At 60.1% G+C, this 57,671-nt stretch carries 50 protein-coding genes (1 of these 50 running past the window's edge); 22 read left to right on the forward strand and 28 right to left on the reverse strand.

The features are described 5' to 3' along the window. Positions 1–387: 387 nt before the first annotated feature. Together AC1DUP_RS32010 and AC1DUP_RS32015 are read right to left on the reverse strand one after the other, a co-directional pair. Positions 388–1,470: a hypothetical protein gene (locus AC1DUP_RS32010; protein WP_477836740.1), complete on the reverse strand. Its 1,083-nt coding sequence runs from the start codon at positions 1,468–1,470 to the stop codon at positions 388–390. 300 nt (positions 1,471–1,770) lie between these two features. Beyond that, the gene (locus AC1DUP_RS32015) at positions 1,771–2,685 is read right to left on the reverse strand and encodes a hydrogen peroxide-inducible genes activator (RefSeq protein WP_477836741.1); all 915 of its coding nucleotides are present in this window, start codon (positions 2,683–2,685) and stop codon (positions 1,771–1,773) included. A 206-nt stretch (positions 2,686–2,891) separates the two neighbouring features. On the opposite strand from AC1DUP_RS32015, the gene katG reads away from it, so the two are divergent. The 4 genes from katG (at position 2,892) to AC1DUP_RS32035 (ending at position 9,404) form a co-directional block, all read left to right on the forward strand. After that, a complete protein-coding gene (gene katG, locus AC1DUP_RS32020) occupies positions 2,892–5,075 on the forward strand; it encodes a catalase/peroxidase HPI (protein ID WP_477836742.1) in 2,184 nt (727 codons plus the stop codon). A gap of 224 nt (positions 5,076–5,299) precedes the next feature. Continuing rightward, a complete protein-coding gene (locus AC1DUP_RS32025; protein WP_477836804.1) occupies positions 5,300–7,162 on the forward strand; it encodes a glycoside hydrolase family 15 protein in 1,863 nt (620 codons plus the stop codon). A 41-nt stretch (positions 7,163–7,203) separates the two neighbouring features. Beyond that, the gene (locus AC1DUP_RS32030; RefSeq protein WP_477836743.1) at positions 7,204–7,416 is read left to right on the forward strand and encodes a hypervirulence associated TUDOR domain-containing protein; all 213 of its coding nucleotides are present in this window, start codon (positions 7,204–7,206) and stop codon (positions 7,414–7,416) included. 182 nt (positions 7,417–7,598) lie between these two features. Further along, positions 7,599–9,404, forward strand: coding sequence for a diguanylate cyclase (locus AC1DUP_RS32035; protein ID WP_477836744.1), 1,806 nt, complete (start codon positions 7,599–7,601; stop codon positions 9,402–9,404). A 25-nt stretch (positions 9,405–9,429) separates the two neighbouring features. Here the strand turns inward: AC1DUP_RS32035 and AC1DUP_RS32040 are convergent, their stop codons facing one another. The 4 genes from AC1DUP_RS32040 to AC1DUP_RS32055 all read right to left on the reverse strand — a co-directional run bounded on the left by AC1DUP_RS32040 (position 9,430) and on the right by AC1DUP_RS32055 (position 12,777). Further along, positions 9,430–9,630, reverse strand: a complete 201-nt coding sequence (locus AC1DUP_RS32040; protein WP_477836745.1) for a hypothetical protein — start codon at positions 9,628–9,630, stop codon at positions 9,430–9,432. A gap of 142 nt (positions 9,631–9,772) precedes the next feature. Then, positions 9,773–10,792 carry a quaternary amine ABC transporter ATP-binding protein gene (locus AC1DUP_RS32045; protein ID WP_477836746.1) on the reverse strand — a complete coding sequence of 340 codons (1,020 nt, stop codon included), beginning with the start codon at positions 10,790–10,792 and terminating at the stop codon, positions 9,773–9,775. Next, positions 10,785–11,672, reverse strand: a complete 888-nt coding sequence (locus AC1DUP_RS32050) for an ABC transporter permease (protein ID WP_477836747.1) — start codon at positions 11,670–11,672, stop codon at positions 10,785–10,787. Before AC1DUP_RS32050 ends, AC1DUP_RS32045 begins: the two co-directional genes overlap by 8 nt. A 106-nt stretch (positions 11,673–11,778) precedes the next feature. Then, entirely contained in the window at positions 11,779–12,777 is a 999-nt protein-coding gene (locus tag AC1DUP_RS32055; RefSeq protein ID WP_113301735.1) for an ABC transporter substrate-binding protein, read from the reverse strand. Between the two features lie 487 nt (positions 12,778–13,264). Here AC1DUP_RS32055 and AC1DUP_RS32060 point away from each other — a divergent pair, with 487 nt between their 5' ends. The 14 genes from AC1DUP_RS32060 to AC1DUP_RS32125 all read left to right on the forward strand — a co-directional run bounded on the left by AC1DUP_RS32060 (position 13,265) and on the right by AC1DUP_RS32125 (position 30,239). Continuing rightward, a complete protein-coding gene (locus tag AC1DUP_RS32060; protein ID WP_113307139.1) occupies positions 13,265–14,053 on the forward strand; it encodes a GntR family transcriptional regulator in 789 nt (262 codons plus the stop codon). Continuing rightward, on the forward strand, positions 14,043–14,879 hold the full coding sequence (gene kduI / locus AC1DUP_RS32065; RefSeq protein ID WP_113307108.1) for a 5-dehydro-4-deoxy-D-glucuronate isomerase: 837 nt from the start codon (positions 14,043–14,045) through the stop codon (positions 14,877–14,879). The genes AC1DUP_RS32060 and kduI overlap by 11 nt, the downstream gene beginning before the upstream one ends. A gap of 5 nt (positions 14,880–14,884) precedes the next feature. Beyond that, positions 14,885–15,640 carry a 2-dehydro-3-deoxy-D-gluconate 5-dehydrogenase KduD gene (kduD, locus tag AC1DUP_RS32070; RefSeq protein ID WP_113307140.1) on the forward strand — a complete coding sequence of 252 codons (756 nt, stop codon included), beginning with the start codon at positions 14,885–14,887 and terminating at the stop codon, positions 15,638–15,640. Between the two features lie 87 nt (positions 15,641–15,727). Next, positions 15,728–16,411, forward strand: a complete 684-nt coding sequence (locus AC1DUP_RS32075; protein WP_477836748.1) for an amino acid ABC transporter permease — start codon at positions 15,728–15,730, stop codon at positions 16,409–16,411. Between the two features lie 9 nt (positions 16,412–16,420). Then, positions 16,421–17,074, forward strand: coding sequence for an amino acid ABC transporter permease (locus tag AC1DUP_RS32080; protein WP_113307109.1), 654 nt, complete (start codon positions 16,421–16,423; stop codon positions 17,072–17,074). Then, complete coding sequence (locus AC1DUP_RS32085; RefSeq protein WP_113301738.1) at positions 17,058–17,786, forward strand: amino acid ABC transporter ATP-binding protein; 729 nt, start codon at positions 17,058–17,060, stop codon at positions 17,784–17,786. The genes AC1DUP_RS32080 and AC1DUP_RS32085 overlap by 17 nt, the downstream gene beginning before the upstream one ends. Positions 17,787–17,896: 110 nt before the next feature. After that, on the forward strand, positions 17,897–18,691 hold the full coding sequence (locus AC1DUP_RS32090) for a transporter substrate-binding domain-containing protein (RefSeq protein WP_477836749.1): 795 nt from the start codon (positions 17,897–17,899) through the stop codon (positions 18,689–18,691). Between the two features lie 233 nt (positions 18,692–18,924). Next, positions 18,925–22,551 (forward strand): hydantoinase B/oxoprolinase family protein, encoded by a 3,627-nt coding sequence (locus AC1DUP_RS32095; protein WP_477836750.1) that lies wholly within the window; start codon positions 18,925–18,927, stop codon positions 22,549–22,551. A 186-nt stretch (positions 22,552–22,737) separates the two neighbouring features. Then, positions 22,738–23,268, forward strand: coding sequence for a winged helix DNA-binding protein (locus AC1DUP_RS32100; RefSeq protein WP_477836751.1), 531 nt, complete (start codon positions 22,738–22,740; stop codon positions 23,266–23,268). After that, complete coding sequence (locus tag AC1DUP_RS32105) at positions 23,265–25,121, forward strand: ABC transporter ATP-binding protein (RefSeq protein WP_477836752.1); 1,857 nt, start codon at positions 23,265–23,267, stop codon at positions 25,119–25,121. Before AC1DUP_RS32100 ends, AC1DUP_RS32105 begins: the two co-directional genes overlap by 4 nt. Positions 25,122–25,159: 38 nt before the next feature. After that, positions 25,160–26,680, forward strand: a complete 1,521-nt coding sequence (locus AC1DUP_RS32110) for an ABC transporter substrate-binding protein (protein ID WP_477836753.1) — start codon at positions 25,160–25,162, stop codon at positions 26,678–26,680. Between the two features lie 62 nt (positions 26,681–26,742). Next, entirely contained in the window at positions 26,743–27,666 is a 924-nt protein-coding gene (locus tag AC1DUP_RS32115) for an ABC transporter permease (RefSeq protein ID WP_113307114.1), read from the forward strand. 3 nt (positions 27,667–27,669) lie between these two features. Further along, positions 27,670–28,518, forward strand: a complete 849-nt coding sequence (locus AC1DUP_RS32120) for an ABC transporter permease (protein WP_113307115.1) — start codon at positions 27,670–27,672, stop codon at positions 28,516–28,518. Beyond that, complete coding sequence (locus AC1DUP_RS32125; protein WP_477836754.1) at positions 28,515–30,239, forward strand: M14 family zinc carboxypeptidase; 1,725 nt, start codon at positions 28,515–28,517, stop codon at positions 30,237–30,239. Before AC1DUP_RS32120 ends, AC1DUP_RS32125 begins: the two co-directional genes overlap by 4 nt. Before the next feature lie 22 nt (positions 30,240–30,261). On the opposite strand, the gene AC1DUP_RS32130 is transcribed toward AC1DUP_RS32125, so the two are convergent. From AC1DUP_RS32130 to AC1DUP_RS32155, 6 genes are all read right to left on the reverse strand, one after another. Next, positions 30,262–31,605, reverse strand: coding sequence for an amidase (locus AC1DUP_RS32130; protein WP_115037055.1), 1,344 nt, complete (start codon positions 31,603–31,605; stop codon positions 30,262–30,264). A gap of 69 nt (positions 31,606–31,674) precedes the next feature. Further along, positions 31,675–33,189, reverse strand: coding sequence for an ABC transporter substrate-binding protein (locus AC1DUP_RS32135; RefSeq protein WP_113307118.1), 1,515 nt, complete (start codon positions 33,187–33,189; stop codon positions 31,675–31,677). 19 nt (positions 33,190–33,208) lie between these two features. Beyond that, entirely contained in the window at positions 33,209–34,918 is a 1,710-nt protein-coding gene (locus tag AC1DUP_RS32140; RefSeq protein WP_113508312.1) for an ABC transporter ATP-binding protein, read from the reverse strand. Then, positions 34,915–35,766, reverse strand: coding sequence for an ABC transporter permease (locus tag AC1DUP_RS32145; protein ID WP_113508313.1), 852 nt, complete (start codon positions 35,764–35,766; stop codon positions 34,915–34,917). Before AC1DUP_RS32145 ends, AC1DUP_RS32140 begins: the two co-directional genes overlap by 4 nt. Further along, on the reverse strand, positions 35,763–36,701 hold the full coding sequence (locus tag AC1DUP_RS32150) for an ABC transporter permease (protein ID WP_477836755.1): 939 nt from the start codon (positions 36,699–36,701) through the stop codon (positions 35,763–35,765). Before AC1DUP_RS32150 ends, AC1DUP_RS32145 begins: the two co-directional genes overlap by 4 nt. Before the next feature lie 51 nt (positions 36,702–36,752). Then, complete coding sequence (locus AC1DUP_RS32155) at positions 36,753–37,643, reverse strand: proline iminopeptidase-family hydrolase (protein WP_113508315.1); 891 nt, start codon at positions 37,641–37,643, stop codon at positions 36,753–36,755. A 126-nt stretch (positions 37,644–37,769) separates the two neighbouring features. Between AC1DUP_RS32155 and AC1DUP_RS32160 the strand changes: the two genes are divergently transcribed. Then, positions 37,770–38,552, forward strand: a complete 783-nt coding sequence (locus tag AC1DUP_RS32160; RefSeq protein ID WP_113301748.1) for a LuxR family transcriptional regulator — start codon at positions 37,770–37,772, stop codon at positions 38,550–38,552. Between the two features lie 53 nt (positions 38,553–38,605). Then, on the forward strand, positions 38,606–39,520 hold the full coding sequence (locus AC1DUP_RS32165) for a proline iminopeptidase-family hydrolase (RefSeq protein WP_477836756.1): 915 nt from the start codon (positions 38,606–38,608) through the stop codon (positions 39,518–39,520). Between the two features lie 171 nt (positions 39,521–39,691). Here the strand turns inward: AC1DUP_RS32165 and AC1DUP_RS32170 are convergent, their stop codons facing one another. The 10 genes from AC1DUP_RS32170 to AC1DUP_RS32215 form a co-directional block, all read right to left on the reverse strand. Then, on the reverse strand, positions 39,692–40,642 hold the full coding sequence (locus tag AC1DUP_RS32170; protein WP_113307124.1) for a HEPN domain-containing protein: 951 nt from the start codon (positions 40,640–40,642) through the stop codon (positions 39,692–39,694). A gap of 247 nt (positions 40,643–40,889) precedes the next feature. Continuing rightward, on the reverse strand, positions 40,890–41,801 hold the full coding sequence (locus AC1DUP_RS32175; RefSeq protein WP_115039109.1) for an ABC transporter permease: 912 nt from the start codon (positions 41,799–41,801) through the stop codon (positions 40,890–40,892). Further along, a complete protein-coding gene (locus tag AC1DUP_RS32180; protein WP_115037096.1) occupies positions 41,798–42,898 on the reverse strand; it encodes an ABC transporter permease in 1,101 nt (366 codons plus the stop codon). The genes AC1DUP_RS32175 and AC1DUP_RS32180 overlap by 4 nt, the downstream gene beginning before the upstream one ends. Then, positions 42,895–44,418 carry an ABC transporter ATP-binding protein gene (locus AC1DUP_RS32185; RefSeq protein WP_477836757.1) on the reverse strand — a complete coding sequence of 508 codons (1,524 nt, stop codon included), beginning with the start codon at positions 44,416–44,418 and terminating at the stop codon, positions 42,895–42,897. Before AC1DUP_RS32185 ends, AC1DUP_RS32180 begins: the two co-directional genes overlap by 4 nt. Before the next feature lie 3 nt (positions 44,419–44,421). Continuing rightward, positions 44,422–45,522: a BMP family ABC transporter substrate-binding protein gene (locus tag AC1DUP_RS32190; protein ID WP_115037100.1), complete on the reverse strand. Its 1,101-nt coding sequence runs from the start codon at positions 45,520–45,522 to the stop codon at positions 44,422–44,424. 23 nt (positions 45,523–45,545) lie between these two features. Beyond that, entirely contained in the window at positions 45,546–46,925 is a 1,380-nt protein-coding gene (locus tag AC1DUP_RS32195) for an amidohydrolase (RefSeq protein WP_477836758.1), read from the reverse strand. A 1-nt stretch (position 46,926) separates the two neighbouring features. Then, positions 46,927–47,586 carry a glutathione S-transferase family protein gene (locus AC1DUP_RS32200; RefSeq protein ID WP_477836759.1) on the reverse strand — a complete coding sequence of 220 codons (660 nt, stop codon included), beginning with the start codon at positions 47,584–47,586 and terminating at the stop codon, positions 46,927–46,929. After that, a complete protein-coding gene (locus tag AC1DUP_RS32205) occupies positions 47,583–48,428 on the reverse strand; it encodes an aromatic ring-hydroxylating oxygenase subunit alpha (RefSeq protein WP_113307142.1) in 846 nt (281 codons plus the stop codon). The genes AC1DUP_RS32200 and AC1DUP_RS32205 overlap by 4 nt, the downstream gene beginning before the upstream one ends. Continuing rightward, the gene (locus AC1DUP_RS32210; protein WP_115037104.1) at positions 48,428–49,069 is read right to left on the reverse strand and encodes a Rieske 2Fe-2S domain-containing protein; all 642 of its coding nucleotides are present in this window, start codon (positions 49,067–49,069) and stop codon (positions 48,428–48,430) included. Before AC1DUP_RS32210 ends, AC1DUP_RS32205 begins: the two co-directional genes overlap by 1 nt. A 140-nt stretch (positions 49,070–49,209) precedes the next feature. Then, positions 49,210–49,488, reverse strand: coding sequence for an acylphosphatase (locus tag AC1DUP_RS32215; protein WP_113307132.1), 279 nt, complete (start codon positions 49,486–49,488; stop codon positions 49,210–49,212). A 206-nt stretch (positions 49,489–49,694) separates the two neighbouring features. On the opposite strand from AC1DUP_RS32215, the gene AC1DUP_RS32220 reads away from it, so the two are divergent. After that, positions 49,695–50,252: a thioredoxin domain-containing protein gene (locus AC1DUP_RS32220; RefSeq protein ID WP_113307143.1), complete on the forward strand. Its 558-nt coding sequence runs from the start codon at positions 49,695–49,697 to the stop codon at positions 50,250–50,252. 56 nt (positions 50,253–50,308) lie between these two features. Here the strand turns inward: AC1DUP_RS32220 and AC1DUP_RS32225 are convergent, their stop codons facing one another. The 6 genes from AC1DUP_RS32225 to AC1DUP_RS32250 all read right to left on the reverse strand — a co-directional run bounded on the left by AC1DUP_RS32225 (position 50,309) and on the right by AC1DUP_RS32250 (position 57,401). Then, positions 50,309–51,823 (reverse strand): carboxypeptidase M32, encoded by a 1,515-nt coding sequence (locus tag AC1DUP_RS32225; RefSeq protein WP_113508323.1) that lies wholly within the window; start codon positions 51,821–51,823, stop codon positions 50,309–50,311. 33 nt (positions 51,824–51,856) lie between these two features. Next, the gene (locus AC1DUP_RS32230; protein ID WP_113508324.1) at positions 51,857–52,861 is read right to left on the reverse strand and encodes an oligopeptide/dipeptide ABC transporter ATP-binding protein; all 1,005 of its coding nucleotides are present in this window, start codon (positions 52,859–52,861) and stop codon (positions 51,857–51,859) included. Continuing rightward, positions 52,858–53,856: an ABC transporter ATP-binding protein gene (locus tag AC1DUP_RS32235; RefSeq protein ID WP_477836760.1), complete on the reverse strand. Its 999-nt coding sequence runs from the start codon at positions 53,854–53,856 to the stop codon at positions 52,858–52,860. The genes AC1DUP_RS32230 and AC1DUP_RS32235 overlap by 4 nt, the downstream gene beginning before the upstream one ends. Positions 53,857–53,861: 5 nt before the next feature. Further along, positions 53,862–54,710, reverse strand: coding sequence for an ABC transporter permease (locus AC1DUP_RS32240; RefSeq protein WP_113508326.1), 849 nt, complete (start codon positions 54,708–54,710; stop codon positions 53,862–53,864). Then, positions 54,707–55,645, reverse strand: a complete 939-nt coding sequence (locus AC1DUP_RS32245) for an ABC transporter permease (protein WP_113508327.1) — start codon at positions 55,643–55,645, stop codon at positions 54,707–54,709. The genes AC1DUP_RS32240 and AC1DUP_RS32245 overlap by 4 nt, the downstream gene beginning before the upstream one ends. 178 nt (positions 55,646–55,823) lie before the next feature. Continuing rightward, positions 55,824–57,401, reverse strand: coding sequence for an ABC transporter substrate-binding protein (locus AC1DUP_RS32250; protein WP_113312197.1), 1,578 nt, complete (start codon positions 57,399–57,401; stop codon positions 55,824–55,826). A 173-nt stretch (positions 57,402–57,574) separates the two neighbouring features. Between AC1DUP_RS32250 and AC1DUP_RS32255 the strand changes: the two genes are divergently transcribed. Beyond that, a protein-coding gene (locus tag AC1DUP_RS32255) for a GntR family transcriptional regulator (protein ID WP_113508328.1) crosses the window boundary here: on the forward strand, positions 57,575–57,671 show its 5' portion. Its footprint extends 914 nt past the window's final position; only the first 97 of its 1,011 coding nucleotides appear in the window; its start codon is at positions 57,575–57,577; its stop codon lies off the right edge, out of view.

Raw genomic sequence — 57,671 nt, forward strand, 5'->3', positions numbered from 1 at the left:
GTTTGCGTTCCGTTGTCCAGCGTCGCCGCCGGACGTCACCGATCATCAAGTCAACCTGTCGAAACTCGTTAGACATAAGCTTATCCTCAAGCCTGTGCTTGAGCCTTCCTGCTTATGCTGAGTGTCCGGTCGAAAATGGGGGCAGTTCACTGGCCCAATTGCGAATGTGTTGAATTTCTGAACATCAGGAGAATTTTTAGCGCGAATATCCTGCGGCGTCGCAAGCTGGCCGTCGTCGTAGAGTTCGTTGGCAAGCAGTGTGTGCCACGTCTGATTTGCGTAAGCTTGGCATCTGGGACAATTGAAGGAACGTGTGTCGATTGATGGACGTACGGGAGGCATCGTTAGCTCTGTGAATGGGAAAACGTATCTCGGGGTGATTGCAATCTAGTTGCTACCTGGCGGCTTGCTGCCGGCCGCCTTGAAGTAGTCGTAGACCGTCTCGATCCATTGGCCGCCAGGCACTCGGCCTATGACCGGAACAATCAAAGGCGCAATAAGTAGCAACGCAGTGACGAGGCCTGAAGCTAGCCGCTTTCGGCCATCTGAAATAACGTCACCGAGAAGCGCCTTTGTGGCGATCGACCAGAGATTTTCATGTGAGCGGGTGAGGGAAAGGACATCTCGCTTATCCGGGGGCTGCACCTCCTCGACCCAGCCTTGTACGGTCTCAAGGGCATTTATTACCGACTTGTCGGCCAAGCGATCGTGCTCAAGCTTTCGCGCCAATTCCGCGGTGCCTTCCACGAGCTTCGCCACTGACCCGGCATCGACGTTTAGAGCAGCCGCATTCTCAGAGTAGATCCGCCAGTCTTCAAATTGGGCCAGCGCTAGAAACACGCTTTCGATGTGGCCAATCAATAAGCCGAAAAGTGTCGGTGACAGCTCGTCCAGATCTCCGTGAACAATACGGTTGCAGATTTGAGCTCGAGCGCCAATCTGGACGATGTTGTTGTGACTCAGCATCGTCGACTGAAGTCGCTGAAAAGCCTCCTTGAGACGCGGTGATGCGTTTGTCGCTACCAAGTCCTGATTGACGTATTCACCGTGCTCCACAGCCGCCTCCAGGGCTGAAACAGCAATGTCGGCCTCTCGACCGTAAGCGCGCACGGGCTGATCGACTACCTTTAGGGCATCGCCTTCGAAACCGAATGCGAAGGCCGCTAGTTTTTGTCCCGGGGTAGCGTCTAGAACGTCTTCCGGGTCGAGCTGGTTGAGGCCGATTCTCAGACCCAGCAGCAGATTATTCAAACTCGATCTGTCCAGCTCAGAAATCGGGATAGCGGATAGCGCTATTTCGAGTCCGGCGATGTCCGGTGTTCGCAAGGAATCGACTTTGCCGAGGAGTCGCTGCACCTGAGCCCTGAGCTCTGAAAGGTTTGCAACGAAGTGGTCATTCCTTGCAGCCCGCATTCGGCCGACGCGAGCATCCATTTCCTGCAGCAGGTTGCGGAGTTTGTCAGGCTTCATCGGTTTCCCATGACCAAGAACGCCACGGCATTGTAAGGTGACGAGGGGAAGGGTGCCAGAAGATCCTAGCCGGATGGGATTTATCCACAGGAGTCGAACCGCTGAAACGCGCTTCCAAAAGTGGGGAGGGGAAGTGGGGAAGAAAGCGCCTGCTTCGGATTACTCAACGAAAACAGGCGCTTATCTTCAAATATGGCTCCCCGGGCCGGATTGCTGCCGATCGTTTAGTGCGGGAAGCTAGAGCACAGCCGGCCAGCTGGCCAGTAAAAACAGTCATGAAATCGGCAGGTGCAGGATCGGCTACTCCGCCGAGATCTGACGGCGCTGGCTTCCTGCCGAATGCCGGATGACCTCGGAAATCTGGAGCAGTTGTTTGGCCAGAGGCGTCGAATTGCGCCAGATGATCCCGATCGTTCGCAGGGGGCGGGGCGTGCGGAACCGGGAGATGGAGACATCCGCCGAGCGCGTCTCAACCGGTACCGCCATTTCGGGGATCAGGGTTACACCAATGCCGGCGCTGACCATCTGCACCAGCGTCGAAAGAGAACTGCCCTCCATGATTTCCCGAGGGCGTGTCGATTCTATGCCGCAGAATGACAGGGCCTGATCGCGAAAGCAGTGCCCTTCCTCAAGCAGAAGCAGGCGCATTTGGCGCAGGGCCTCGGGTTCCGGCACCGGCTTGCCTTCGTCTTCGCGGTGCCGGACCAACACGAATTCCTCCTCAAACAGTTTGATCTCGGTGAGGGATGGCTGCGATACTGGCAGGGCGACCACTGCCAGATCCAGCTCGCCTTGCGCCACTTCGTGAACCAGCCTGGCCGTTAGCGTTTCGCGCACCTGTATTTCAATGCTGTCGAAGGTTCTGTTCAGATCGCTGATGATGGTTGGCAGCAAATAGGGTGCGATGGTTGGAATGATTCCGATTCTGAGCCGCGTCAGCAGCTTGTCCTGCGAAGCACGGGCAAGATCCGCGAGCTCGTCCACGGCGCGAAGAATGTCGCGGACGCGGAGCGCGAGCAGTTGTCCGAAGGCGGTGAGTTTTACTTCTTTGGCGCCCCTTTCGAAGAGATCGCCCCCCATTTGTTCCTCTAGCTCCTTGATCTGCATGGACAGAGCGGGCTGCGAAATCGCACATGCATCGGCGGCGTGCCGGAAACGGCCATGGCGCGCCAGGGCTTCAAAATAGCGAAGCTGTTTGAGTGTAAGGTTGGTCATAATTTCAGCTTATCGCAGCCATCAGTAAATCCAACTTAAATTTATGATGGGCTTCCGATAAGAAGGAACGAAGGGGAGGATGCGCAGCGATCCTGCTGCTGACCCGTACGGGGTTGGAACGCAGTCGGGCAGGCAGCCAAGCCGAATGGTTTAGACGCACAGGCTGCCCTGAAGCGGCAGCCCCAGGGAAGCAACAGGAGAAAACTATGGACCAGAAACCTGACAGCGCGGGCAAATGTCCCGTCGACCATACGGCTCACCGCAGCAGAGGGAACCGCGACTGGTGGCCGAACCATCTCGACCTGCAGATGCTTCACCATCATTCCGGTCTTTCCGACCCGATGGGCAAGGATTTCGACTATGCCGAAGAGTTCAAGAAGCTTGATCTCGAAGCAGTGAAGGCGGATCTCCATGCGTTGATGACGGATTCGCAGGACTGGTGGCCGGCGGACTTCGGCCATTACGGCGGCCTGTTCATCCGCATGGCCTGGCACAGCGCCGGCACCTATCGCATTACCGACGGTCGCGGCGGCGCCGGTCAGGGCCAGCAGCGTTTTGCGCCGCTCAACAGCTGGCCTGACAACGTCAACCTCGACAAGGCCCGCCGCCTGCTTTGGCCGATCAAGCAGAAATACGGCAACAGCATTTCCTGGGCCGACCTGCTCATCCTGACTGGCAACGTCGCGCTCGAATCCATGGGCTTCAAGACCTTCGGTTTTGCCGGCGGTCGCGCCGACGTCTGGGAGCCGGAAGAGCTCTACTGGGGTCCGGAAGGCACCTGGCTCGGCGACGAGCGCTATAGCGGCGAACGCGAACTGGCAGAGCCACTTGGCGCCGTGCAGATGGGCCTCATCTATGTCAACCCGGAAGGCCCGAACGGAACTCCCGATGCGCTTGCATCCGCTCGCGACATCCGCGAGACCTTCGCGCGCATGGCGATGAATGACGAAGAGACCGTGGCGCTGATTGCCGGCGGCCACACTTTCGGCAAGACCCATGGTGCCGGCGATCCGTCGTTTGTCGGCGTCGATCCTGAAGGTGGCGAGCTCGAGGCCCAGGGCCTTGGCTGGACGAGCAAGTTCAACAGCGGCGTCGGTCGCGATGCCATCGGCAGCGGCCTGGAAGTCACCTGGACCCAAACGCCGACCCAGTGGAGCAACTACTTTTTCGAAAACCTCTTCGGTTTCGAATGGGAGCTGACCACGAGCCCGGGCGGTGCCAAACAGTGGGTGGCGAAAAATGCCGAGGCCTCCATTCCGGATGCCTTCGACCCCTCGAAAAAGCAACTGCCGACCATGCTGACCAGCGACCTGGCGCTGCGTGTCGATCCGATTTACGAGAAGATCTCACGCCGTTTTCTGGAAAACCCGGACCAGTTCGCCGACGCCTTTGCCCGCGCCTGGTTCAAGCTGACACACCGCGACATGGGTCCGAAGGTCCGCTACCTCGGCCCGGAAGTGCCGGCCGAAGACCTGATCTGGCAGGACGTCATTCCGGCCGTCGATCACCCTGTTGTCGATGACGCCGATATTGCCGAGCTGAAGGTCAAGGTCGTTGCCTCGGGCCTGTCGGTACAGGAGCTGGTCTCGACCGCCTGGGCCTCCGCCTCGAGCTTCCGCGGCTCCGACAAGCGCGGCGGCGCCAATGGCGCACGCATCCGTCTTGCTCCGCAGAAGGATTGGGATGTCAACGAACCGCCGCAGCTCGCCAAGGTTCTGGGCGTCCTCGAAGGCATCCAGAAGGCCTTCAATGCCGCCCAGACCGGCGGCAAGAAGATCTCCCTTGCCGACTTGATCGTCCTGGCCGGCGCAGCAGGCGTCGAGAAGGCCGCAAGGGCAGGGGGGCACGACGTCGTCGTGCCGTTCACGCCGGGCCGCGCGGATGCCTCGCTGGAGCAGACCGACGTTGCATCCTTCGCAGCTCTGGAGCCGCGCATCGACGGTTTCCGCAACTATGTGAACAGCAAGCGCCTGCAGTTTATGAAGCCGGAAGAAGCGCTCGTCGACCGCGCACAACTGCTGACGCTGACCGCACCTGAGATGACGGTTCTCGTCGGCGGTCTGCGTGTGCTGAAGGCCGGCAAGCCGGAGCACGGCGTCTTCACCTCGCGTCCGGAAGCGCTGACGAACGATTTCTTCGTCAACCTGCTCGACATGGGCACGGTTTGGGCTCCGGTTGCAGGGAAGGAAGGCGTTTACGAAGGACGCGACCGCAAGACGAACGAAGTCAAGTGGACCGGCACCCGCGTCGACCTGGTCTTCGGTTCCCACTCGCAGCTTCGCGCCCTTGCCGAAGTCTACGGCCAGTCGGACGCCAAGGCGAAGTTCGTCAAGGACTTCGTCGCGGCATGGACCAAGGTCATGAACGCAGATCGTTTCGATCTCGTCTGATTGAAGCTCTGTCTGGACGCGGCGGAAACGCTGCGTCCAGACGTCAAGCGTTTAGTATTGAGCGCTCAATTCTTTCGCTATTGCGGCTGGCAACCGCCATCAACCTCCAAGTAAAACTCTTCCTGATCCAAGGCGCGCGCCCGTCGGCAGTCAATCACGATCCTTTCGGCCTGAAACCAACCCAATGCCGATGCGTTGTCGGAACACAGCGGGTGGAAGAGATCATGGATTCCAAAGCATCGACCAGAAGTTTGCATGTCTCGGGCGCGCGAGATGACGATCGCAGCATACCAAGATTGGTCGGCGATCACGGGGTGATTGGCGATCTCGCGACGATCGCTCTGGTGGCGAAGGATGGCGCGGTCGATTTTCTGTGCTGGCCGAATTTCGACAGCCCATCGATTTTTGCTGCGCTGCTGGATCCGGAACGCGGCGGCGTTTTTGAGCTTTATCCTGATATCCCCGACGCCCGCGTCACGCAGCAATATCTGCCCGACACGAATGTCTTGCTGACGCGGTGGATGGGCGTGGGGCTGAGCGCCGAGATCACCGATTTCATGGTGGTCAAGGATGCTGACCCCGACGGGCCGACAACGGTTGTCAGGCGTATACGCGCTACGCGCGGCGACGTTGCTGTCAGGATGCGTTGTGCGCCGCGTTTCAACTATGCGATGGAACCGGTCCGACCGGACATCGTGGGCAATTGCGCGACTTGGCGCTCGCCGTCGGCGGCGGGCTTCCGCATAAGCTCTAATGTTGCGCTGATGCAGGACGGAAACGATGTCATCTCGCCGGATATCCGGCTCAAGGCCGGCGAGACGGCAGATTTCGTGCTTGCCGCTGTCGATAGCGATCCGGTGGAATCGTGCGACATTCAGGCCCTCGAAAATGGCACGATCGATTATTGGCAGGATTGGGCCGGGCAATCCACCTATCGTGGGCGCTGGCGCGAGATGGTCAACCGGGCCGCCTTGGCCTTGAAGCTGCTCACCTCCCGTCGGCATGGCTCGATCATCGCCGCCGGAACCTTCGGGCTGCCGGAGGCTCCGGGTGGCACGCGCAACTGGGACTATCGCGCCACCTGGATCAGAGATGCGTCTTTCAGTGTTTATGCGCTGATGCGTCTTGGTTATCGGAAAGAGGCCGAGGCTTTCAATGCATGGATCGGAAAACGTGCGTCCAACTGCGACTACGGCGGACGACTGGATATCATGTATGCCCTCGATGGTGGCGATGTGCCCGACGAAGTTGTCCTCGACCATCTCAGTGGCTATGGCGGAGCGCGTCCGGTTCGCGTTGGCAACAAGGCCTCGGAGCAGTTTCAGCTCGACATCTACGGCGAGCTGATGGACTCGATCTATCTCAGCAACAAATATGGACATGCCATTTCGCATAAGGCGTGGCAGGGCGTGCGTGAGGTGATCGATTACGTTTGCGAGCATTGGCAGGACGCGGATGCCGGGATCTGGGAAATGCGGCGGGAGCCGCAATATTTCCTGCATTCGCGCCTGATGTGCTGGGTGGCGGTCGACCGGGCGCTGCGGCTGGCAAACAAGCGTTCCCTTGCCGCCCCCTTTGCCCGATGGCTCGAAACCCGCAACGATATTCACGATGATATATGGCAAAATTTCTGGAACAGCGAGAAAGGGCATTTCGTACAGACGAAGCACGGCGACAGTCTGGATGCGTCACTGCTCTTGATGCCGCTTGTGCGATTTGTCAGTGCGACCGATCCACAATGGCTCGCGACGCTCCATGCAATCGGCAGGGAACTAGCGGATGATGGCGTTGTCTATCGCTACAAGAGCGCCGATGGGCTGGGCGGCCGGGAAGGGGCCTTCTCTGCCTGCTCCTTCTGGTATGCGGAATGCCTTGCCAGGGCGGGCGATCTCAAGAAAGCCCGTCGCGTCTTCGAGGCGGTATTGAACCACGCGAACCATGTCGGTCTCTATGCCGAGGAATTTGACATGAGATCGGAGCTTTCAGGGAATTTTCCGCAGGCGTTCACCCATCTCGCGCTCATCAGCGCCGCCTATTATCTGGATCGTGAACTGGATACCCGGAATGACCAGGAATGGCGGCCTTAGCAAATTGCCGCTGTAGCCGCCGATTGTTGGAAGGAGACACAATGAGCAAGGATCTCAAGACAGGTGACAAGGTGTCGTGGAATACGAGCCAGGGAGAAACCGCCGGCAAAATTGTCAAAAAGCAGACGACGCGGACCAAGATCAGAGAGCATGAGGTGAAAGCCTCGAAGTCCGATCCGCAATATATCGTGGAGAGCGAAAAATCCGGCAAAAGGGCTGCGCACAGGCCCGATCAGCTGCACAAAAAGCAATGACTGCAGTCATTCTTTGTTGACGTGACGGGACCGTGATTGCCAAGGGTTCTGACGCCACCTTCGCGTATCGGCGGGTATTTTCGATCCAGACTTTCTGCTTTTTTCCAAAACGCATAGCGCAACAACGCTGTGTTAGAAGTTTCTTTAATTCTCCTTCACTCCGATTTCGCTATCATGGCCTCATGAGAATAAGCACCATCACCAACTGGGCCTACGGCATAACCGTGATCCTTACGGCGCTTTCGGCTGTGGCCTTTATCATGTCGTCACGTAGTGCCGAAGACGAAAGGCGTGCGGTTGAGGAGCATCTCGCGCTCGACACACTTGCCGAACAGCTTCAGATGGGTGCGGAATTCTCAAGCGATGAAGCACGGCTCTATGTCATGCGGGGCGAACAGCGCCACCTTATTGCATTCAAGGCCGACGAGGAAACAGAGCGGCAGCGCGAAACAGCCGCCGAGCAGATCGCGGCGAGGGATATATCTGCCGTAGAGCGGAATATTATCGAGGACATAGACAAACAGGCCGAGGCGCTTGACGCTGTGGAAGCCGCCGCTGTCGATGCCTATCAGAAAGGAGATCGGCAGGCAGCACAGCAGGCGCTTTTTGGACCGGAGCACGAGCGGTTGCAGACGGCTCTGGTGGAATCGGCTGGGCGTTTGCGCGATATCACGGCGACACGCACCGGCGCGGCACTCGACGATGCGAGCCGGCGCAGTGACCAATGGAGCCTTGTCGCAAAGATCATGCTGGGCATCACCGGCCTGCTCTTCCTCGCCGTACTCTACTTTATCCTGCGGCGTCGGGTGGCCATGCCCCTCGTGCGCATGACGGGCATCGTCACCCGGTTGGCCAAACAGGACTATGCCGTCGAGGTTCCTGACGATCGCCGCCACGACGAAATCGGCGAGATGAACGAGGCCATCCAGATTTTTCGCGAAAACGGCCTTGAACGCGAGCGTCTGGATGCCGAGCGGCGGGCGGACCAGCACACCAAGGATCTCATCCTGCAGATGATGCATCGCCTTCAGGCCTGTGAGAATCAGCATGAACTGGCCGATGTCGTCGCGCGCTTTGCGCCGCAGATCTTTCCGGGCATTGCCGGAAGTCTTTATACCCTGAACGAGGACAAGTCCTCTCTCGCGCAGGCCGGCACGTGGCTGGAGCCTGTCAATGCGCAGGCGGCTTTCTCGGCCAATGCCTGCTGGGGTCTGCGGCGCGGCCGCCCCCATATGAGCGGCATCGGCGATGGCGATGTGACCTGCCTTCATGTCGAAGGCAGCGGTGTTACGACCTCCTGTTTCCCGCTGACCGCGCAGGGCGATATGATTGGCCTTCTCTATCTCGAGGAACGCGACGGGCGGGTGCCGGTGCTGGAAAATGCCCGCCTCTATCTTGAGTTGATTGCCGAGAATGTCGGACTGGCGGTCGCCAACCTGCAGCTTCGCGAGAAGCTGACCGATCTTGCGGTGCGCGATCCGTTGACCGGGCTTTTCAACCGCCGCTTCCTCGCTGACACGTTGCACCGGCGCGGCCGTGACGATGCCGATGAGCCGTTGGTATGCCTGATGATCGACATTGATCATTTCAAGGGCTTCAACGACAAGTTCGGCCACGATGCCGGTGACTTGGTCATGCAATATGTCGGGCAAATCCTGCGAAATGCCGCTGCCGGATACGGCTACGCATTTCGTTTCGGCGGTGAGGAATTCACAATACTACTGCCTGACCACAGCGAAGAGGGCGGCTTCCAATTCGCCGAAATGCTGCGTGCGCAGATCAGTTCAGCGGCACTCTCCCACTCAGGTCAGATTCTCGGCGCCGTGTCGGTGTCGATCGGTGTGGCTGTGTCACCCGGGGAAGGTGCAGTCGATACGCTGGTGAGCCGAGCAGATGCGGCCCTTCTGGATGCCAAGGCCAAGGGCCGCAACCGAACGGTCCTGGCAAGCAGCCTGAGCCGGAAAGCGCAGGAAACCCTACGCCCCTGATGCCTGCAAACAGGTAATCAGCCGATTAATTGCCGACTGCGCCGTGTGGCGCAAGTTCGCCGATTTCGCGGCTTGCGCCGTAATCGCGCTCATGGGCCGAACGGGAGCGGTTTTCCTGGCGACCGCTCAGATCACGGTAGTAGCGCTCAGTGATGCCGTCGGCATAGGTGCCGGTATCGACATCAAAGCTGTCAGCCGACGGCTTGATCGAGAAAAATTTGAACATCGTCAGGGTCCCTCCACAGCGAGCATCAACACGCAGGTATGTCGTTCTGTTCCTTCCTTAAGGCTAATATAGTTAAAAAATTAACCATGTTTGAACAAGCGGCATTTGCATGGGGCAAATGCCGCTCGATTGCGGAAAATTGTCAGATCTGATGAAGAAGCAACGCCAGCAACTGTTGCAGCGAAACGCAGCCTAGCTGCTGGCCACTTGGTGACATGACAACGGCACAGGAGACGTCGGCGCGCGACATTTCCCGCAACGCTCCCTCGATATCCATGTCCTCAGAAAGCTGAAGCCGGCTTTCGGCAGGGGTCTGTTTGGCGACCGCACCGATCTTGATGACCCGGCCGCGATTGACCTCCTTGACGAAGGCGGCAATGTAATCGTTGGCGGGATTGAGAACGATTTCAGCCGCCGAACCCTGCTGGATGACCTCGCCGTCCCGCAGGATGACGATTTTCTCCCCGAGCCGCAGTGCTTCGTCGAGATCGTGGGTGATGAAGACGACCGTCTTCTTCAGATCCTTCTGCAGATCGAGGAGGACGGTCTGCATGTCGACGCGGATCAGCGGATCGAGTGCTGAATAGGCTTCGTCCATCAGCAGGATTTCAGCATCGTTGGTCAATGCCCGTGCAAGCCCGACACGCTGCTGCATGCCGCCGGAGAGCTGGTTCGGATAATGTTCGGCGAAGCCTTCCAGGCCGACGCGCTTGATCCAGGCATTCGCCCGTTCCTCACGCTCCGCCTTCGCAACGCCCTGGATCTCCAGCCCATAAACGGTGTTCTGCAGCACGTTGCGGTGCGGCAGGAGCCCAAAACGCTGGAACACCATGGCGGTCTTCTGGCGCCGGAATTCGCGAAGCTGCAGCGCATCCATGCGACAGACATCCGCGCTGCCATAGAGGACTTCTCCCGATGTGGGATCGATCAGCCGGTTGATATGGCGGATCAGCGTAGACTTGCCGGAGCCGGAAAGGCCCATGATCACGGTGATCCTGCCGCCCGGGATAGTGATGTTGATGTCCTTTAACCCCAGCACATGACCATGCTCCTTATTGAGCTCGGTCTTCGACATGCCTTTGCTGACGGCTTCAACGTAGTCGCGGCCGCGCGGGCCGAAGATCTTGAAGAGGTTCCGGATCTCGATCGAATTGCTATCCATGCACGATCTCCCGGTGCTTCTGGAGCCGCAGGCCATAGGCCTGGCTGATCCGGTCGAAGATGATGGCAATGCCGACGATTGCCAGACCGTTGAAGACGCCGAGGGTGAAGTACTGATTGGCAATGGCTTTAAGAACCGGCTGGCCGAGGCCCTGAACACCGATCATGGAGGCAATGACCACCATGGCGAGCGCCATCATGATCGTCTGATTGATGCCGGCCATGATGGTCGGCAGCGCCAGCGGCAATTGAACGTTGCGAAGCTTCTGCCAGCTGGATGAGCCGAAAGCGTCTGCCGCCTCCAGCACATTCTCGTCGACCATGCGGATGCCGAGATTGGTCAGACGGATCATCGGGGGAAGGGCGTAGATCACGACGGCGATGACGCCGGGCACCCGGCCGATGCCGAGAAGCATGACGACTGGGATAAGATAGACGAAACTCGGCATCGTCTGCATGACATCGAGGATCGGATTGACGACCCTTTGTACGGCGTTGGAGCGCGACATCAGGATGCCGAGCGGCAGACCGATGGCGATGGACAGCACAGTGCAGACGAGGATCATCGACACCGTCTTCATCGTGTCCTGCCACATGTCGAAATAGCCGATGATCAGAAGCGTCAGCATGCAGCCGATAACGACCTTCCAGCTACGGCTGGCAAACCAGGCGATGGCGGCTAAAGCCAGCAGGATGATTGGCCAGGGCGTGCCGGTCAGCAGCCGTTCGGCCCAGATGAGAAAACTCTGCAACGGGCTGAAGGCTGCTTCAATACCGTCGCCATAGGCGCGGGTGAAGGCGCGAAATCCTTCGTCTACGCTCTTCTTCAGCTCGCGCAGCATGTCGTCGTTCATTGTCGGAAATTTCCAGAGCCAATCCATAGCGGTTCCCCAAAATAGATAGCGGCGGCGGCCGATTGTTATTTTGGCCGTCGCGCCGAAGGATTGTCTGGGCAGCGCTGAGGCTGCCCATGTCGTGTCTGAATGATCAGAGCGAAGCCTTGATCTTTTCTGCGGCTTCGGGGGAGACCCAATCCTTCCAGAGGGGTTCGTTGTTCTTCAGGAAGTATTTCGCGCCGTCTTCTCCGGTCGCCTGATTGTCGGTCATCCAGGCGATCAGCTTGTTGACGGTGTCATTGGTCCAGGCACGCTTCTTCAGGTAATCGATGGCCGGGCTGCCGCGATCGGCAAAGCTCTTGCTGATCAGCGTCTTCACGTCATCGGCCGGCCAGGCATTCGGCTTGGGATCGGCGCAATCTGCAACCGAGGTGCAACGCTTCCATTCGGCGGCATCATATTCCGTGCCGTAGCCGAGCTTGACCATCTCGTATTTGCCAAGCAGGGAGGTCGGTGCCCAATAATAACCGACCCAGGGCTGCTTGCCCTCATAGGCCTTGGCGATCGAGCCATCGAGGCCTGCGGCCGAACCGGTGTCGACAAGCGTGAAGCCGGCTTTTTCTGCGTCATAGGCCTTGAAGAGCTGAGATGTGACGACAGTGCCGCCCCAGCCCTGCGGGCCGTTGAAGACAGCGCCCTTGCTCTTGTCTTCCGGTGCCGGGAAGAGTTCGGGATGCTTGAGAAGGTCGGGGATGGTCTTAACGTCGGGATGGGCGTCGGCGATGTATTTGGGGATCCACCAGCCCTGGATTGCGCCATCGGAGAGGATCTTGGCGCCTTCGACGACCTTGCCGCCTTCAAGGCCACGCTTGACCAGTTCCGGCTGAAGGCTGACCCAGGCTTCCGGGGCGATATCCGGTTCGCCTTTTTCTGCCATGGAGGTCAGGGTGGGGACGGTATCACCGGTGACGATTTCGGCCGTGCAGCCATACCCTTCCTCGAGAATGATCTTGTCGAGGCTTGCGGCCACTTCCGCGGACTGCCAGTTCATGCTCGCAATCGTGACATTACCGCAATCGGCTGCAAAAACGCTGCCGCTTGCGAGCATCGTGCCGGCGGCAAAGATGGTGGATGCCAAAAGTACTTTCATTTTCTTGTTCCCTCTGGTCCGCGGTGCATCCTTAACCCGGGCGCCGGCGGCACCGCGTGCGCCGACCCCTGCATTGAGCCTGCTTTAGGACCGCAACGGCCATTCTGGTTGCGCCAGAAAATGGCGCATTAGAACCTTCTTTCAATGCTGTCTTAAACACGGCGTCGCTGATGGAATGATGGCGTGGTGTAGTCGCGCCATGGTTGCGCTTTTCATTCGAAGGGCCATCGGCTGAGAACGCGGACCACCATTCACTTGTTGCAGATGGTTCGCGAGAATCGCTGGAACAGATCGCGTCACACCCTCTTCCTTTTTGGCTTGGCGTATTCCCACCTCGGTCTCGTTTTCCACAATCGCAAAGACGGCTTATCGACGCGCTTGCCAGAAGTTGGATACTAATATATTACTTTCTTCATCAGGCCGAGTGGAGGCGGTTCCCGATGATTTCAAACGCGCGATTGCTGATCTGCTTCTTGGAAGGAATGCGATGAATTCGCCCTCCGCAACCGTGCGCAAGAAGCGCTCCCTGCAGGGGGTCACGGTGCTTTCGCATCAGCGGGCGGCTGCCCCGCGGGCGGCGACCCTGGTCTATGATGCGCTTCTCGACGATATCGTCTCGCTGCGTCGCAAGCCGATGGAACTCCTGAACGAGAAGGAGTTGGAGGCGCAGTTCGGTGTCAGCCGCACGCCGATTCGTGAGGCGATCATCCGGCTTTCCGATGACGGCCTGGTCGACGTCTTTCCGCAATCCGGCACTTTCGTTTCCCGCATTCCGCGCCGCGCGCTTTATGAGGCAATCCTCGTGCGCAAGGCGCTGGAGGACACAACGGTTTCGATCGCCGTCGAGAAGATGACGCCGGCCGGCCTCAGGGCACTGGAGCGTAATCTTGCTGATCTGGATGCCTGCCACCGTGAAGGCGATGTGGCGAGCTTCCACGTCATCGACAATGATTTCCACCAGCTCATCAGCAGCATCGCCGGGTTTCCCGGCATCTGGGCAATCATCCAGCAGGTCAAGGTTCACAGTGACCGTTATCGCCTGCTGACGCTGCCTCAGCAGGGCCGCCTGACGCGCGTCATCGAGGAACATGCCGCGGTCATCGATTGCATGCGCAACGGCGACGAGGAAGGGGCCAAGGCCGCCATGGGGTTCCATCTCGGCAAGCTGCTGCACGAAGTCGAAAAGGCCGAGATGCTCGACCCAGCCTATTTCATTGAGGATGCCCCGCAGATGGTGGCATCCGGAGGAGAGAAGGATCATTCCAATGCAGATTGACGTACGACACGCCTCCCATCAAGAAGCAGTCAGAGGCTTCGATACGGACACGCTACGGCGTCACTTCTTGGTCGAGACGGTGTTTGCACCTGACGAGATCAGGCTTACCTATTCCCACTATGACCGTATGGTCATCGGCGGTGCCGCGCCGCTCGGCACGGGCCTCGCACTCACGGCGCCAAAGGCGATCGGCCAGGAGACGTTTCTGGCTGAACGTGAACTCGGCGTGCTGAATGTCGGTAGTTCGGGCCGCGTGATCGTCGACGGCACGGTTTACGCTCTGGCGAAGTATGATTGCCTCTATATCGGCAGGGGCGTTGTCGATGTCCGCTTTGAAAGTGTGGATGCCGGCAGTCCGGCAAAATTCTACCTGGTTTCAACGCCGGCTCATGCCAGCCACCCGACCGTGCTTCTGACGCGCGACAAGGCGCGGCATCTGACGCCGGGCGAGGCGGCGACCGCCAACAAGCGTTCCATCTACCAGTATATTCATCCCGAGGTTTGCCAGTCCTGCCAGCTGACAATGGGCTTCACCAGCCTGGAGACCGGCAGCATCTGGAACACCATGCCGAGCCACACGCATGACCGGCGCATGGAAGCCTATCTCTATTTCGATCTCGATGCCGACCAGCGTGTCTTCCATTTCATGGGCGAGCCGCGTGAGACGCGCCATATGCTCGTCGCCAACGAGCAGGCGATCATTTCGCCGCCCTGGTCGATCCATTCGGGCGCCGGCACCAAGAACTACAGCTTCATCTGGGCGATGGCCGGCGACAACAAGAGCTTCACCGACATGGACCATGTCGCCATCGGCGATCTGAGGTGATGACGATGCAGGCTCTTTTCGACCTCTCGGGAAAAACCGCCGTCGTCACCGGTGCCAATACCGGCATCGGGCAGGGGATCGCCGCTGCATTGGCGCAAGCCGGTGCGTCGATCGTCGCCGTCGGCCGCTCGTCGATGGATGAGACGGAAGCGATGGTGACGAAGGCGGGTGCGAAATTCCACGTCATCAAGGCCGATCTCGGCACGATCGAGCCGGCCAAGCCGATCGTTGCAGAGGCGTTGGAGCGTTTTGGTAGGCTCGACATCCTCATCAACAACGCCGGCATAATCCGCCGCGCTGATGCGATCGATTTCACCGAGGAAGATTGGGATGCGGTGATGAACGTCAACCTGAAGACGGCTTTCTTCCTGTCTCAGGCCGCCGCCCGCCATATGCTCGAACAGGCGCGCGGCAAGATCATCAATATCGCTTCGCTGCTCTCCTTTCAGGGCGGCATCCGCATTCCGTCCTACACGGCCTCGAAGAGCGGTCTTGCGGGACTGACGCGGCTACTTGCCTGTGAATGGGCCGGCAAGGGCGTGAACGTCAATGCCATCGCGCCCGGCTATTTCGTCACCAACAACACGACGGCACTGCGCGAAGATGCCGATCGCAATGCGAGCATCCTTGCCCGCATTCCGGCCGGCCGCTGGGGTGAGCCAGGCGATATCGGCGGTGCCGCGGTGTTCCTGGCATCATCAGCATCCGACTACGTGCACGGCACCGTGCTGCCGGTCGACGGAGGCTGGCTGGCGCGCTGACGCGACGGCCATGAGGACAAATGACGCTTTCCCACGGGAAAGCGGGGTCGCGTCAAAGGAGTTGACACGGCCGGAATGGAGGAGGACATGCAGTACCAGTTCGATTTTGCGGCCCTTTTGCCCTATTGGGGCGATTTCCTGTCGGGCGCGCTCGTCACGATCGAGATCACCGTCTTTTCGGTCATCATCGGTCTTGTCATCGGCGTTGCCTGTGCCATTGCCCGCCGCTCGAACATCGGCCCGCTCCGCACCCTCGTCAGCATCTATGTCGAGACAGTACGCAACACGCCCTTTATCGTGCAGATCTTCTTCATTTTCTTCGGGCTTTCCTCGATCGGCTTCCGCCTGCCGATCATCGCTGCCGCTGTCTTCGCCATGGTCATCAATGTCGGCGCCTATACGGCCGAGATCGTACGCGCCGGCATGGACTCCATTCATCCGAGCCAGATCGAGGCCGCCGAAGCGCTTGGCCTGTCGAAGCTGCAGATCTACCGCGATATCATCCTCTTGCCGGCCATCGAACGAGTCTATCCGGCGCTCTCCAGCCAGTTCATCCTGATGATGCTGTCGACCTCGATCGCCTCGCAGATATCAGCAGAAGAGCTGACGGGTGTTGCCAACAACATCCAGTCGAACACGTTCCGCTCGCTGGAAACCTATATGGTCGTCGCTGTCCTCTATATCGCCATCACCTATCTGATGCGGGCCGGCTTCTACGGCATCGGTCTCATCGCTTTCCCGCGCCGTCGCCGGCTCGGCACGTCGCTATAGGGGTCGGTCATGCTCGGTGGGTTTTCCTTCAATCATCTGATCTATCTGCTTGACGGTCTTGTCTGGACCGTCGTGCTATCCGCTCTCGCCTTCCTGCTTGGCGGCATTGCGGGCTTTTTCGTCATGCTATGCCGCATCTCGCGCTTCCTGTGGCTGCGGCGCGCCGCCCTTATTTACATCCAACTGGTCCAGGGCACGCCGCTCTTGATCCAGATGTTCATCCTCTATTTCGGCCTCGGGGTGATCAACATTTCCGTGCCGGCGCTGGTGGCGGCCGGTCTCGGCATGATGATCTATTCGAGTTCCTATCTCGGCGAAATCTGGCGCGGCTCGGTCGAATCCATCTCGCGTACCCAGTTCGAAGCGGCCGAGTGCCTCGGCCTGACGCGCTGGCAGGCGTTGAGGGATGTGATCTTGCCGCAGGCGCTGAAGATCGCCACGCCGCCGACGGTCGGCTTCCTCGTCCAGCTCGTCAAGAACACCTCGCTCGCCTCGGTCGTCGGCTTCCTGGAGCTGACCCGAGCGGCACAGGTCATCAACAACTCCCTGTTCCAGCCCTTCCTGGTCTTCGGTATCGCGGCGCTTCTCTATTTCGCCGTCTGCTACCCGCTGTCGGTCTGGAGCCGCTCTCTCGAGAGGAAACTCAATGTCGGTCGCCGTTAAGCTCACCAATGTCGTCAAGCGCTTCGGCGCTCTGGAGGTGCTGAAGGGCGTCTCCTTCGAGATCAATGCCGGCGAAGTGGTTGCGCTGATCGGCCAGTCCGGCTCCGGCAAGAGCACGGCGCTGCGCTGCATCAACCGGCTGGAGACGATCCAGGACGGTTCGATCGAAGTCTGCGGCCACCGCGTCGAGGATCCGAAGCTCGATCTCAGAACCCTGCGGCGCGACATCGGCATGGTGTTCCAGAGCTACAATCTCTTCCCGCATATGACAGTCGCCGAAAACATCATGCTGGCACTGCGCCGCGTGAAGGGCATCCGCAAGGATCAGGCTTTCGAGATCGCCAAGCAGGTGCTCGCCAAGGTCGGCCTTTCGGAAAAGATCGATGCCTATCCCGAGCAACTGTCCGGCGGCCAGCAGCAGCGTGTGGCGATCGCCCGTTCGCTTGCCATGCAGCCGAAGGTGATGCTGTTCGACGAGGTGACCTCGGCGCTCGACCCGAAGCTGACGGGCGAGGTGCTGCGCGTCATGGAAGATCTCGCCCGTGGTGGCATGACGATGATCGTCGTCACCCACGAGATGGGTTTTGCCAAGCGCGCCGCCAACCGCGTCATTTACATGCACACCGGCAAGGTCTGGGAGACGGGTGGTGCGGATATCCTGAGCAATCCGCAGACGCCGGAACTCAAGGAGTTCATGGCTGCAGAGCTTTAGACCTCGCCAAGTGCGGGAGGGAACTGCCTGCGCCGGATGGACCGGTGCGGGTTTCAGAGGAGGCCCGACAAAGAGCGGGCAGAGGCAATCAGGTAGAGGAGACTTGGAACATGCCGAAGACAATGATTTCGAAACTGGCACTTTTGGCCGGCGCAGGGCTGCTGGCATTGGCGAGCGTTGCGCATGCCGATGTACTCGACAACATCAAGAAGGCGGGCAAGGTGCGTATCGCCGTGGCGATGGGCATTCCGGAATATTCCTTCGTCGATGAGAACCTGAAGCCGTCAGGCTCGGACGTCGAGACCGCCAAGCTGATCGCCAAGGATCTTGGCGTCGAGCTCGAGCTGGTGGAAATCACCAACGCTGCCCGCGTTCCCTCGGTGCAGACGGGCAAGGCCGACATGGTCGTCTCCTCGCTCGGTATCACCGAAGAGCGCAAGAAGGCGATCGACTATTCCGTCCCCTATGCGACGCTCGCTCTCGTCGTCGCAGCGCCGCCGAGCATCGAGATCAAGAATTATGCCGATCTTGACGGCAAGCGCGTTGGCGTTACCCGTGCCACGACGAACGACCAGGATATCACTGCCAATGCAAAGGGTGCCGATATCGTCCGCTTCGAGGATGACGCAACGCTGATCACATCAGTCGTATCCGGCCAGGTCGATACCGTTTCCAGCCAGTCGGCCGTCATCAACGGCATCAACAAGAAGATGGCCGACCATCCGCTGCAAGTGAAGTTCACGCAGAAGGAAACGAACCTCGGCATCGGCATACCCAAGGGCGAAGCCAATCTGAAGGCGTGGCTCGACCAGTGGGTGAAGACCAACTTCGACAACAAGGTGCTGCGCGACATCTATAGCAAGTACCATAATGCTGCGCTGCCTGATGACCTGACCTCCCGTTGAGGAGAGTAGTCAGGCCGGCCTCATCAACCGCCAGCCCTCTATAATAGCGTCATTTCGGCTGATCTTCTCGCCGCGGTCCATCAGGCCGCGGCGTTCGATTTTTTGGGCTTAAAAATCCTGCCTGTGCTACGCCCTTCACAAATCGCACCCAGCGTCGATTTGGCCTTCTACAAAACGTTGACGATTTATCGATAATTTCTTAGTGATATTCCAAACGAACGTCGGAGGCGATTTTGTCGGGTACTGCGGCTGGTAACTGGGATTTCTGGATCGATCGTGGGGGCACCTTCACGGATATCGTCGGACGCGACCCGTCCGGCGCGTTGCACGCCCGAAAGGTGCTCTCTGAAAATCCGGACGCCTATCGTGATGCCGCTGTTCATGGGATCCGGCAGCATCTCGGCCTGACGGCCGGTGAGGCGATCCCGGTGGGGCTGATCGGCGAGGTGCGCATGGGCACCACGGTCGCCACCAATGCGTTGCTGGAGCGTAAGGGTGAGCGTCTGGCCCTGATCACCACGAAGGGTTTTCGCGACGCTCTGCGCATCGGCTACCAGGAACGCAAGAATATCTTCGCGACCGAAATCATCAAACCGGAAGCGCTCTATCAGGACGTGGTCGAGCTGAACGAGCGCGTGCTGGCCGACGGCACGGTCGAGATAGAGCTCGATGAGGCGGCAACGGAAACGGCGCTCCGCAATCTGCGCGCCAAGGGATACCGCGCCGTCGCGATCGTCTTCATGCATGCCTATAAATATCCCGAGCATGAGGCAGCGGCTGCGCGCATTGCCCGCGCCATCGGTTTCGAGCAGGTCTCCGTCAGCCACGAAGTCTCGCCGCTGATCAAGCTGGTCGGCCGCGGCGATACGACCGTTGTCGATGCCTATCTCTCGCCGGTGCTCGGCCGCTATGTGCGCCAGGTTTCCGATGAACTCGATGTGGTCCGCACAGGTGCCCGCGTCATGTTCATGATGTCGTCAGGCGGTCTGACCGCCGCCGATATGTTTCAGGGCAAGGACGCCATCCTGTCAGGCCCGGCCGGCGGCGTCGTCGGTCTTGCCAAAACCGGCGAGCAGGCAGGTTTCGGCCATGTGATCGGCTTCGATATGGGCGGCACCTCGACAGATGTCGCGCATTTTGACGGCGAGTACGAGCGGGCCTTCGAAACCGAAGTTGCCGGCGTTCGCGTTCGCGCACCGATGATGCTCATTCATACGGTGGCAGCCGGTGGCGGTTCGATCCTGCATTTCGACGGCGGCCGCTTCCGCGTCGGGCCAGATTCCGCCGGAGCCTATCCGGGGCCGGCCTGCTACCGGAATGGCGGGCCGCTTGCGGTAACCGACGCCAATGTCATGGCGGGCAAGCTGTTGCCGGAATTCTTCCCGGCGATCTTCGGCTCGAACCAGGACCAGCCGCTGGATGTCGAAACGGTACGGAAGGAATTTGCCGAACTTGCAGTCGAAATCGGTGATGGGCGCAGCCCGGAAGAAGTGGCGGATGGGTTCATCCGCATCGCCGTTGCCAATATGGTCGAGGCGATCAAGAAGATCTCCGTTCAGCGCGGTTATGACGTGACGCGTTATGCGCTCAACTGCTTCGGTGGCGCCGGCGGCCAGCATGCCTGTCTGGTGGCCGATGCGCTGGGCATGAAGAGCATCCTGCTGCATCCGATGTCCGGGCTGCTTTCGGCCTATGGCATGGGCTTGGCCGATATCCGTTCCACGCGCCAGAAGGCGCTCGGCGTGCCGCTCGACGGAGAGGCTCCCGCAGCGATTGCCGCCCTCGGGCTGCAGTTGCAGGCTGAAGGTCTCCCGGAACTGGTTGCGCAGGGCGTGGAGGCCGGCAAGATCAAGACGGTGCTTCGTGCGCATATCCGCTACGCCGGAACCGATACGCTGCTCGCGGTCGAGGCGCTCTTCCCGCAAGGGGATGATGCGGCGCGCCTTCGCAAGGAATTCGAGGTGCTGCACAAGCGCCGTTTCGGTTTCGTCGCCGAGGACAAGCCGTTGGTCGTGGAAGCCGTCGAGGTCGAATGCATCGGCGGTGCGGCGGCCGAGATCGATGTCGATCGGGGTGAGACGGGCAAGGGCGAAGCCCTGGCCGTTCGCCGGACCACCTTTCATTCGCAGGGCAATAGCCACGATGCGGCGGTCGTTCTGCGCGACGGCATCATCCCCGGCCAGACGGTCACCGGACCGGCCATCATCATCGAGCCGAACCAGACCATCGTCGTCGAGGATGGCTGGCAGGCGAGGCTGACGGCGCGCGATCACGTCGTGCTGACCCGCATTAAGGCCTTGCCGCAGCGCACGGCCATCGGCACCAAGGCCGATCCGGTCATGCTGGAGATCTTCAACAATCTCTTCATGTCGATTGCCGAGCAGATGGGCGTGACGCTGCAGAACACCGCTTATTCCGTCAACATCAAGGAGCGGCTTGATTTCTCCTGCGCAGTCTTCGATGCGGAAGGCAATCTCGTTGCCAACGCGCCGCACATGCCCGTGCATCTCGGCTCCATGGATGCGTCCGTGGCGACCGCCATCCGCGAAAATCCGGTCATTCATCCGGGCGATGTCTTCCTGATCAACGCGCCCTACAATGGCGGCACGCATCTGCCTGACCTTACCGTCTGCACGCCTGTCTTCGACGATTTCGGCACGCGCATCCGCTTCTGGGTCGCGAGCCGTGGTCACCACGCCGATATCGGCGGCATCTCGCCCGGTTCCATGTCGCCGCTTGCGACGCATATCGAGGAAGAAGGCGTCTATATCGACAATTTCAAGCTGCTCGATCGCGGCCTTTTTCGCGAGGACGCGCTTGCCGACCTGCTCACCGGTGCGCGCTATCCGGTGCGCACGCTGGCGCAGAACGTCAACGACCTGAAGGCGCAGGTCGCCGCCAATGAAAAGGGTGTGGCGGAACTCAAGAAGATGATTGTGCACTTCGGCGAGGATGTCGTCGACGCCTATATGGGCCATGTGCAGGACAACGCCGCCGAAAGCGTGCGCCGGGTGCTCGACCGCCTGCCCGATGGCGAGTTTTCCTACGAGATGGATCAGGGCTGCAAGATCGTCGTCAAGATCTCCATCAACAGGGACAAGCGCGAGGCGACGGTCGATTTTACCGGCACGTCTGCGCAGAGGTCGGACAATTTCAACGCGCCGGCACCGGTCACGCGGGCGGCTGTGCTCTACGTTTTCCGCGTGCTTGTCGAGGCGGATATTCCGATGAATGCCGGCTGCCTGCGACCGATCCGTATCGTCATTCCCGATGGCACGATGCTGACGCCGGCATACCCGGCAGCCGTCGTCGCCGGTAATGTCGAAGTCAGCCAGGCGGTCACCAATTGCCTGATCGGCGCCGTCGGTGCCATGGCCGCGGCGCAGGGGACGATGAACAACCTGACCTTCGGCAACGACAAATATCAATATTACGAAACCATCTGTTCTGGTGCCCCCGCCGGCCCCGGCTTCCATGGCGCGGACGCCGTGCATACACACATGACCAATTCGCGTTTGACCGATCCGGAAATCCTGGAGAGCCGCTTCCCTGTGGTGCTCGAAGATTTCCATATCCGGCCGGATTCCGGCGGCCGCGGTCAGTGGCATGCCGGCAACGGCACCCAGCGCACGATCCGCACGCTCGAGAGGCTGGAATTTGCCGTTCTCTCCGGCCATCGCCGCATCGCGCCCTTCGGCCTGAAAGGTGGCGAGCCCGGGCAGACCGGCCGCAACTATGTTCGGCGCAACGACGGTAGGGTCGATGAGTTGATTGGTGCCGCTCATACGGTGCTGGAAGCCGGCGAAGCCTTTACGGTCGTGACGCCAACAGGGGGCGGATACGGACCATCCGATGCTTGAAGTGCACTCGGCTAAAACGATTTAAAATCAATGCAATAGCAATGCGTTCCTATATGCCGAACGCGTTGGAAAATAAGGTCGGAGAAACGGCGGCAGAATAGAGGAATCTTAGCGATAATTTGTTGACAAATTATCGCTTCGGGCTAACCTGCCACACGTACTTCAGTTCTGAGATGAGAGAGTTCATTGGATAAACCGAAGGAACGAAAAGCTCCCCGCGAATTGATCGTGTCGTCCGCCCATCTGGCGCTCGGCAGTTCTCCGGCCCTCTCCGAACTTGAATATGGATCGATCCTTTTTTCTCATGCTTTTAACCGCTGGATGGTGCGCTGCATGGCTGCCGCCGGCGCGCCGAGCCTCTCGCCGGTGGAGATCCTGATCATCCATTCGGTGCGCCATCGCGGCCGTCCGAAGACGCTGTCTGATCTCTGCCTCGTGCTCGACATCGAAGACACGCATGTCGCTAATTATGCAGTCAAGAAGCTTGATGCGGCCGGTCTGGTGAAGACCGGGAAATCCGGCAAGGAAAAGGTGATCCAGGTCACCGACAAGGGGCTGGAAGCGCTGACGCGCTATTCGGAAATCCGCGAACGATTGCTAGTGGAGGCGACAAAACTCTCGGGCCTTTCACAGGATGAACTCTCCGGCATTGCCTCCCATCTGAGAGCTCTGTCGGGATACTACGAACAGGCAGCGAGGTCGGCGGCAACCTTATGAGTAGATCGACCGAGAGCAGCAGCGCCGCCAACCCCACCAACCCCGCCATCCTCTCGGTTCGCTCACTGTCCGTCGACTTCAGGTCCGGTCAGTTTCAGGCTGTCAAATCGCTGAGTTTCAATGTCAAGGCGGGCAAGACGCTTGCGATCGTCGGTGAATCCGGTTCAGGAAAATCGGTGACCTCTAGGGCGATCATGCGCCTTACCGATTTTTCGGGCGGCCGCATCAGCGGCGGCGAAATCCTCTTCCAGAGCCGCAACGGGCCGATCGATCTGGTCACCGCCAGCCCTGATCGCATCCGGCAGATCCGGGGAGGGGAGATCGCCATGATCTTCCAGGAGCCGATGACGTCCCTCGATCCGGTCTTTTCGATCGGCGATCAGATTGTCGAAGCCATTCTTCTGCACCAGAAGACCACGCGCATTGAAGCCAATCGCATCGCGCGCGACATGCTGGATAAGGTTCGCATTCCCGACGCCGATGCGATGATGAAGCGTTATCCGCATCAATTGTCCGGCGGCATGCGCCAGCGTGTGATGATCGCCATGGCGCTCTCCTGCCGTCCCAAGTTGCTGATTGCCGACGAGCCGACCACCGCTCTCGATGTGACAATTCAGGCGCAGATCCTCAATACGATCCGCGAGCTGCAGCGCGAACTCGGCATGGCAGTGATCTTCATCACCCATGACATGGGCGTCGTTGCCGAAATGGCTGACGATGTGGTCGTCCTGCGTCACGGCGAAAAGCAGGAGGAGGCGCCGGTGCGGACGCTGTTTTCCAATCCGCAGCATCCCTATACGCAAACCCTGCTCGCAGCCGTGCCGCGCCTCGGCAGCATGTCGGGAAAAGCTTCGCCCAACAGCGAAGCATTGGAGGCCGTCCGTTCCGACAGCAAGCCGCCATTGCTGCAGGTCGATGGCCTGACAGCGCGCTTTGCTGCCCGTAGGACCCTGTTCGGCCGCCTGACGCACCGTATCCACGCGGTTGAAGGCATCTCCTTCGAGATTGCCGCCGGTGAGACGCTGGCGCTGGTCGGCGAATCCGGTAGCGGCAAGTCCACCACCGGGCGCATGCTACAACAGATCATGATGCCGACGGGCGGCAAGATACGCTTCCGAGGCCGCGATGTCGCCGAGATGGACCCGCGCGAGAAGCGTTCGCTGCTGCAGAAAATTCAATATATTTTCCAGGACCCCTACGCAGCGCTCGATCCACGCCAGAGGGTTGGCGCCAGCATCGCCGAACCGATGATCGTTCACAAGCTGCAGCCGGACAAGGCGGCGGTCGCAGCCCGAACGCTTGCCCTGCTCGATCGTGTCGGACTGCCGCACGACTACAAAACACGTTTTCCGCACGAGCTCTCGGGCGGTCAGCGCCAGCGTGTCTGCATTGCCCGTGCGCTCGCCAGCGATCCGGAACTGATCATCGCCGATGAATCCGTTTCGGCTCTCGACGTTTCGATCCAGGCGCAGATCCTGGACCTGCTGCTGGAATTGCAGCGGGAACGCGGACTGTCCTACCTGTTCATCACCCATGATATGGCTGTGGTCGAGAAAATCAGCCACCGCGTCGCGGTCATGTATCTCGGCCAGATCGTCGAGATCGGTGCCCGGCAGGAAATATTCGAGAACCCGCAGCATCCCTATACGCGCAAGCTGCTCTCGGCCATTCCTGTGCCCGATCCCGATCGCAGTATCGACACCACGCTTTTGACCGGTGCAATACCGAGCCCTGTCCGAAAAATCGGCGAAGAACCGGCGCTTCTGCAGTACCGCCGCTTTTCGCCCTCGCACTTCGTTGCGGCCGAGCCGCAGAAGCTGTCCGAAACCCTCCCACAGGACAGATCGCTATAAAACAGTAACCGCACAAGAAAAATTGGGGAACTAAAACAATGAGATATAGAAATCTCTTCTTTGCCGCCGCAATGTCGGTCCTGCCGCTTGCCGCAACCATCGACGCCGCCCATGCCGCCGGCACGCTTACTGTCGCGCTCGAACGCGATGATGGCAGCTGGGATCCGATCGATACGTTCACGCTGACCTGGGGGCGCATCGGCAGCAATATTTTCGACGGGCTCGTGCAGCGCAGCCCGGACCTGAAGCTGCTGCCTGGCCTCGCCACGGCCTGGGAATTCCTTGACGACAACAAGCGTATCCGCTTCGCGCTGCGCAAGGGTGTGAAATTCCACGATGGCGAGGACTTCAACGCTGCTGCCGTCAAGTTCACCTTCGACCGTCTGCTCGGTCCGGAAGGCGCCAAGGGGCCGCAGCAGGCGAATTACACCTCCATTGGCGAAGTGAAGATCGTCGATGACTATACGGTCGACTTCATCCTCAAGAGCCCGGATCCGGTGCTGATCACCAAGCTTGCCGGCTATGGCGGCATGATCGTGCCGCCGGCATATATCAAGGAAAAGGGCGACGAATATTTCAACCTGCATCCGGTCGGTACAGGTCCGTTCAAGTTCGTCGACTATAAGCCGAAGATCAGCCTGACGCTGGAAGCCAACCCGGATTACTGGGGTGGCGCGTCGAAGATTTCCGGTCTGGTCTACCGCTTCATTTCGGAAGCGGCCACACAGGTTTCCGAACTGCAATCGGGTGGTATCGATATCGCAACGCTGGTGCCGATCAGCCTGATCGACACGATCAAGGGCGATCCCAAGCTGGAAGTGGAAAGCATTACCGGTCCTGACGTCGCCATGCTGCGCTTCAACAATACCGACGGTATCACCAAGGATCCGGCGGTGCGCAAGGCACTTATCCAGGCGGTCGATCGAGACGCCATCATCGAGCAGATCCTGCAGGGCAACGGCAAGCCGATTGCCAGCCTCCAGAGCTCGCTGTCGCTCGGCTACGATGCCAATCTGAAGTCACTGCCCTTCGACCCCGCGGCCGCCAAGGCGGCGCTCGACAAGTCCGGTGTGAAGCCTGGCACCAATCTGGAGCTTTCCTTCGTCGGTACGGATGCGACATTCCGCGAAGTGGCCCAGACGGTCGCCGCCTATCTTCAGGCCGTCGGCATCAATGCCTCGCTGAAGTCCTATGAGACCAACGTCTATTACACCGACATCATCGCGCATGGCAAAACCGGCTCGCTCTACCAGTTCCAATGGGGTGGCTGGACCTTCGACTTCGACAACACGGCGTACCTGCTCTATCACAGCGGTCAGTTCTGGAATCCCTACATCAAGGATGCAAAGCTGGATCAGCTGCTGGAGGCGCAGCGCTCGACCTATAATGTCGACGAGCGCAAGAAGATCCTGGGCGAAGTTGCAGCCTATGCCGCCGACCAGGCTTTCGAGATGCCCCTCTATAACGGCAACACGCTCTATGCGATCAACAAGCGGGTGAAGAACCTGGCGCCGACCCCGGACGTGCGTTTCCGCTTCGTAGACGTATCGGTCGACTAACCGAGCCCCGCTCCGACTGCCTGCCTTGTGGCAGGCAGTCATCTCCTTCGCAGGGTCACGCCATGCCAGCCTATATTGCCAAACGCCTCTTGCAGGCTTTCTTCGTCGTGATCGTCGTCACGCTGCTCGTTTCCTATGCAATCCGGCTGTCCGGCGATCCGACGGCCATGCTCGTCAGCGGTGGTTCTGCCGTTACCGAGCAGGATCTCCAGAATATTCGTGCCGGCCTTGGTCTCGACCAGCCGTTCCACATGCAATATCTGAATTTCATCTCCGGCGTCGCTAAGGGCGACTTCGGCAAGAGCTTCTTCGGCGGCACCCCGGTCTGGGACCTGATTGCACAGGCGCTGCCGGCGACCCTCTTGCTGTCCTTCCTGTCGCTCTTGCTGTCCTTCGTGATTTCGATCCCGCTCGGCATTCATGCGGCGGTCAAAGCAGGCTCATGGGCGGATCAGATCGTCCGCGTCCTGTCGCTCGTCGGGCTGTCCTTCCCGAATTTCTGGCTGGCGATCATGCTGGTGCTGATCTTCTCGATCAAGCTGGAGTGGCTGCCATCGAGCGGCTTCCTTGCCTATTCGGGCCTGGTGCTGCCCTGCCTGACGCTGGCGCTCATCCTCTCGGCGGTCAACGTCCGCATCGTGCGCTCGTCGATGCTCGAGACACTGTCGGCGCAATTCATCCTCGTCTCCCGCGCCAAGGGGCTGAAGGACAGGGTCGTGCTCTACAAGCACGCGCTACGCAACTGCCTCATTCCGCTGCTCACCTTCGTCGGTCTGCAATTCGGCGACCTGCTCGGCGGCGTCGTGATCGTCGAGCGCGTCTTCAACTGGCCGGGCATGGGCAGCCTTGCCTTCGATGCCATTTCGTCGCGTGACTATCCCGTACTGCAGGGCACGATCACCGTGCTGGCGCTGCTAATCGTCCTGATTAACCTGGCGATCGATATTGCCTATGGCATCATCGATCCGCGTATCGGGAGGAAATGAGCCATGTCATCCTCCCCGGCCAAATCGTCCTTCTTCCGTCACACGCCGCTGGAACTTCTCTTCGGCATCCTCTTCACCGGCGGAATGGTTCTGCTCGTCGTCTTTTCCGATGTGATTTTCGGGAGCAGGGCTGACATGATGGATCTTCGCGCCCGCCTGCTGCCGCCTTTCGTCAGCCTCAACCATATTTTCGGCACCGATCCTCTCGGCAGGGACGTGCTGGCGCGCATTGCCGCCGGCGGCAAGATCTCGCTGATCGTCGGAGTGCTATCGGTCGCGGGTGCCACGATCGTCGGCACGATCGCCGGTCTGATTGCCGGTTACTTCCGCGGTATCGCCGATATGGTGCTCATGCGCATCGCGGATGTCCAGCTTGCCATGCCTTTCATGCTGATGGCGCTGACCTTCATCGCCATCGTCGGCCCTGGCCTGCCGATCCTCATTTCGCTGATGATCATCGCCCAATGGGTGCAATATGCCCGATTGGTGCGTGGTCTCGTGCTCTCCTTGCGCGACCGCGAATTCATCCAGTCGGCGCGCGCCATCGGTGTCGGGCGCCTGCGGATCATTCTCGTGCATATCCTCCCGAATATCGTCGGCCCGATCATCGTGCTGATGACGCTGAACGTCGCCAACAACATCCTGCTGGAAAGCAGCCTGACCTTTGTCGGTCTCGGCGTCGATGCCTCCATTCCAAGCTGGGGCGGCATGCTCGCCGACGGGCGCACCTATGTGCAGTCCGCCTGGTGGGTCAGCGTCTTTCCGGGCTTCGCCATCATGCTTACCGTCCTCGGGCTCAATCTGCTCGGTGACTGGCTTCGTGACTATCTCGATCCGACGAGGGAAAAATGAGCACCATCCTCAATCTCGATATTCCGCGCACGCTCGACGTGCTGGTTTCCGACCTGATCGCCAACCCGCCGGGCAGGCCCGTCGAAGCCTGGGTCTTCGACGACGAGCCCTCGCGGCGGGCAGCGGAAGAAAAACTTGCGGCCGCCGGTATTACCGCGCGGATCCGCAGTTCCTACAAGCCGCTGGTCTATTTCTTCCTTGAGGAGCTGCATATCGCTTCCCTTGCCAAGGTAGAGATCGGTTATCCCGTTCATCCGGCCGCGGACCCGCAGCGCTTCCTGATTGAGGCCTATCCGCTGGCGGTTCTCGTCGGCGATGCACAGGTCGCTTTTCACGCCAACACCCTCGATCTGACCTATGACATCTCGCTGACGACGAAGGCCGGGGAGACGAAGACATATACCGTCTTTGCGCCGAACGTCGTGGAGGATGACCATGTCGGCAAGCCGGTACTGCGCTGCTGTGGCTGGCACAGGGGCGAACGGCTGAAAACCGATTTCGAGACGCTGTTCCTGGCGGCCGTCGATGCCGTCAAGCAGCAGACATGGGGGCGTAAGCAGCCCTCTTTCGACAGGCTGCGCATCATGGTCGATCTGCCGGCCAGGGATCTCGACCTCGATTTCTGCAGCGAGAGCATTAGCCTACGCGAAGCCATGCATGAAGACCTGTTCTTCAGCCTGCGCGAATGCCTGGATGCCGAGATGGGCGCTATGGCGGGCCGCGGTGGTGCAAGGCCAGGCCAGGTCGTTCCCGATATCCGCGGTGCGGACGGCAATCCGCGCATCGTCATGACCGTCGAAGACTTCGGCGAGCACGAGGAAACGAATGGTGAGGATATCGACATCGCCACGGCAACGCGGCCGCTGAAAATCGGTCAGATCCGTCGCGAACTGGCGAAGATCGAGGGTGAGCCGATCAAGGCGCTATCGCGCGAAGGCCGCGAGGTGCTCGGCCGTTATCACAAGGGACCGGGCCCAGCCGTTCTGATTTCATCCGGCCAGCATGCCAATGAGACCAGCGGTCCGGTCGGGGCGCTACGCGCCGCACAACAGCTTGCCGCCGATCCCGACCAGCATTTTGCTATCGTGCCGGTGGAGAATGTCGATGGATATGAGCTGCATCAGCGGCTCATCGTCGAAAACCCGTTCCACATGCATCACGCCGCCCGTTACACAGCCTTCGGCGACGACCTCTCCTTCACCGTTCCACCGCCGATGTATGAACGCGAAGCACGCGGCAAGGCACTCGAACTCTCATCCGCCAAGCTTCATCTCAATCTGCACGGCTATCCCTCCCATGAGTGGACGCGGCCAATGTCGGGCTACCTGCCGCGCGGTTTCGAGCTCTGGACCATTCCGAAAGGCTTCTTCCTGATCGTTTGCACGCATCCAGGCTGGGAAGCGATCGGCGAGGCGATCCTTGATGAGGTGGCCAAACGTCTGGCCGAGGACAAGAGCCTCGTCGAATTCAATGCCAGGCAGATCGATTGCGTGCGCCTGCACATGCCGAACGCGCCCTTCGAGGTACGTTTCGGCGTTCCGATCCTCAAACAGGTGGGCTCGCTCTATCAGGCGCCACTGACGATCATCACCGAAGCGACCGATGAGACGGTTTACGAGCAGATCTTCGTCGATTGCCACGACGCGCAGACGCGCACCGTGCTCTATGCCGTTGAAGCCTATCGTCGGCTGGCGGCAGGGGGCGATTTTCCGTCAGTGTGACGGAGAACCGAGGCAATAGTTTCTAGAGTGAAGGCCTGCGCCAGGCATCGAGCACCGTCTCGATGCCGAGGGCGACCTGCAGCAGCTTTCCATCGGCACCGATCGGGCCTGTCAGCTGCAGACCAAGCGGCAGATGCCCGTCCATGCCGGAGGGCAGGCTGAGGGATGGCTGGCCGGTCATGTTGGCGAGGCCGCTGGACAGCATTTCGCCTTCCTCGCCGTCCTCGGTGAATTCCGGATCCTCTGATGGTGCGGGGAAGGGCACGCTCGGCCCGATCAGCACGTCCACATCCGTGAAGGCCGCTTCGACTGCATTGCGCAGCTTCACGCGGAATTCCTGGGCCTTGATATAGTCCACGGCCCTGGATTCGAAGCCGGCTTCCACCTGTGATCGCGTGCGCGGCGCGTAACCATCAGGGTTTTCGGAGTAGAGTTCGGCATGAATGACCGAGGCCTCCGGCAGGATGATCCGGCGCAGCTCCGAATTAGCAAGCATAAGCTCCGGAATGTCGATGCGCTTGATGATCGCGCCCGCCGCTTCGAGCCGCTTCAGCGCTTCGGTGAGATTATCGGCAACCGCCGGCGTCAATTCGGGGCTTTCACAATGAAAGTGTGGGGCGCCGATCCGGACACCTGCAAGCGACGGCGGTGAAAGCGGAAAGGCCTTGCCGGTCAGCACTTCGAGCAGCAGCGCAGTATCCGCGACGCTGCGAGCGAGCGGCCCGGCATGGTCGAGGCTCCATGACAGCGGGAACACGCCGTCGAGCGACACCAGACCGAATGACGGCTTCAGTCCGACGACCCCGCAATAGGAGGCGGGAATGCGGATCGAGCCACCCGTATCGGTGCCGATCGACAGCGGGATGATGCCGGCTGCGACCAGAGCAGCGGACCCACCGCTCGAGCCGCCGGAGGTGCGGCTGACATCGTGGGGATTGTTGGTCTGGCCGACATCCGGATGGGCGATGCCGTAGGCATATTCGAGCAGGTTGGCCTTGCAGAGGATAATCGCACCTGCTTCGCGCAGGCACTGCACCAGAGGCGCATCGTCATCAGCAATTGCCGGTGGTCGCACCTTGCTGCCGTAGCCGGTCGGAGCGCCCGTCACCTCGATCAGGTCCTTGATGGCAACGGGAATGCCATGGAGCGGCCCGCGATCCTTGCCGGCGCGCAGTTCCTCTGATGCGTGCTCGGCTTCGGCAAGCGCCGTCGCATCCAACCTTTGGGCCACAGCATTGAGAGCGGGTTCCAGCCTTTCCAGCCGTTGAAGGCTGACGCGCACGACATCGACAGGCGAGAGCGAACCGCTTCTGTAGGCTCGCCCAAGGTCGGCCACGCTCATGAATGCGATTTCGTCCGCCGTCATCACCGATCTCCCGTCAGAACAATGCTCCGCCGCTTTCAGGGCGGCGGAGCTTGATAGCAAGATTGAGGCTTAGTTCTTGACGGTATCTTCCAGGAAGAAGCGGCCGAGCGGATTCTGATAGAAGTTGTCGATGTTCTTCCGCGCCACGTTGATGTACGGGCTATAGTAGAGATCGATCCAGTTGACATCGTCCTTTGCCGTCTTCTGCAGGTCGATATACATCTGCTCGCGCTTTTTTGGATCGAGTTCCAGGCGGGCCTTGGCGACCAGCTCCTTCACCGCTTCATTCTTGTAGTTCGTCGAGTAGTTGTTGTTGGAATCGTGGCCGAGCACGAAGGTCGTCTTCTGGTCCGGGTCGAGAATGTCGTTGGTCCAGTAGTTGACGGAGATGTCGTAATCGCCGGCAACCGTCATGTCCCATTCCTGGCTGGGATCGACTTTCTGCAGGTTGGCGGTGATGCCGGCCTTGGCGAGCTGCTGCTGCAACAGCACGGCGGTCTGTTCATCCACCTCGTCGCCGGCGCGGATCAGGTAATTCAGCGTCAGGTTGGAGACGCCGGCATCGGCCAGCAGCTTCTTGGCCTGTTCTGGATCATAAGGACGCTTCAGGTTGTCGGCATAGTAGTAAAGCGCACCCTTCGGAATATAGGAATTGGCGATCGTGCCCTGGCCGAAGGTGACGGCATCGACGATCGCCTTCTTGTCGATTGCCAGATCAAGCGCCTGGCGCACTTCCTTCTTGCCGAGATCGCCATGCGCATGGTTGATCAGCAGATGGTCTTCACGCGTCGACGGGTCGATCAGCACGTTGAGGCCTGCATCTTTCTTCAGCTCCTCGACACGCGAGAAGGGAACGAAGATCGCAGCATCGAGCTGGCCCGCCTGCACGTTCAGCATACGGGTATTGTCGTCAGGTACCGAGATCCATTCGACGCCATCGAGCTTGACGCGATCGGCCTGCCAAAAGTTCGGGTTCTTCTTCAGAATGACGCGGTCGCCGCGCCGCCATTCGTCGACGATGAAGGCGCCGGATGCGATCGGCTTTTCGGCATAGGCATCGGCGCCCATGGATTCGATGCCGGCCTTCGAAATGACAGAGGCATTCGGCAGCGCCAGCGTCGACAGGAAAGGCGCCGAAGGGTTCTTGAGCTTGATCGTCAGCGTCCGAGGATCGGTTGCGACGGCGGTATCGATCACCTTGTAGGAATCGCTCCAGAGCGAGCCTGCATCATCGCGGATACGCAGCAGGCTAAAGGCAGCGTCTTCTGCCGTCAGCGGCGAACCGTCGGAGAATTTTGCGTCGCGGACCTTGAAGACATAGGTCAGCCCGTCGCCGGACACGGTCCAGCTTTCGGCAAGGCCGGGCTCCAGCTTGGTGCCGGTCTTGTCGACGCGGATCAGCACGTCGTAGACGTTGGAAAACACCCAGTTGTCGATGTTCTGCGCCGTCTTGATCGGATCGAATGTCGTCGAATCCTCGCGGCGGCCGATGGTCAGTACGCCGGCGGCTTCGGCATAACTTGCGCTGAGCGTCAGGCCTGCAAGAAGCGCGGCAAGCCCGATTGATTTCCATTTTGTGATCATGAGTTCGTTCCCTTCGTTGTTATGGCATGCGTTTGGCGGGCAGGGCCGGCATCGACTGCATGTCGTCAATGGAGCCCGCGCCGCCGAGAAGCGGCTTGTCCGGATCGATGTCGGGAATGGCGGCGATGAGTGCCGCCGTGTAGGGATGCTTCGGACGCGCGAAGACCTCTTCCGAGAGGCCTTCCTCGACGATCTCGCCGCGATACATGACGACCACGCGTTCGCAGAGATTGCGCACGATCGCCAGGTCATGGGCGATAAACATCATCGTTAGGTTCATCTTTACGGTCAGTTCGCGGAAGAGCGAGATGATCTGCGCCTGGATCGTAACGTCGAGGGCTGCGACGCATTCGTCGGCGATGATGAGCTTCGGGTCGACAGCGAGTGCTCGGGCAATGCCGGCACGCTGACACTGTCCGCCGCTCATGCTGCGCGGCTTGCGATTGGCGAATTCCCGCTCCAGCCCGACGAGATCCAGCAGTTCGCCGATCCGCGCCGGGATGGCAGACGCGGGCACCTTGCCTTGAACTTTCAGCACTTCGGCAAGCATCTGGCCGATGGTGAGGCGCGGATTGAGGGCGTTGTACGGATCCTGGAAGACCATGGCCGTCTCGCGCCGCAGCTTGGCGAGGCCGGCGGCCCGGTGTTGCGCCAGATCGACACCGGCGAACGACACATGCCCAGAGGAAATCGGCGTTAGCCCCAGCACGGCGCGTGCGAGCGTGCTCTTGCCGCTGCCGGATTCGCCGACAATGCCGACGGTCTCGCCGGGCATGATCTGCAGGCTGACGCCGGAAACGGCGCTCATCGTTTTCGCATTGCCCTTGAAAAGGTTGCCGCCGACCTTGAACCGCACATGTAGGTCGTCGATTTCGAGGAGTGGCTTCGTAGAGGCCGCCGAGGGCGTGACCTCCAGCGCAGGTGTCGGCGCCTCGTCCGGCATGGAAGGATGGCTGTTGATCAGGTTGATCGTATAGGGATCCTGCGGCCGGGACAGGATCGTCCGCTTCGGCCCCTGTTCGAGCAGCTTGCCGCCGCGCATGACGGCGATGCGGTCGCAGGTCTGCGCGACGATGCCGAGATCATGGGTGATGAGAATGATTGACAGCCCGCGCTTTTCTCGGATTTCCAGCAGCAGCTTCAGGATCTGCGCCTGGATCGTCACGTCGAGCGCGGTCGTCGGCTCATCGGCGATCAGGATCTTCGGGTCACAGGAGAGTGCTACGCCGATCATTGCGCGCTGGCGCATGCCGCCGGAAAACTCGTGCGGGTAGCTGTCATATTGGCGCACGGGATCGGGAAAGCCCACCTGTGTCAGGATCTCGATCGCCGCTGCCCGCGCCTCCCTCGCACCAAGCCCTTGGTGGTAGCGAATGCCCTCGGAAATCTGGTCGCCTATGCGCATGACCGGGTCGAGATGGCTCGTCGGGTTCTGGAAGATCATACCGATCTCGCCGCCGCGAACCTTGAGCATCTCGGCATCGCTTGCAGTGGTCAGATCGCGTCCTTCGAGCAGGACAGTGCCGCCCTCGATCCTGATCAGCGAAGAGGGCAATAACCGGACGAGCGAGCGGCAAAGCAGGCTCTTGCCCGAGCCACTCTCACCGACAAGGCCGAGGATTTCGCCCTTGGCGAGATCGAGCGAAACATGGTCGATCAGCGTTCGTGCGCCGCCATCGAGATGAACCTTGACCGTCAGGTCACGGACGGAAAGGACCGAGGCGCTCATTCGTGAACTCCGAGAAGTTCGCCGAGCGCATCACCCAGCATGCTGAAACCGAAGGCGAGGCAGACGATCGAAAGGCCCGGGAAAAGCGTGATCCACCAGGCCGTGGTGATGAAGCTCTGCCCTTCGGCTACCATGACACCCCATTCGGCAAGCGGCGGCTGTACGCCAAGACCGAGATAGCTGATGGCTGCGCCGCTGAGCAGCACCAGCGTCGCATCCGACATGGAAAAGACGATGGAGCCGGCAATGGCATTGGGCAGCAGATGCCGGAACATGATGCGGGAACGACTGAAACCGAGGCTGACGGCGGCGACCGCATAGTCGCTGCTTTTCAGCACCAGCATTTGCGCGCGGATGAGACGCGCATAGGAGACCCAGCCGACCAACGCGATGGCGATGTAGAAACTGCTGAGGCCCGGGCCGAGGATGGCGATGATCGACAACATCAGGACGAGGAACGGAAAGGCGAGGATGATATCGACGAGCCGCATGAAAACCGCATCGACAATACCGCCAAAGAAACCGGCGATGGTGCCGACCGTCGTGCCGATCAGGAACGGGAAGATGACGCCGATGACGGCGATCTGCAGATCGATGCGTGCGCCCCATATGACGCGCGAAAGGATATCGCGGCCGAAATTGTCCGTGCCGAAGAGATGGTAAAGCGACGGTCCCTGTAGCCGCACATCGGCATTCTGCAGGATCGGATCATAGGGCGCGATTACGGGCGCTGCGATTGCCAGAAGCAGAAAGAACAGCAGGATGCCGACGCCGATGACGAGCGTCAGCCGGCGGCTGAGGAAGCGGCGCCAGGCGACGGGAGAAGGAGCAAGGGCCGCAACGCTCATAGCTTCACCCTCGGGTCGACGGTGACGGTGACGATATCGGCAATGAAATTGACGAGCACGGTGGCGCAGGCAAATGTCATCGCCACGCCCTGCACGACCATATAATCGCGCGAGAAAATGGCGCGCACCAGCAATTGTCCCATGCCAGGCAGGGCAAACACGCTTTCCACGACGACGGTTCCGCCGATCAGCCAACCGATATTGACGGCGAGAAGATTGATTGTCGGCACCAGCGAATTCGGCAGGACGTGGCGCCAGAAGACGATACTCTCAGGCATGCCGCGGGCGCGTGCGGCCGTCGCTACATCCGATTTCAGGGATTCGATCATGGCGGCGCGCAGGCTTCGGGTCAGCACGGTCGAGAGCGACAATGCAACCGTCAACGCCGGCAAGATGAGATGGGAGAGCTTGTCACCCAGTGTCGTGCCGTAGCCGGAGACCGGCAGGACGCCGAGTTCGACGCTGAAAAGTATGATCAGCATCAGGCCGAGCCAGAAAGGCGGAAAGCCGATCCCGAATGTGGAGATGACCCGTACTGCATGATCAGGCGCCCGGCCAGCATTGCGAGCGGCAATCGCCGACATCGGTACGGCGATCAGGATCGACATGATGACGCTTGTCAGTACCAGCGCGATCGTCGGCTCGATGCGCGTGGCGATCAGCGGAAATACGTCGATCTTGTATAGGATCGATTTGCCCATTTCGCCATTCGCGAGGTTCTTGAGGAAGTAGAAATATTGCAGCCACATGGGCTGATCGAGGCCGTATTGGGCGCGGATATTGGCAAGGGCCGTCGGCGTGGCGCGTGTGCCGAGAATATTGCGGGCGGGATCGCCAGGGATCAATCGCACCAGGATGAAGGTAATGACGCTGATGCCGAAAATGACAGGCAGAAACTGGATCGGCCGGGTCAATATGAACTTATAACGATGCATGGCGGCGCTCGCCCCCTTGTCTTCGTCGGGTTCCGATCACCTTACCCTGCATCAGCTTGCCCCGTGCCGCGATAGGAAATCGACCAGCGCGGGATAATAATCATGCGGATTTTCGTAAAACGGCATGTGGCTGGCGTTGGCGAAGACCTTGAGTTCGGCATTCGGCAGGGCCAGCTTCATGCGCAGCGCGCAGGCCGGCGTCAGTTCGTCATGTTCGCCCGCGGTAATCAGCACCGGCGTCGTCACATCAGGCAGATCGGGGATGCGGTTCCAGTCCTTCAGGTTGCCGATATAGAGGAATTCGTTCGGCCCCTGCATGGTCTCATAGGGACCCATGTTCCAGTCGTCGAGCGAGTGGCGCACTGGTGCCGGCCATTCCGGCAGGCGGCAGACATGGCGATAATTGAGGATCGTCACCGCCGCCTGATATTCCGGATGATTGTAAGTGCCTTGCGCCTCGTGTTTCTGCATCATCGCCACCGTCTCAGGCCCGAGGGCGGCGCGCAGCCGTTCCAGTTCGGAAATCAGGTGCGGCATGTCGGCGACTGTGTCTTCCAGGATCAGCGTCTGCAGGTTTTCCGGATAGGTCAGTGCATAGTCGATCGCGAGCCAGCCGCCCCAGGAGTGGCCGAGCATATGCACTTTGCCGAGGCCGAGCGCCTTGCGCACTGTCTCGGTTTCCTCGACATAACGGCCGATGGTCCACAGGGATGCGTCGGTCGGCCGGTCCGAGGCGCCGGTGCCGAGCTGATCGAAGGCGACGACGCGGTAGCCCTTGTCGATGAGGCAGGAATGGGCCTCGCGCAGATAATCACAGGGAAGGCCGGGGCCGCCGTTCAGGCAGAAGATGGTCTCGCTGCCGCTGCCGAAGCTGTAAGCCACCACCTTGTAGCCATCGACCTCGATTTCATGTCGCGCTTCGGGCTCGATTTCACGCCACATTGACCGCTCCGGCAGAAGATTTCGCTTGCTCAATAATTGGGCATGGCTAAATTTTTACCTTAAACCATAGTCTTCGCCAGCTATAAGAAGTGATAGGGTATGAAACCCACCCGACCGGAGCCTGCCATGCTTGATGAAATCGGAACGATCAGACGGCAATTCGTAGCCCATGAGACCCTTGACGGCCGCATCGATCAGATTTTCGGGGCGATGAAAGAGATAGGCTTCGAGGCCCTGATCTACGATTACACGCCAGTGCCTTATGACCTCGACGGCGGGATCATGATCCCTTCGCTCTTGAAGTTGCGGAATATTTCGGAGGATATGCGGGAATACTGGTTCGATCGCGGCTATTTTCGCATCGATCCCGTGCAGCAGGTCGCGTTGCGCACCTCAGCGCCTTTTTTTTGGAACTACGACCGGGATGCCGACACGCTCATCAATCGTTTCATGAGCGACGACACCGCGCCGGTGACGCGCTATCTCAGCGAACGCGACATGTCGACCGGTGTCACCGTGCCCGTTCATATGCCCCGCGGGGACTATGCGACGGTGACCGGCATCCGCTTTGGCGCCAACAGTGATTTCGAGCATCAGGCGCTGCGCAACATCGCCGATTTCAATCTTCTCGCCCATGTCTTCCATGAGGCCGCCTATTCGCTTTTCGATGCCAAGGCGCTGAGCGTCGGCAAGATCCGGTTGACGGAGCGGGAGCGCGAATGCCTGCGCTATTCCGCGGAAGGTCTCTCGGCCAAGGAGATCTCGCGCATCATCGATCGGTCGGTGCCGACCGTGGTCATGCATCTCAATGCGGCGGCCAAGAAACTCGGCGCCCGCAACCGCACGCAGGCTGTAGTGCGCGCTACGCATTACCGCCTGCTGGAAGATCGCCCATCCTATAACTTCTGATAGCTGCCTTCGCCTTTTCGGCGACGCTATGCTTCTCCATCATTGCCCTCAGGATGGAGAGACTTGTGGCCGCAGTTCCGACGAAGGAAGCCTATCTGCCATTTCGCGAATACCGCACATGGTATCGCATCACTGGTTCGCTCGATTCCGGCAAATTGCCGCTTGTCGTGGCCCATGGCGGCCCCGGCTGCACGCATGATTATGTGGATTCCTTCAAGGACATCGCCGAGCTCGATGCCCGTGCCGTCATTCACTACGACCAGCTCGGCAACGGCAAATCGACACGCCTGCCGGAGAAGGGGCCGGATTTCTGGACACCGGCGCTTTTCCTGGAAGAGCTCGATGCGCTGCTGAAGCATCTCGGAATTCAGGATCGTTATGCCTTTCTCGGTCAGTCCTGGGGTGGCATGCTCGGCGCAGAACATGCCGTGCGCCAGCCGAAGGGCCTGAAGGCGCTCGTCATCGCTAATTCGCCCGCCAATATGCATACTTGGGTGGCGGAGGCAAACCGTCTGCGCGAGGAACTGCCGCAGGAGGTGCAGGATACGCTGCTGAGGCATGAGGAGGCTGGCACCATCGCCGATCCGGACTATGTCGCAGCCTCGCGTGTTTTCTACGACCGGCATGTCTGCCGCGTCGTACCCTGGCCGCCTGAGGTCGCGCGCACCTTCGCGACCATGGACGAAGACAATACCGTCTATCGCAATATGAACGGTCCGACCGAATTCCATGTCATCGGCACGATGAAGGATTGGACGATCGAAGATCGCCTGTCGCTCATCGAGATGCCAACTTTGTTGATTTCAGGCAAGTATGATGAAGCGACCCCGCTTGTCGTCAAACCCTATGTCGATCGGGTGAAGGGCAGCGAATGGGTGCTCTTCGAGAATTCCAGCCACATGCCGCATGTCGAGGAAAAGGAGCTTTGCCTCGACGTCGTCTCGGCCTTCCTTACCAGGCATGATTGAGATCGTCGTAATGGTCGCTGGTTACGGGGCCGCTATCCTTGCAGCCGGCTCGCGGCCGCGACGACGGAAGCCGGAATCGCTATCGATATTCGGCAGTCGAGATGTGTCTACGAGAGCATTGCGTGCGGGTCCCCGGCAGACCATGTGACCACAAGCCCCAGATCGCCAGACTCAATCCGACGATTGACTAGACGCAAGACGCTCCATGCAACTCATCTCGACGAGTTTTTTCAGGACTCTGACCCGCTCGACCAGCCAAGCGAGGTCCTCTGCGCTGATCTCGTAATTCGGTGAATATCGGGCTTCCACATAGGCCCGGGACAAGAGCTCAAATCGCCGGCGGGCAATCTTATTGTCGCGCGGCCAGGAAGATATCAGTCGCTTGTCTATGTCCTCTGCCTTGGAGCGAAGCACTTTGATGCGATGCGATTTCGGACTGTAGAGCGTCAACGTCAGAAGGAGACAGTGATAAAGACGCTCTGTCGCTTGGTGCAAATTGAAAGCAGCAAGGTTTAGACCGTCCAAATCTCGATAGAGGTCAACGCCTGCAAGAAGTCTAGCGACGTCAGGATACCAACGCTCGAAGTTTCGCTCTGCCTCTTCTTTCGCTTCTTCCTTGGTCAGCGGTCTGGGGTCGACGAGGGGATGTCCTTTCCCCTCGTAGAGGACCTTGCCGTCTCTGGCGATATCGACGAAAAAGGGTCGTCCGCGAGAGAGCTGGTCGTTGACGTCGTGCAGGGTGTGGACGATCGGAATGACCGGCGTTTCGATCCGGTGGGCAATCTGGTCTTGAAGGAATCGCTCGTCGAGCGACAGCCATAGGTCCTGCTCCTGCGCGAAGCTCTCGGAATTGACGACAATCAGAACATCGTAATCGGAGCGATAGCCGCTCGAGCGATCCTCCACCCAGTCGCCACGGGCATAGGAACCATAGAGGATCACCTTGAGGATCTTGCCGCCGGCGCGTCTTGCCGAAAGCTTGGTCGCGCGGAACTGCTCGACCTCGTCGAAGATAATCTCCAGCACGCGGGCAAGCTCGCGCCGCTTGACTGCTGGCAGGTGGTCGAGGGGATCGGTCAGGGTCAAAGCCGCATCAAAGCCTTCGGTGGGATTCGCTTCCATCGTAACGGCTCGCCTAAAGTTTCGCACCTAAACTCTTTACGAGCTCTTCAAGAGAAAGACAATCCAAGATAGAAGCCGGTGGCAAATGCCGGATGCTAATGACCATGCCTCTCAACGATTTTGTACCTATGCGAATGGAATCATCGAGCGGCTGCGTGATTCACAAGGGCTGCGTTGAGCAGGAACCTGCTGCATTATTCCTTACACGAAGCGTCTTGTTAAATCAGCCACGAGATGGACGGGGACTTCAACGCTCGAACGGCTCGCCGAGTGAGGCGACGCCGTTGAGTTTCAGCAGTCGGCGGTCTGCCGAGATGATGCCGAGCACGATGATCGTCACGAGATAGGGCAGGCAGGCCAAAAGCTGCGAAGGCACATCGAACCCGGTTGCCTGCGCGGCGAGCCCCATCAGCGATACGGCACCGAAGAGGCATGCTCCGAGGAAAATCCGGCCCGTCAGCCAGGTTCCGAAGACTACGAGCGCAATGGCGATCCAGCCGCGGCCGGCGATCATTCCGTCGGCCCAGAGTGGCGTATAGATCGTCGATGCATAGGCGCCGGCAAAGCCCGCCATCATGCCGCCGAATGCCACGGCGGCGAAACGCACGGCGATAACCGGATAACCGATGGCGTGGGCGGCTTTCGGATTTTCGCCGACGGCGCGAATGACGAGGCCCACCTTGCCATAGGCAAACGTCGCCCAGATCGCGAATGTCACCAGAAGCGAAAGCCATACGACGATATCCTGGGTGAAGAAGCCGCCGATGACGGGAATGTCGGAAAGGCCAGGGATGGTGATTTTCGGCAATGCCTTGACCGTCAGGCTTTCGTAGCTCTTGCCGAACAGCGCCGACAGGCCCTGGCCGAGAATGCCGGTCGCGAGCCCCGTCGCGACCTGGTTTGCGTTGAAACCAAGGATGATGCCGGCAAAGACAAGCGAGAGCAGGATGCCGCCGAGCCCGGCCGCGAGAAACGCCAGGATGTGGCCGCCACCGTGATAGACGATGATGAAGGCGATGACGGCGCCGAATGCCATCAAGCCCTCGACGCCGAGATTAAGCACGCCGGCGCGTTCGACCACCAATTCGCCGAGCGCCGCCAGCAGAAAGGGCGTCGCGGCCGCTAGCATGCCGGCCAGAATGAACTCGATGGCGTTCATGTCGGGCTCCTGATCGCGCTCGGTCGCCATACGAGGCGGTAACGCACAAAGGCGATGGCGATGAGGTAGATCAGAAGCAAGCTACCCTGGAAGACGCGCACGGCGGCAATCGGTAGGTTGGCGGAGACCATGGCGTTGTCTCCGCCGATATAGAGCGCCGCCATGACGACCGAGGACATGACGATGCCGATCGGATGCAGGCCGCCAAGATAGGCGACGATGATCGCTGCATAGCCGTAACCGGTCGAGATCGAGCGCTGCAACTGGCCGAGCGGGCCGGCGACTTCGGCTGCACCCGCAAGACCCGCGGCCGCGCCACCGATCAGCAGCGAAAGCCAGATCGCCCAGCCCTCTTTGAAGCCGGCATAGCTTGCCGCGCGAGACGCCAGTCCGCCGACCTGTAACTTATAGCCGCTGAAGCTCTTCTGCATGAAAATCCACGCGGCGATCGACAGCAGCACGGCAAGGATCAAAGAGACATTGACGCGCGTTCCCTCGATCAGGATCGGCACCATCGCGTCATACTGAAACATCACCGACTGCGGGAAATTGAAGCCGTTCGGATCTTTCCAGGGGCCAAGCAACAAATAGTTGAGAAGCTGTGCGGCAACGAAGCTCAGCATCAGTGAGACGAGGATTTCATTGGCATGGAGCCGGACGCGCCAGAAGGCGGTGAGGGATGCCCAAACCGCGCCGCCGATGGTGCCGAGCAGCAGCATTGCCGGCCAGATCCACTGTCCGGCGGCCTCAGGCCACCAAATCGGAATGGCGGAGGCAAAAATCGCTCCAAGTACGAATTGCCCTTCAGCACCGATATTGAAGACCTTGGCGCGAAAGCCGATCGCAAGTCCCTGCGCGATGAGCAGCAACGGTCCGGCCTTTAGCAGCACCTCGGAGAAGGACGCCCAGGAGAAGAACGGCTCGATCAGCATCGCATAGATGACTGCCGCCGGATCGCGCCCCATGACGACATAGAGGCCGAGATTGAGGATAATTGTAACGATCAGCGCGATCGGCGGAGCGAGCAGGGTGGCGGCAAGCGAGGCGCGCTCACGGCGCACCAGTATGGGCAAGGCAGCAAAAAGAGGTCTGCTCATGCGGTGACCTTCTCGCGCGGTAACCGTGCACCGATCATGTATCGGCCGATCTCCTCGGGTTTGGTGTCGCGCGTGACGAGCGGCGGGCTCAGCCTGCCGTGGTGCAAAACCTGTATGAAATCACTGAGTTCGAACAATTCCTCGAGCTCCTCGGAAATGACGAGGATCGCCATGCCTTCATTGCGCAGCGTGATCAGCCGCTTGCGGATTGCCGAAGCTGCGCCGATATCGACACCCCAGGTCGGCTGGGCAAGGAAGAGCAGTTTCGGTGCCAGCATGATTTCGCGTCCGACGATAAATTTCTGCAAATTACCGCCGGAGAGGGAGCCGGCTTCCGCCTCAGGACCGCGTGTGCGCACGTCGTAGTCCCGGATGCACTTATTGGTGAAGGCGGTCGCCTGCGCCTTGTCGAGCAGGCCGCGTTTGACGAGATGCAGGGGATGCGCAGTGAGCAGGCTGTTGAGGGTGAGCGACATTTCAGGAACTGCGCCGCGCCCGAGCCGATCTTCCGGAACGAAGGCTAAGCCCAATTTCCGGCGTGCGGCCGCGTCCAGCATGCCGACGTCCTTGCCCATCATGAAGATCTGGTCGCGTCGTTCTCGCGGCAGGGTGGTCTCGCCCGAAATCAGTGCGGCGAGTTCACTTTGGCCGTTTCCCGAAATCCCGGCAATGCCGAGGATCTCACCGGCGCGCACCGCTAGGCTGACATTGGAGAGCGGTACCGCGAAAGGATCATCCGCCAGGTAGTCGAGGCCGATGAGCTCCAGCCGCTTCTCGCCTTCGGTCAAGGGCAATGCCGGGGTGGATTCCGGCATGTCGCGCCCGATCATCATGCGGGCAAGGTCATGGGCGTCATGCTCGCGCGGATCAACGTGGCCGGTCACGCGTCCGCCGCGCAGGATCGTCGCGCGGTCGCAAAGCGACTGGATCTCTTCCAGCTTGTGGGAGATGAAGAGGATGGAAACGCCGCCGTCTCGCAGCCGGCGCAAGGTCTCGAACAGCTTCTCCACGGCCTGCGGCGGGAGGACCGATGTCGGCTCGTCGAGGATCAACAGTTTCGGATTGGTCATCAGGCAGCGGATGATTTCCACCCGCTGCCGCTCGCCGACGGAAAGCGAATGCACATGGACAAGCGGATCGACTTCGAGGCCGAACTCGTGCCCGAGCTTGCGGATGCGCTCCGCCAACTCGGCCTTCTTGCCGGCCACGATGAGCCTGATGTTCTCGACCACCGTCAGGCTTTCGAATAGCGAGAAATGCTGGAAGACCATGCCGATGCCGGTTCGCCTTGCCTCTGCGGGAGAGGCAAGGCTGAGAGGTTGCCCGTTCCAGGCTATGGTTCCGCTGTCCGGCTGCTCGACGCCGTAGATCAGTTTCATCAGGGTCGATTTACCAGCCCCGTTTTCTCCGAGAATGGCATGGATCGAGTGGGGAGCGACGTCGAGGTCGATCTGCTCGTTAGCATGGACCTGGCCGTAGCTCTTGGAAATGCCGCGCAGCGACAGGAGCGGGCTTGCCATGGCTTACTTCGGCAGCGGCGTCTTGACACCCTTGACGTGCCAGTCCATGGCGACGATCTGAGCGTCCGTCATAGTAGCTCCCGCAGCCGCTCCTTCGCTGCCGTCGGCCTTGATGATCGGACCGCTGAAGGGCGAGAAGCTGCCGTCGGCGATCTTGGCCTCGATCTCCTTGATTTTCGTCATCGTATCGGCCGGAACAGCCGGGTTCCAGTCGACCACTTCGACGACCTTGTCGGCGACACCGAGGAAGGTATTGGCGCCCTTGAAGGTGCCGGCGAGATGCGCGTCGACCGAAGCCTTGAAGAAAGGTGACCAATCGGTAGAAACGCAGCCGAGATAGGTCTTCTCGGCATATTTCTTCATTGAGGAGTTGAGGTTGAAGGCATAGACGCCGGCGTCCTCGCAGGCGGAGATCACCGAAGGCGTATCCTGTGCATTCGAGAAGATTACGTCGCAGCCCTGCGCAATCAACGCCTTTGCGGCTTCCTGCTCCTTGGCCGGATCGAACCAGGAATTGACCCAGACGACAGAGACTTCGATGTCAGGCTTGACGGACTGTGCGCCGAGCGTGAAGGCATTGATGGAGGTGATCAGTTCGGGAATGGCGAAGGCCGAAACCGAGCCGAGCTTGCCGGTCTTGGAAACAGCCGCTGCCGCCATGCCGAGCAGGTATGTTCCCTGGAAATATTTGGCGGCGAAGGGCGAGAAATTCGGTGCGACCTGGAAACCGGACGCATGCAGGACAGTGACCTTGGGATTACGGCGGGCAATCTGCAGTGCGCCATTCTGATAGCCGAAGGAGCCGGCGATCAGGAAATGGTTTCCGTCGGCGACCGTCTTGTTCATGATGCGATCGGCATCGGGGCCTTCGGCGATGTTTTCGATGATCGTGACCTTGACCTTGTCGCCGTAGGCGGCCTTGATCGGATCGATGCCGGCGGCAAGCGCATGACCCCAGCCGACATCGCCGATCGGCGAGGGTACGACAAGGGCGATGCCGAGCGGTTCGTCGGCAGCAAATGCAGTTCGGCCTGCAAAGGCCGTTGCGAGGCCGGCGGCGGCTGCGCTCTTCATGAGCGTTCTGCGGGTCAGATTGTTGGACATGTCAGTTCCCTCTTTTGGTTTTTTCAGAATTCTACGGTCGCGAGCGTCGCTTCGGCGTCCGCAAAAAGCTTGAATTCGTCGAGGCCGGTAAATTCGCCAGCCTGCCAGACGATGCGTCCATTGATCATGGTGAGGTCAGTCGGCATGCCGATCCCGACCTTGGCGATCAGGCTCAGCGGATCATGGCGCGTGCCGACATAATCCATCCGCCGTGTATCGATCGCGAAGAGATCGGCGGCCATGCCCGGCGCCAAACGGCCGATATCGCTGCGTCCGAGCAGGCTTGCGCCGCCCGTCGTTGCGTAGCTCAGGAAGTCGACCGGCGGCGGAACGGGATGAGCGCGCGTCGATGCCGTCAGGCATTGCAGCATGTAGGCGGAATGGATGCAGTGCATGAGGTTTGAATTGTCGTTCGAGGCAGCCCCATCGCAGCCAAGCCCGACGCGCAGACCAAAGGCTGACATCGCTGGAATGTCCGTTACCTCGGCACCGACGAGATAGACCGGTTCGGGGCAATGTGAGACGCCGGTGCCGCTTGCCGCCATTTTGCGCAGTTCGCCGTGAGTCAGTTCCCAGCAATGGGCGTAGAATGTGTCGGGGCCGGCAAAACCGAGTTCGGTGCAGTAATCGACGGTGCGCATGCCGTGCCGTGCCTCGATGACAGGGCTTTCGCCTTCGCCGACATGCGTGTGCAAAAACACCCCACGGTCACGGGCAAGTGCCACGGATTCAACGAAAGTCTCCCGATAGCAATTGACCGGCTGGCAGGGAGCGACGACCACCTGCCGCATGCTGAAGGCGCCGGCATCGTGGTAGCTGTCGATTAGCCGGGCGCAATCGGCAATGAATTCGTCGGTGGTTTCCAGCATGGCGTCGGGGATCGTCGAGCCCTCGGATTTCGGCAGCGTGTTGCCGCCGCGCCCCGCATGGAAACGCATGCCGAGAAGCTCGGCTGCTTCGAACTGGCGATCGATCAGACGCTTTCCCGCGTGTCGGGGGAAGCAGTATTGATGGTCGAAGGCCGTTGTGCAGCCATGCTTGATCATCTCGGCCATGGCCGTGACGGAGGAATGGTAGAAGCAATCCTCTGTCAGCCGCGAGAAGATCGGGTAGATGCAGTCCAGCCATTCGATGACCGACAGCTTCGTCCAGTCGAGATCGGCCCGGTTGCGCACTAAGCATTGGAAGAAATGGTGATGCGTGTTGACGAGGCCCGGATAGACGAACCAGCCGGTCGCGTCCTGCACGATCGTGCCGGCAGGCAGCGTTTCGGCAGGCAGGTTCGCGCCAATTGCCTGGATCGCCGGACCATTGGTCAGCACGTCCACATTCCGGCGCACGCTTGGTCCGTTGCCCTTGTTGACGACGACGGCTGCGCAGTTTTTCAGGAGGTAGCCGGCCATATCAGCTTTGCTCCTTCGCAGGATGGGGATCGGGCTTCAGCTCGTGCAGTCGGTGGATGCCGGGCATTTCGATGAAGCCACCGATGCTTCGGATGGCGCGCAGCCACAACCGGATCGTTGGGTAGGGATCGAGCGAGATGCCGCCATCAGGTGCCAGCGCCACGTAGGGGAAGCAGGCGATATCGGCGATCGTGGCATGGTTCGATGCCAGGAAGCGCATGCCACGAAGCTGCTGTTCGAAGAGACCGGCTTCCAGCTCGCGCAATGCTGCGATCCCCTGCACCTGCAGGGTCTCGATATTGCCCGGGCGCAGCAGCATCTCGTGCAGCCGCGCGCCGCCGAGGTTCGCCGTCAGCCGGTGCGAGAAGGAGAGCCACTGCTGTGCCCGTGCCGTCTCCTCAGGCGTGCCAGTGCCCAGCCATTCCGGCGCGCTTTTGGCGGCGAGGTAAGCGAGGATGGCGGAGGATTCCGTCAGGACGAGATCAACATCCTCGAGGATCGGAATGGAGCCTGCCGGATTGAGTGCCAGGAGTTCCGGTCCGCGATGTTCGGCGCCGGGATGGAAATCGACAGGCCTGATGTCCAGCTTGATGCCGAGGATCGCGGCCATCAGGCGGATCTTGTAGCAGCTCGGCGAGAGAATGTAGTCGTAGAGCTTCATTGCGCCACCAACTGTGCGCCGTAGGTATAGTTATGGCGCTTGAGCCAGCGCCGATAGGCGACCGATGTCAGATCGGCCCTTGTTGGGATTTCCATGCCGGGATCGAGCGGCAGAAGCGCTGGGATCTGGTTTTCGAGTATCGAGCGATCCTGCAGGAAGATCATCTGCTGAAAATGGATGAGGTCTGTCATGGGTGTCACGTCATCAAAGAGGGCCATCCATGGCCACACGTCGCAAAGGTCTTCCGCAAGCGGCTGGACGAAGAGGGTAATGACGTCCCATTCGCCGGGGCGGGGAGGGCAGGTCTTGTAGAGCACCGAGCAGGTCGGTGCCGGCACGCGGTACATATATTCGGTGGTGATCCCGCCGGCGGCCGACTTGGCTGCCTGCGGCTGGTAGAATTTCACCTGCGTCGCCCAGACTTCATCCTCGTCTTCCCGGATCTCAACCTTGTAATTTTCGACTTCCGTGTGCGGCTCGGCGCCGAGAATATCCGTATGAACAAACGGGAAATGGGCGATGTCGAGGAAATTCTCCACCGCCCGCAGCGGCGAGCAGCGCACCCGCACGACGCCGACATCGACGAAGCGGCGGCCGGGCTGGTCAGCCTCGGGAATCGCAAAAAGTTCCTTGGCGGGGTTGCCGATAGAGGACCAGACATGACCGTAGCGGACACGGACCGGGAGGTTGCGCCCATCGGACGATGTCACCCGCGCATTACCATCGGACATGCGCGCCACTTCGATGGGCTCGCCCATCAGAGCGGTTTTGGTCCGGGTCTCGGTGAGTTGGGAAATGAGGCCGACCGGATACCACTCGTCGATCATCGCGCCAGCCTTCATCATGTGATCTCCTTCCGCCGCGCTTCTGCCTGGCGGCGCACCGCTTCGGCGATTCGCGATGCCGCAACACGGTCTGCCGGGCTGCGATCCTTCTCGATCATGACGTGAATGAGCGTGCGATCGACCTGCTCAGCCGGCAGCAGCCGGACCCAGGGAAGATCGGCGATGCGGATAAGCCCGTCCGAATCGACTTTCGTGCCAGCGGCGTCTTCGAGTGCTCCAATATCCGACTCCACAGTCAGCGAGCGCAACGGAACGAGATCGTCAAAGCGTGGCGGCTGGGCCGCCGGCTCTCCGGCAGCCACCCAGATGACACCATCCGATTCCGCGACCTTGTGGACAGCAACACGGATCGTTGCCGGCGGCACGAGATCGGGATGGGCGGGGATGCGGATACATCCTCCCGCCGGAGAATAGCTCCAGCCATGATAGATACAGGAGAGCGCCTCGCCACGCACGAAGCCATGGGACAATCGCATCCCGCGATGGGGACAGCGATCCGACGATGCCGATGCGCGTCCGGACTGACTGCGCCAGAGAGCGATCGATCCTGTGGGTGTCCAGGCAGGCATCACGGTTGCCGGCGGCAGATCAGCAGAAAGGGCGACAGGCGTCCAGGAGCCGGCCGTATCAGATAGCATGACCTCTACTTCCTCAATTTCACCAATGCTTTAGCGCTTCTGGCCGCGCACTGTTGCCGAGCTTGTGATCTCAGTTGTCAGAGGCTTGCATAAAAAAATCGCATTGGCAACAATGATTAAATAAAGGGCAGCGGATGAATTTATCCGTGCTGCGGTGTGTCGCCGGGATCTACAATCCTGCGCTGAATCTCGTCCACCCAGACGTCGATCGGCCCAAGTGAACATCCCATTTCCAGCATATCGATCAGCTCTACAGGCCCCGCGACCTCAAGTTCGATTCGGTCGGCGCCTGTGTGAAAGAAATCCTGGGAAAGTCCAAGCTTATCAGCATGGCGGCGGATCCATGGGACGAACGAGGCGGCATTGACATCGCCGAGGATCGTCATTCGCTCGCGCAATTCGCCCTGCCGTTTCTGCATTGTTCAATTGTCCATCGTCTGATCTGTGACGACAGCATAGCGGCTCGGTGCATTTGTGAAAGAGGCATGACAGGCCAGACGGTCTTATGCCTTTCATGACGCCGTGAATAAATAGGATGGGAAACCGCCTTATCATCAGCGACGCCGGCTGCGCCGGTGATTATGGTGGCCGGCAATATCGTTCCGCAGGACAAAAGGACATGAATATGACGACTACTTCCTGGCAGGCAGACCCGCTCGTTTGGGGTTCTGGACCACGCGTTTTCGAGGCCTTTCTGGAGCCGACCTGCCCCTATTCCGTCAGGACGTTCAACAAGCTGGACGCGCTGCTGGTGCAGGCCGGTGTGGACAAGATCACCGTGAAGATCCGGCTACAGTCGCAGCCATGGCATCTCTACTCCGGCGTGATCGTGCGCTCTATTCTGGCCGCATCGACGCTGGAAGGCGGCAAGGAGACTGCGAAGAAGGTCATGGCGGCCGTTGCTGCACATCGCGAGGAATTCGAGTTCGAGCGTCACGCCGGCGGCCCGAACATGGATGTCACGCCGAACCAGATCATCGAGCGCCTCGAGCGCTATAGCGGTGTTGCACTGAAGGAGGCCTTCGCCATTCCCGATCTCGACCGGGAGATCAAGTGGCACTGCAAATATGCGCGCCAAAACGGCATTCATGTCTCGCCGACCTTCATGATCGACGGATTGGTGCGCCCAGACATGAGTAGCGGCGACGACGTCGAGGCCTGGGTTAAGCTGCTAGTCGGTTAGTCGCTCCCGCGGAGTCGCGAAACAGCACTACCCTTGAAAGGCTGGTCGTCAGCTTATCAGGCTGTGAGGTCGTCGACCTTGCGCGCGAGATCGCTGATATAGGCGTTGACTGAGAGGTCTTCGCCGGTCGCATCCACCAGTAACTGGCTGGCACTCTTCGACCGCCCGAACTGATGGACATTGTCGTTCAGCCAGGTCTTCAGCGGCAGATAGTCGCCCGCTTCCAGGCCACGTTCTATCGCCGTCTCCTTGCGGGCTGCGGCGAAGAACTGCGACGACATGATGTTGCCGATCGTATAGGTGGGGAAGGAGCCCACCATGCCCGACGACCAGTGGACATCCTGCAGGACGCCGAGTGTATCGTTCGGCACATCAAGGCCGAGATAGGCTTTGATCTTCTCGCGCCAGATCTCAGGCAGATCGGCAACGCGGATATCGCCCGCCATCAGCCCGGCCTCGATCTCCGAACGCAGCATGATATGCAGATCATAGGTAAGTTCGTCGGCCTCAACGCGAATGAAGCCTGGCCGCGCGGCATTGACCGCACGCCAGAAATCCACCGCAGTGACATCGGATAGCTGGTCGGGGAAGGTTTTCTGCAGGTCGGCGAAGTTGAGCTCCCAGAAGCGGCGGGAGCGGCCGACGCGGTTTTCCCAGAGGCGGGACTGGGATTCATGGGTGCCGAAGCTGGTGCCGCCGACGGCATAGAGATTGACGAAATCGGTTGTGAAGGTCGAGCGGCTGAAGGCTTCCGATATGCCCTGCTCATAGATGCCATGACCTGCCTCGTGCCAGACGGCGAAGAGGCCGCCGGGCAGCCAGGTCTCGCGGAAGCGGCCGGTGATGCGCACGTCAGAGCGGGTGAAGGAAATCTCGAAGGGGTGGACCGTGTCGTCGAGGCGCCCGCGATTGAAATCATAGCCGAAGCGGGTGGAAATCAGGCTTGAAAATGCGCGCTGCCTGTCAACGGGATAGGCACGGTCGAGAATTTCTGAGCGGACATTGGCCTCTTTCGCTTTGGCGAGCAACGGCAGCAGGCCGTCACGCAACTCGCCATAGAGGCCGCGCAGCCGCGACCAGCTCATACCCGGTTCGTAGGTTGCAACCAGCGCATCGTAGGGATGCTCCTCATAGCCGATGTCAGCGGTGATCTCGCGCTGCATCTCCATCGTCCGTTCGAGAAGGGGCGCGAAGGCAGCGAAATCATTGGCAGCGCGGGCCTTGCTCCAGGCAGCCTGCGCCAGCGTCTTCAGTTCCGCCGCGGAGCTGACGAGGGAGGGTGAGATACGCGAGAGTGTTCCGATCGCGTCGGCTGCCTGTTCGACCGCGAGGCAGCGAGGGTCGGCGGCATCGATGCCGGATAATTCCGAGCGCGCGTCTTCGATGGCGCGTTGCAGTTTGTCGCTTGTGGCAAGATCGCGGGCGAGCCCGACGAGTGTGGCTATCTGCTTGCCGCGCGCATCGAGGCCACCCGGCGGCATCATTGTGCGCGCATCCCAGGTGAGCAGGTTCACGGCGCAAAGGATGTCGTTGATCCTGGCGATCTCGGTTTCGAAAACGGCAAAGCTCATGGCTGTATGATCCTGTTGGGGGCTCTGATCCTCTCAGGGCGCGGACGCTCCGAAATCTTCAAGGTGACAGGCGGCAAGCTGGCCATGACCGCGCGGCGTCAGAGGCGGCCGTTCTACCCTGCAGCGATCGAACGCATGCGGGCAGCGGCTGGCGAAGGCGCATCCAGGCGGCACATGGAGCGGGCTCGGCAATTCGCCGCGGGCAGCGACCGTGCGGCTGCGGCGCGAAGGGTCGAGTTCCGGAACGGCATCGAGCAGGGCCTTGGAATAGGGATGGCGCGGAGCAGTGAAGAGGCCCTCCGACGTATTCACCTCCACCACCTGGCCGAGATACATGACGGCCACCCGATGCGAGATGTGGCGCACGAGCCGGAGGTCATGGGCGACGAAGATGACGGTGAGATGCAATTGCTCTTGCAATTGTAGGAGCAGATTGACGACCTGCGCCTGTACGGAGACATCGAGCGCGGAGACCAGTTCGTCGGCAACGATGACATCGGGCTCGACGGCAAGCGCTCTGGCAATACCGATGCGCTGGCGCTGGCCGCCGGAGAACTCGTGCGGATAGCGCGCCGCAGCATCCTGGGGGAGGCGCACCAGCTCCAAGAGTTCGGCGATCCGATGGGGGATCTCGGTCTTTGCCCGCATCTTGTGAACGGAGAGCGCTTCACCGAGGATCTGCGAAACGGTCATGCGCGGGTTGAGCGAGCCGTAGGGATCCTGGAAGATCATCTGGACACGCCGGTTGAAGGCGCGCCGTTCACCGCCGCGGAACCCGCCAATATCTTTGCCCTCGAAGCGGATCGCCCCACCATCCGGCTCATGGAGACGCACCAGACAGCGTGCAAGGGTCGACTTGCCGCAGCCGGATTCCCCGACGATGCCGAGCGTTTCGCCTTGATGAATTTGGAGCGAGACGTCGCGTAGCGCATGCACGGCGAGCGGCTGTTTTCCCTGCAGCCGGCGCGTCAGCGAATAGGGGCCGGCAAAGCGTTTCGAGACGCCGTTAATCGATAGGATGGGAAGGTTCGTGTTCAAATGATCGCCTCCGCCGCAGCCACGAGCTCATGGTGGAAACAGGCAACCATGCGCTCCCCGGAGGCGATGGCCCCCAGCGGCGGCCGTTCTCTCAGACAGTGCTCAGTTGCAAACTTGCAGCGCGGATGGAAGGCGCATCCATCCGGCAGATTGGTGAGGCTCGGCGGCGTGCCCTCGATCGACTGCAGCATGGTGCGGGATACGCCCGAGCGCGGCACCGAGCCGAGCAGGCCGCGCGTATATGGATGGCGGGGCTTGCTGAAGACGTCGACCACCGTTCCGGTCTCGACGATGCGGCCGGCATACATGACCGCCATGCGGTCGCAAGTCGCTGCAACGACGCCAAGGTCGTGGGTGACCAGCACGACGCTCATCGACAACCGGTCGCGCAGGTCGAGCAGCAGTTTCAGGATCTGGTCCTGGATGGTGACATCGAGCGCCGTCGTCGGCTCGTCGGCAAGCAGGAGCTTCGGCGAACAGGCAAGCGCGATTGCGATCATGGCACGCTGGCGCATGCCGCCGGAAAACTGGTGCGGATATTCCTGCAGCCGCCGCTCAGCGGCAGGGATGCCGACGATGTTCATCAGTTCAAGTGCCCGCGTCTTGCGTTCCCGGGCATTCAAGGTCGTATGGGCGGCCAGATTTTCCTCGATCTGCAAGCCGACCGGCAGCACGGGATTGAGCGCCGTCATCGGCTCCTGGAAGATCATGGCGATCTCGCCGCCGCGAACCTTGCGGAGTTCTTCCGCCGGCATGGCGACGAGATCGCGGCCGCGCCATTCGACACGGCCGCTTACGTGTCCTGGTTCGCGGATCAACCTCATGATGGAGCGCATCGTCACACTCTTGCCGGAGCCGGATTCGCCGACAAGGCCGACGACTTCGCCCGGTGCGACATCGAAATCGATGTCGGCTGCGGCTATCGCCTGTCCGCGCGGCGTATCGAAGGTCGTCGTTAGTCCGCGCACGATCAGCCCTGCATTTTCGCTTGGCATGTTCATCATCGTCTGACCCTCAACAGCTCTGCAACGCCGTCGCCCGCCAGGCTGAAACCGAGGCCGGTGATGATGATTGCAACACCCGGAAAGACCGAGATCCACCAGGCGGTGTTCATGTAATTCTTGCCGTCGGCGATCTGCACGCCCCATTCGGCGGCCGGCGGCTGGGCGCCGAGACCGAGGTAACCGAGGCTCGAGCCTAGCAGGATGGCGAGCGCCATATCGGTCATCCAGTAGACGATGGCAGGCGTAATCGCATTCGGCAGGAGGTGGCGGAAGATGATGCGCAGCGGCGCATAGCCCATCACCCTGCCGGCATCGGCATAATCGAGCCGCTTCTGCACTTTGATCTCGGCCGCCACCAGTCGCGCATAGAAGACCCAGCCGACGACGCCGACGGCGACATACATATTGCCGAGACCCGGGCCGAGCACGGAGACGATGGCAATCACGAGCACCAGGAAGGGGAAGGTGATCGTCGCATCGACGATGCGACCGAAGATGGCCTCCCAGATGCCGCCGGCATAACCGACGAAAGCGCCGATGGTCGTGCCGAAGATGAAGGGGCCGACCGTTGCAAAGACTGCGATCTGCATGTCGATCGTATAGGCATGGATGACGCGCGAGAGAACATCGCGGCCAAAGCTGTCGGTGCCGAAAGGATGTGCCCAGCTCGGCGCCTTTAGCAGCGCGTTATAGTCAAACGTTGTCGGATCATAGGGAGAAAACAGCGACGGCCAGACCGCGACGATGAGGCTGAGGCCGAGGATGATGCCGCCCCAAATCAGCGAACGCGGGGGCGTACGCCAGCGCGAAGCGGTACGCGCGGCTTTGGAGGCAAGACCGGTCATCGGGCAATCCTCGGGTCAAGCCAGGCCTGCACGATATCGGTCACCAGAAAGGTGAGCGAAACGACGATTGCAAGAGCGATGGTCAGCCCCTGGAGGACCGGATAGTCGCGGCCGTAGATGCTCTCGATTAGCATGCGCCCGGCGCCGGGAACGGCGAAAACCGTTTCGGTGATGACTGCGCCGCCGAAGAGCGTGCCCGTTTGCAAGCCAAACAGCGTAACGGTGGAAATCAACGCATTGCGCAGGATATGCCGGATGAGGATGACGCGCGAGCGCAAGCCTTTGGAGGTGGCGAAATCGACATATTCGGCGTTCATGACGCCGATGATGGAGGCGCGCAGATTGCGCATCAACACCGCGGCAAAGCTTAGCGCCAGGGTCAGCGCCGGCAGGAAGAGATGGTAGATGCGATCCCCAAATGTATCGCCATAGCCGCCGACCGGAAAGATTTTCAATTGGGCGGCAAAGACCGTCAGAAGCACGATGCCGACATAGAAGACCGGCATTGAAAGCCCGACCTGGAACGTGCCGCGGATGATGCTGTCCGGCAGCTGTTCACGTTTCAGCGCTGCAACGAAGGCAAGTGGCACCGCGAGAACGAGGGCGATCAATGCCGACATGACCGTCAGCATCAGCGTGACCGGCAGGCGCTGCAGGATCAGCGACATCACCGACACCTTGAGGCCGATGGAATTGCCGAGATCGCCGGTCAGGATCCGCTCGACGTAATAGAAGAACTGTATCGGGACTGGCTGGTCGAGCCCGAGCTGATGGTTGATGCGCTCGACGTCGGCATCGATGGCACGGTCGCCGATCATGGCGCTGGCAGGATCTCCGGGCAGCAGACGCACGAGGACGAAGGTAACGATGAGAATGAAGATCACCGTCGGGATCATCTGAAGCACACGGCGAACAATAAAGCTGAAAAGAGGCAATAGCCGCTCCCGGTCTTCCTCTAGAGCGCCGTGCGTCCATTCGGACGCACTAAGGACGCTCTAACTCTTTGAATCTACGCATCGGCCCGAAAATCGGGACCGATTTTCGGGCCGATGCTGTAGTCGAAAAAGGTCGCAGGCCTCGGCGCGAGGCCCGCGCAGTAGCCTGGGTCAGAGACTACTTGTCTTTCCAGGTCTTGGCGAAAAGGTTGTTACCGAGTGGGATCTGCAGGAAACCGTGGACCTTCTTGCTCAGCGCAACCGGATAGGGCGTCTCGTAGAGCGGCACGATCGGGCCTTCAGCGTTATAGATCTCCTGCATCTTCGCATATTGCTCGGCGCGCTTCTTCGCATCCATTTCCTTCTGGGAGTCTTCGAAGAGCTTGTCGGCCTCGTCACTCTTCCAACCGGTATGCAGGGCGTCGATCGTCTTGGAATAGACGAAGTAGGAGGTGATCTCGTTCGGATCGGCAATATCGTCCGTCCAGGCTGCATTGCGCATCGCGAAGGTGCCGTCGCGATATTGCTGGGTGCGGGTCGGATTATCGACCTGCTGCAGTTCCAGCTTGATGCCGATCTGCGCCCACATCTGCTGCAGGGCAGTCGAGATGCCGACCTCGTCCTGATTGCCGGCGAGTACGAGAATGCTGGTCGAGAAGCCACTTTCGAAGCCTGCTTCCTTCATCAGGCTCTTTGCCTTCTCAAGGTCATAGGGATAAAGCGGCTTGTCGCCGACATGCAGCGGTGTTGCCGTCGACATATAGGATGTCTGCGGCGTGCCGACGCCATGGGTGACAATCTGGATGATCGCCTCCTTGTTGACGGCATAGTTCATCGCCTGGCGAACCTTGACGTTGGACAGCGGATTGTCCTTGCCGCCAAGCTGCGGGCGCACATTCAGAGTGATGTATTCGACGCGCGTCGAGGGGAAGAGTTCCATGTCGAGATTGCCCGATGACTTCAGTTCGTCGACACGGGAATAAGGGATGAATTCTGCCCCGTCGATCCCGCCGGAAGTAAGCTTCAGGATGCGGGTCGCATCGTCGGGGATCAGTTCGAAGTCGATGCCGTCGAGATAGGGCAGCGGTTTGCCGTCTTCGCCCTTGCCCCAGTAATATTCGTTGCGCGCCAGCTTCATGCTGGAGCCACGGTCCCAGGATTTCAGCACGAACGGACCGGAACCAACAGGATGTTCACCAAAAGCTTTGGCTTTTTCCTCGTCGGTCGCGCCCGGCGACGCCTCAAAGGCCTTTTCCGGCATGATGCCGGTATTGAAGACCGTCAGTGCGGCAAGAATGGCCGGGTCCGGATGCTTGAGCTTGATGACGACGGTCTTGTCGCCCTCTGTCGTTACGTCATCGATGGACTCGATCATGAAGCCCCAGATGCCGTTATCCTTCTTCGATGCCCGCTTCAGCGACCAGGCGACGTCGCTAGGTGTGATCGGCGAACCATCGGAGAACTTGATGCCGTCGCGCAATGTCAGCGTCACGCTCGTGCCGTCGTCCGACAACTTGTAATCGCTGGCCAGCCCCGGCTGTACGCCCTTGCCATCGTCGGTGGGCAGGAGCAGAGTGTCGTAAAGGTTGGACAGGACCCAGATGTCGACATTGGCGTCGTTCAGTACCGGATCCAGGAAAAGGCTGTCCGCATAGCGGCCATAGACCAGCGTGCCGCCCCGCTCCAGGGCGAATGCTGAAACACTGGTGCCGAGTAAAACTGCAGCGGCTACGGCCGCACGAGCGATCGTTTTCATATCATTCCCCTTTTATGTGCATTAACTGTTCTTATTGGCTATAACGATTTCATGCAGGAAAAAGCCTGTCAAATGATTTTTGTACAACTGAGTTAGAACGCTTGGCTTGTTTAGGCGTGAATTTCGGGATAGCCGTTATAGTGTCGTATAACAGATAGCGCCGAACGGGTTTCATGGATTTTTTCGTCGACCGGGACCTGCCCGTGCCATTGCGCACGCAGCTTCAGGGCCTCATCGAATATGGTATCGCCTGCGGCGAACTGGCTCCGG

It is taken from the genome of Rhizobium sp. 01L419, from assembly GCF_056400025.1.

Excerpts from the sequence above, each read along its gene's own strand:
- AC1DUP_RS32010 (WP_477836740.1), bottom strand. The coding sequence starts at position 1,470 with ATGAAGCCTGACAAACTCCGCAACCTGCTGCAGGAAATGGATGCTCGC.
- AC1DUP_RS32015 (WP_477836741.1), bottom strand. The coding sequence starts at position 2,685 with ATGACCAACCTTACACTCAAACAGCTTCGCTATTTTGAAGCCCTGGCG.
- katG (WP_477836742.1), top strand. The coding sequence starts at position 2,892 with ATGGACCAGAAACCTGACAGCGCGGGCAAATGTCCCGTCGACCATACG.
- AC1DUP_RS32025 (WP_477836804.1), top strand. The coding sequence starts at position 5,300 with ATGGATTCCAAAGCATCGACCAGAAGTTTGCATGTCTCGGGCGCGCGA.
- AC1DUP_RS32030 (WP_477836743.1), top strand. The coding sequence starts at position 7,204 with ATGAGCAAGGATCTCAAGACAGGTGACAAGGTGTCGTGGAATACGAGC.
- AC1DUP_RS32035 (WP_477836744.1), top strand. The coding sequence starts at position 7,599 with ATGAGAATAAGCACCATCACCAACTGGGCCTACGGCATAACCGTGATC.
- AC1DUP_RS32040 (WP_477836745.1), bottom strand. The coding sequence starts at position 9,630 with ATGTTCAAATTTTTCTCGATCAAGCCGTCGGCTGACAGCTTTGATGTC.
- AC1DUP_RS32045 (WP_477836746.1), bottom strand. The coding sequence starts at position 10,792 with ATGGATAGCAATTCGATCGAGATCCGGAACCTCTTCAAGATCTTCGGC.
- AC1DUP_RS32050 (WP_477836747.1), bottom strand. The coding sequence starts at position 11,672 with ATGGATTGGCTCTGGAAATTTCCGACAATGAACGACGACATGCTGCGC.
- AC1DUP_RS32055 (WP_113301735.1), bottom strand. The coding sequence starts at position 12,777 with ATGAAAGTACTTTTGGCATCCACCATCTTTGCCGCCGGCACGATGCTC.
- AC1DUP_RS32060 (WP_113307139.1), top strand. The coding sequence starts at position 13,265 with ATGAATTCGCCCTCCGCAACCGTGCGCAAGAAGCGCTCCCTGCAGGGG.
- kduI (WP_113307108.1), top strand. The coding sequence starts at position 14,043 with ATGCAGATTGACGTACGACACGCCTCCCATCAAGAAGCAGTCAGAGGC.
- kduD (WP_113307140.1), top strand. The coding sequence starts at position 14,885 with ATGCAGGCTCTTTTCGACCTCTCGGGAAAAACCGCCGTCGTCACCGGT.
- AC1DUP_RS32075 (WP_477836748.1), top strand. The coding sequence starts at position 15,728 with ATGCAGTACCAGTTCGATTTTGCGGCCCTTTTGCCCTATTGGGGCGAT.
- AC1DUP_RS32080 (WP_113307109.1), top strand. The coding sequence starts at position 16,421 with ATGCTCGGTGGGTTTTCCTTCAATCATCTGATCTATCTGCTTGACGGT.
- AC1DUP_RS32085 (WP_113301738.1), top strand. The coding sequence starts at position 17,058 with ATGTCGGTCGCCGTTAAGCTCACCAATGTCGTCAAGCGCTTCGGCGCT.
- AC1DUP_RS32090 (WP_477836749.1), top strand. The coding sequence starts at position 17,897 with ATGCCGAAGACAATGATTTCGAAACTGGCACTTTTGGCCGGCGCAGGG.
- AC1DUP_RS32105 (WP_477836752.1), top strand. The coding sequence starts at position 23,265 with ATGAGTAGATCGACCGAGAGCAGCAGCGCCGCCAACCCCACCAACCCC.
- AC1DUP_RS32110 (WP_477836753.1), top strand. The coding sequence starts at position 25,160 with ATGAGATATAGAAATCTCTTCTTTGCCGCCGCAATGTCGGTCCTGCCG.
- AC1DUP_RS32115 (WP_113307114.1), top strand. The coding sequence starts at position 26,743 with ATGCCAGCCTATATTGCCAAACGCCTCTTGCAGGCTTTCTTCGTCGTG.
- AC1DUP_RS32120 (WP_113307115.1), top strand. The coding sequence starts at position 27,670 with ATGTCATCCTCCCCGGCCAAATCGTCCTTCTTCCGTCACACGCCGCTG.
- AC1DUP_RS32125 (WP_477836754.1), top strand. The coding sequence starts at position 28,515 with ATGAGCACCATCCTCAATCTCGATATTCCGCGCACGCTCGACGTGCTG.
- AC1DUP_RS32130 (WP_115037055.1), bottom strand. The coding sequence starts at position 31,605 with ATGACGGCGGACGAAATCGCATTCATGAGCGTGGCCGACCTTGGGCGA.
- AC1DUP_RS32135 (WP_113307118.1), bottom strand. The coding sequence starts at position 33,189 with ATGATCACAAAATGGAAATCAATCGGGCTTGCCGCGCTTCTTGCAGGC.
- AC1DUP_RS32140 (WP_113508312.1), bottom strand. The coding sequence starts at position 34,918 with ATGAGCGCCTCGGTCCTTTCCGTCCGTGACCTGACGGTCAAGGTTCAT.
- AC1DUP_RS32145 (WP_113508313.1), bottom strand. The coding sequence starts at position 35,766 with ATGAGCGTTGCGGCCCTTGCTCCTTCTCCCGTCGCCTGGCGCCGCTTC.
- AC1DUP_RS32150 (WP_477836755.1), bottom strand. The coding sequence starts at position 36,701 with ATGCATCGTTATAAGTTCATATTGACCCGGCCGATCCAGTTTCTGCCT.
- AC1DUP_RS32155 (WP_113508315.1), bottom strand. The coding sequence starts at position 37,643 with ATGTGGCGTGAAATCGAGCCCGAAGCGCGACATGAAATCGAGGTCGAT.
- AC1DUP_RS32160 (WP_113301748.1), top strand. The coding sequence starts at position 37,770 with ATGCTTGATGAAATCGGAACGATCAGACGGCAATTCGTAGCCCATGAG.
- AC1DUP_RS32165 (WP_477836756.1), top strand. The coding sequence starts at position 38,606 with ATGGAGAGACTTGTGGCCGCAGTTCCGACGAAGGAAGCCTATCTGCCA.
- AC1DUP_RS32170 (WP_113307124.1), bottom strand. The coding sequence starts at position 40,642 with ATGGAAGCGAATCCCACCGAAGGCTTTGATGCGGCTTTGACCCTGACC.
- AC1DUP_RS32175 (WP_115039109.1), bottom strand. The coding sequence starts at position 41,801 with ATGAACGCCATCGAGTTCATTCTGGCCGGCATGCTAGCGGCCGCGACG.
- AC1DUP_RS32180 (WP_115037096.1), bottom strand. The coding sequence starts at position 42,898 with ATGAGCAGACCTCTTTTTGCTGCCTTGCCCATACTGGTGCGCCGTGAG.
- AC1DUP_RS32185 (WP_477836757.1), bottom strand. The coding sequence starts at position 44,418 with ATGGCAAGCCCGCTCCTGTCGCTGCGCGGCATTTCCAAGAGCTACGGC.
- AC1DUP_RS32190 (WP_115037100.1), bottom strand. The coding sequence starts at position 45,522 with ATGTCCAACAATCTGACCCGCAGAACGCTCATGAAGAGCGCAGCCGCC.
- AC1DUP_RS32195 (WP_477836758.1), bottom strand. The coding sequence starts at position 46,925 with ATGGCCGGCTACCTCCTGAAAAACTGCGCAGCCGTCGTCGTCAACAAG.
- AC1DUP_RS32200 (WP_477836759.1), bottom strand. The coding sequence starts at position 47,586 with ATGAAGCTCTACGACTACATTCTCTCGCCGAGCTGCTACAAGATCCGC.
- AC1DUP_RS32205 (WP_113307142.1), bottom strand. The coding sequence starts at position 48,428 with ATGAAGGCTGGCGCGATGATCGACGAGTGGTATCCGGTCGGCCTCATT.
- AC1DUP_RS32210 (WP_115037104.1), bottom strand. The coding sequence starts at position 49,069 with ATGCTATCTGATACGGCCGGCTCCTGGACGCCTGTCGCCCTTTCTGCT.
- AC1DUP_RS32215 (WP_113307132.1), bottom strand. The coding sequence starts at position 49,488 with ATGCAGAAACGGCAGGGCGAATTGCGCGAGCGAATGACGATCCTCGGC.
- AC1DUP_RS32220 (WP_113307143.1), top strand. The coding sequence starts at position 49,695 with ATGACGACTACTTCCTGGCAGGCAGACCCGCTCGTTTGGGGTTCTGGA.
- AC1DUP_RS32225 (WP_113508323.1), bottom strand. The coding sequence starts at position 51,823 with ATGAGCTTTGCCGTTTTCGAAACCGAGATCGCCAGGATCAACGACATC.
- AC1DUP_RS32235 (WP_477836760.1), bottom strand. The coding sequence starts at position 53,856 with ATGCCAAGCGAAAATGCAGGGCTGATCGTGCGCGGACTAACGACGACC.
- AC1DUP_RS32240 (WP_113508326.1), bottom strand. The coding sequence starts at position 54,710 with ATGACCGGTCTTGCCTCCAAAGCCGCGCGTACCGCTTCGCGCTGGCGT.
- AC1DUP_RS32250 (WP_113312197.1), bottom strand. The coding sequence starts at position 57,401 with ATGAAAACGATCGCTCGTGCGGCCGTAGCCGCTGCAGTTTTACTCGGC.